Source organism: Devosia aurantiaca, assembly GCF_011058215.1.
GTDB lineage: Bacteria > Pseudomonadota > Alphaproteobacteria > Rhizobiales > Devosiaceae > Devosia > Devosia aurantiaca.
In genome coordinates this window covers 284218-340938 of the sequence record NZ_JAALFG010000003.1, presented here as the reverse complement: position 1 = coordinate 340938, position 56721 = coordinate 284218, and the positions used below count along the sequence as shown (strand labels likewise).

49 protein-coding genes and 6 pseudogenes (2 of these 55 cut by a window edge) are annotated in these 56721 nt (G+C 62.4%); 22 read left to right on the top strand and 33 right to left on the bottom strand.

Annotation, left to right across the window (positions count from 1 at the left end; all coding sequences use genetic code 11):
- The 3 genes in view from G5575_RS19500 to G5575_RS14955 are tightly spaced (at most 41 nt apart) and all read right to left on the bottom strand, a layout consistent with a single transcriptional unit that may run on beyond the window.
- On the bottom strand, positions 1 to 225 hold the 5' portion of the coding sequence (locus tag G5575_RS19500; RefSeq protein WP_207633167.1) for an ABC transporter permease. The gene continues 144 nt to the left of window position 1, outside the view; the window shows 225 of its 369 coding nt (coding positions 1-225); it begins with the start codon at positions 223 to 225; its stop codon lies off the left edge, out of view.
- Positions 192 to 1748: a sugar ABC transporter ATP-binding protein gene (locus G5575_RS14960; RefSeq protein ID WP_164535031.1), complete on the bottom strand. Its 1557-nt coding sequence runs from the start codon at positions 1746 to 1748 to the stop codon at positions 192 to 194. The genes G5575_RS19500 and G5575_RS14960 overlap by 34 nt, the downstream gene beginning before the upstream one ends.
- Positions 1749 to 1789: 41 nt before the next feature.
- Positions 1790 to 2722 carry a substrate-binding domain-containing protein gene (locus tag G5575_RS14955; RefSeq protein ID WP_207633166.1) on the bottom strand — a complete coding sequence of 311 codons (933 nt, stop codon included), beginning with the start codon at positions 2720 to 2722 and terminating at the stop codon, positions 1790 to 1792.
- A gap of 116 nt (positions 2723 to 2838) precedes the next feature.
- Between G5575_RS14955 and G5575_RS14950 the strand changes: the two genes are divergently transcribed.
- The gene (locus G5575_RS14950; RefSeq protein WP_164535030.1) at positions 2839 to 3375 is read left to right on the top strand and encodes an FGGY family carbohydrate kinase; all 537 of its coding nucleotides are present in this window, start codon (positions 2839 to 2841) and stop codon (positions 3373 to 3375) included.
- Positions 3309 to 4301, top strand: coding sequence for a xylulokinase (locus G5575_RS14945; protein WP_164535029.1), 993 nt, complete (start codon positions 3309 to 3311; stop codon positions 4299 to 4301). Before G5575_RS14950 ends, G5575_RS14945 begins: the two co-directional genes overlap by 67 nt.
- A gap of 1 nt (position 4302) precedes the next feature.
- On the opposite strand, the gene G5575_RS14940 is transcribed toward G5575_RS14945, so the two are convergent.
- Positions 4303 to 4920: an arylesterase gene (locus tag G5575_RS14940; protein ID WP_164535028.1), complete on the bottom strand. Its 618-nt coding sequence runs from the start codon at positions 4918 to 4920 to the stop codon at positions 4303 to 4305.
- A 64-nt stretch (positions 4921 to 4984) separates the two neighbouring features.
- Here G5575_RS14940 and G5575_RS14935 point away from each other — a divergent pair, with 64 nt between their 5' ends.
- The 3 genes and pseudogenes from G5575_RS14935 to G5575_RS14925 all read left to right on the top strand — a co-directional run bounded on the left by G5575_RS14935 (position 4985) and on the right by G5575_RS14925 (position 8227).
- On the top strand, positions 4985 to 5689 hold the full coding sequence (locus G5575_RS14935; protein ID WP_164535027.1) for an ABC transporter ATP-binding protein: 705 nt from the start codon (positions 4985 to 4987) through the stop codon (positions 5687 to 5689).
- Positions 5686 to 6261 (top strand): annotated as a pseudogene (locus tag G5575_RS20635) (ABC transporter permease); the annotation flags it as partial. The gene G5575_RS14935 and the pseudogene G5575_RS20635, both read left to right, overlap by 4 nt.
- Before the next feature lie 139 nt (positions 6262 to 6400).
- Positions 6401 to 8227 carry an ABC transporter permease gene (locus G5575_RS14925; RefSeq protein ID WP_328766248.1) on the top strand — a complete coding sequence of 609 codons (1827 nt, stop codon included), beginning with the start codon at positions 6401 to 6403 and terminating at the stop codon, positions 8225 to 8227.
- Between the two features lie 11 nt (positions 8228 to 8238).
- On the opposite strand, the pseudogene G5575_RS14920 reads toward G5575_RS14925, so the two are convergent.
- The 10 genes and pseudogenes from G5575_RS14920 to melA (G5575_RS14880) all read right to left on the bottom strand — a co-directional run bounded on the left by G5575_RS14920 (position 8239) and on the right by melA (G5575_RS14880) (position 19444).
- Positions 8239 to 9638 (bottom strand): annotated as a pseudogene (locus tag G5575_RS14920) (L-serine ammonia-lyase).
- Positions 9639 to 9685: 47 nt separating this feature from the next.
- Positions 9686 to 10639, bottom strand: coding sequence for a nuclear transport factor 2 family protein (locus G5575_RS14915; protein WP_164535024.1), 954 nt, complete (start codon positions 10637 to 10639; stop codon positions 9686 to 9688).
- Positions 10636 to 11658 carry a LacI family DNA-binding transcriptional regulator gene (locus G5575_RS14910; RefSeq protein WP_164535023.1) on the bottom strand — a complete coding sequence of 341 codons (1023 nt, stop codon included), beginning with the start codon at positions 11656 to 11658 and terminating at the stop codon, positions 10636 to 10638. The genes G5575_RS14915 and G5575_RS14910 overlap by 4 nt, the downstream gene beginning before the upstream one ends.
- 90 nt (positions 11659 to 11748) lie before the next feature.
- Positions 11749 to 12978 carry an ABC transporter substrate-binding protein gene (locus G5575_RS14905; RefSeq protein WP_164535022.1) on the bottom strand — a complete coding sequence of 410 codons (1230 nt, stop codon included), beginning with the start codon at positions 12976 to 12978 and terminating at the stop codon, positions 11749 to 11751.
- A gap of 99 nt (positions 12979 to 13077) precedes the next feature.
- Positions 13078 to 13449: a nuclear transport factor 2 family protein gene (locus G5575_RS19495; RefSeq protein WP_207633165.1), complete on the bottom strand. Its 372-nt coding sequence runs from the start codon at positions 13447 to 13449 to the stop codon at positions 13078 to 13080.
- The gene (locus G5575_RS19490) at positions 13446 to 14114 is read right to left on the bottom strand and encodes a nuclear transport factor 2 family protein (RefSeq protein WP_207633164.1); all 669 of its coding nucleotides are present in this window, start codon (positions 14112 to 14114) and stop codon (positions 13446 to 13448) included. Before G5575_RS19490 ends, G5575_RS19495 begins: the two co-directional genes overlap by 4 nt.
- A 116-nt stretch (positions 14115 to 14230) precedes the next feature.
- Entirely contained in the window at positions 14231 to 15253 is a 1023-nt protein-coding gene (gene proX, locus G5575_RS14895) for a glycine betaine/L-proline ABC transporter substrate-binding protein ProX (protein ID WP_164535021.1), read from the bottom strand.
- A gap of 87 nt (positions 15254 to 15340) precedes the next feature.
- Positions 15341 to 16267, bottom strand: a complete 927-nt coding sequence (locus tag G5575_RS14890; RefSeq protein WP_164535020.1) for an ABC transporter permease — start codon at positions 16265 to 16267, stop codon at positions 15341 to 15343.
- A 34-nt stretch (positions 16268 to 16301) separates the two neighbouring features.
- Positions 16302 to 17504 carry a quaternary amine ABC transporter ATP-binding protein gene (locus G5575_RS14885; RefSeq protein ID WP_164535019.1) on the bottom strand — a complete coding sequence of 401 codons (1203 nt, stop codon included), beginning with the start codon at positions 17502 to 17504 and terminating at the stop codon, positions 16302 to 16304.
- Positions 17505 to 17990: 486 nt separating this feature from the next.
- Positions 17991 to 19444: pseudogene (gene melA, locus G5575_RS14880) on the bottom strand (alpha-galactosidase).
- Between the two features lie 103 nt (positions 19445 to 19547).
- On the opposite strand from melA (G5575_RS14880), the gene G5575_RS14875 reads away from it, so the two are divergent.
- On the top strand, positions 19548 to 20420 hold the full coding sequence (locus G5575_RS14875; RefSeq protein ID WP_164535018.1) for an AraC family transcriptional regulator: 873 nt from the start codon (positions 19548 to 19550) through the stop codon (positions 20418 to 20420).
- Positions 20421 to 20495: 75 nt separating this feature from the next.
- On the opposite strand, the gene melA (G5575_RS14870) is transcribed toward G5575_RS14875, so the two are convergent.
- From melA (G5575_RS14870) to G5575_RS14850, 5 genes are all read right to left on the bottom strand, one after another.
- The gene (gene melA / locus G5575_RS14870; protein ID WP_164535017.1) at positions 20496 to 21863 is read right to left on the bottom strand and encodes an alpha-glucosidase/alpha-galactosidase; all 1368 of its coding nucleotides are present in this window, start codon (positions 21861 to 21863) and stop codon (positions 20496 to 20498) included.
- Between the two features lie 12 nt (positions 21864 to 21875).
- Positions 21876 to 23546: an ABC transporter ATP-binding protein gene (locus tag G5575_RS14865; RefSeq protein WP_164535016.1), complete on the bottom strand. Its 1671-nt coding sequence runs from the start codon at positions 23544 to 23546 to the stop codon at positions 21876 to 21878.
- A gap of 10 nt (positions 23547 to 23556) precedes the next feature.
- Complete coding sequence (locus G5575_RS14860) at positions 23557 to 24693, bottom strand: ABC transporter permease (RefSeq protein ID WP_164535127.1); 1137 nt, start codon at positions 24691 to 24693, stop codon at positions 23557 to 23559.
- A gap of 56 nt (positions 24694 to 24749) precedes the next feature.
- Positions 24750 to 25757: an ABC transporter permease gene (locus G5575_RS14855; RefSeq protein ID WP_164535015.1), complete on the bottom strand. Its 1008-nt coding sequence runs from the start codon at positions 25755 to 25757 to the stop codon at positions 24750 to 24752.
- Between the two features lie 62 nt (positions 25758 to 25819).
- On the bottom strand, positions 25820 to 27934 hold the full coding sequence (locus G5575_RS14850; RefSeq protein WP_207633163.1) for an ABC transporter substrate-binding protein: 2115 nt from the start codon (positions 27932 to 27934) through the stop codon (positions 25820 to 25822).
- A 139-nt stretch (positions 27935 to 28073) separates the two neighbouring features.
- On the opposite strand from G5575_RS14850, the gene G5575_RS14845 reads away from it, so the two are divergent.
- Positions 28074 to 28988 carry a helix-turn-helix domain-containing protein gene (locus G5575_RS14845; RefSeq protein WP_164535014.1) on the top strand — a complete coding sequence of 305 codons (915 nt, stop codon included), beginning with the start codon at positions 28074 to 28076 and terminating at the stop codon, positions 28986 to 28988.
- 11 nt (positions 28989 to 28999) lie between these two features.
- On the opposite strand, the gene glsA is transcribed toward G5575_RS14845, so the two are convergent.
- A complete protein-coding gene (glsA, locus tag G5575_RS14840; protein WP_407924865.1) occupies positions 29000 to 29974 on the bottom strand; it encodes a glutaminase A in 975 nt (324 codons plus the stop codon).
- Between the two features lie 127 nt (positions 29975 to 30101).
- Between glsA and G5575_RS14835 the strand changes: the two genes are divergently transcribed.
- On the top strand, positions 30102 to 30308 hold the full coding sequence (locus G5575_RS14835) for a hypothetical protein (protein WP_164535013.1): 207 nt from the start codon (positions 30102 to 30104) through the stop codon (positions 30306 to 30308).
- A 126-nt stretch (positions 30309 to 30434) separates the two neighbouring features.
- A complete protein-coding gene (locus tag G5575_RS14830) occupies positions 30435 to 30608 on the top strand; it encodes a hypothetical protein (protein WP_164535012.1) in 174 nt (57 codons plus the stop codon).
- A 127-nt stretch (positions 30609 to 30735) separates the two neighbouring features.
- Here G5575_RS14830 and G5575_RS14825 read toward each other — a convergent pair whose 3' ends face one another.
- Complete coding sequence (locus tag G5575_RS14825) at positions 30736 to 31731, bottom strand: oxidoreductase (RefSeq protein ID WP_164535011.1); 996 nt, start codon at positions 31729 to 31731, stop codon at positions 30736 to 30738.
- 119 nt (positions 31732 to 31850) lie between these two features.
- Here G5575_RS14825 and G5575_RS21860 point away from each other — a divergent pair, with 119 nt between their 5' ends.
- A complete protein-coding gene (locus tag G5575_RS21860) occupies positions 31851 to 32312 on the top strand; it encodes an alpha/beta fold hydrolase (RefSeq protein ID WP_328766241.1) in 462 nt (153 codons plus the stop codon).
- Positions 32309 to 32653, top strand: coding sequence for an alpha/beta fold hydrolase (locus G5575_RS21855; RefSeq protein WP_328766240.1), 345 nt, complete (start codon positions 32309 to 32311; stop codon positions 32651 to 32653). Before G5575_RS21860 ends, G5575_RS21855 begins: the two co-directional genes overlap by 4 nt.
- On the opposite strand, the gene G5575_RS14815 is transcribed toward G5575_RS21855, so the two are convergent.
- Entirely contained in the window at positions 32650 to 33141 is a 492-nt protein-coding gene (locus tag G5575_RS14815; RefSeq protein ID WP_164535010.1) for a group III truncated hemoglobin, read from the bottom strand. The two genes, G5575_RS21855 and G5575_RS14815, sit on opposite strands and share 4 nt — an antisense overlap.
- Positions 33142 to 33216: 75 nt before the next feature.
- Here G5575_RS14815 and G5575_RS22315 point away from each other — a divergent pair, with 75 nt between their 5' ends.
- On the top strand, positions 33217 to 33843 hold the full coding sequence (locus G5575_RS22315) for a flavin reductase family protein (protein WP_407924864.1): 627 nt from the start codon (positions 33217 to 33219) through the stop codon (positions 33841 to 33843).
- A 53-nt stretch (positions 33844 to 33896) separates the two neighbouring features.
- Positions 33897 to 34175 carry a DUF6894 family protein gene (locus tag G5575_RS14805; protein WP_164535008.1) on the top strand — a complete coding sequence of 93 codons (279 nt, stop codon included), beginning with the start codon at positions 33897 to 33899 and terminating at the stop codon, positions 34173 to 34175.
- Here the strand turns inward: G5575_RS14805 and G5575_RS14800 are convergent.
- On the bottom strand, positions 34172 to 34312 hold the full coding sequence (locus G5575_RS14800) for a hypothetical protein (protein WP_164535007.1): 141 nt from the start codon (positions 34310 to 34312) through the stop codon (positions 34172 to 34174). The two genes, G5575_RS14805 and G5575_RS14800, sit on opposite strands and share 4 nt — an antisense overlap.
- Before the next feature lie 157 nt (positions 34313 to 34469).
- On the opposite strand from G5575_RS14800, the pseudogene G5575_RS14795 reads away from it, so the two are divergent.
- The 8 genes and pseudogenes from G5575_RS14795 (at position 34470) to G5575_RS21235 (ending at position 43862) form a co-directional block, all read left to right on the top strand.
- Positions 34470 to 35413, top strand: a pseudogene (locus G5575_RS14795) (class 1 fructose-bisphosphatase).
- Between the two features lie 65 nt (positions 35414 to 35478).
- A pseudogene (locus G5575_RS14790) lies at positions 35479 to 36749 on the top strand (AGE family epimerase/isomerase).
- A 58-nt stretch (positions 36750 to 36807) separates the two neighbouring features.
- Positions 36808 to 37593, top strand: a complete 786-nt coding sequence (locus G5575_RS14785; RefSeq protein ID WP_164535006.1) for an SDR family oxidoreductase — start codon at positions 36808 to 36810, stop codon at positions 37591 to 37593.
- A gap of 91 nt (positions 37594 to 37684) precedes the next feature.
- A complete protein-coding gene (cysQ, locus tag G5575_RS14780) occupies positions 37685 to 38500 on the top strand; it encodes a 3'(2'),5'-bisphosphate nucleotidase CysQ (RefSeq protein ID WP_164535005.1) in 816 nt (271 codons plus the stop codon).
- Between the two features lie 181 nt (positions 38501 to 38681).
- Positions 38682 to 39230 (top strand): PadR family transcriptional regulator, encoded by a 549-nt coding sequence (locus G5575_RS14775; protein ID WP_164535004.1) that lies wholly within the window; start codon positions 38682 to 38684, stop codon positions 39228 to 39230.
- An 11-nt stretch (positions 39231 to 39241) separates the two neighbouring features.
- Positions 39242 to 40510, top strand: coding sequence for an efflux RND transporter periplasmic adaptor subunit (locus tag G5575_RS14770; RefSeq protein WP_164535003.1), 1269 nt, complete (start codon positions 39242 to 39244; stop codon positions 40508 to 40510).
- Between the two features lie 11 nt (positions 40511 to 40521).
- Positions 40522 to 42750: an efflux RND transporter permease subunit gene (locus G5575_RS21240; RefSeq protein WP_164535002.1), complete on the top strand. Its 2229-nt coding sequence runs from the start codon at positions 40522 to 40524 to the stop codon at positions 42748 to 42750.
- A complete protein-coding gene (locus G5575_RS21235; RefSeq protein WP_165700262.1) occupies positions 42705 to 43862 on the top strand; it encodes an efflux RND transporter permease subunit in 1158 nt (385 codons plus the stop codon). The genes G5575_RS21240 and G5575_RS21235 overlap by 46 nt, the downstream gene beginning before the upstream one ends.
- A 70-nt stretch (positions 43863 to 43932) precedes the next feature.
- Here G5575_RS21235 and G5575_RS14755 read toward each other — a convergent pair whose 3' ends face one another.
- The 9 genes and pseudogenes from G5575_RS14755 to G5575_RS14715 all read right to left on the bottom strand — a co-directional run bounded on the left by G5575_RS14755 (position 43933) and on the right by G5575_RS14715 (position 54296).
- Entirely contained in the window at positions 43933 to 45828 is a 1896-nt protein-coding gene (locus G5575_RS14755; RefSeq protein ID WP_164535001.1) for an ABCB family ABC transporter ATP-binding protein/permease, read from the bottom strand.
- Positions 45828 to 46196, bottom strand: coding sequence for an ArsR/SmtB family transcription factor (locus G5575_RS14750; RefSeq protein WP_164535000.1), 369 nt, complete (start codon positions 46194 to 46196; stop codon positions 45828 to 45830). Before G5575_RS14750 ends, G5575_RS14755 begins: the two co-directional genes overlap by 1 nt.
- Before the next feature lie 90 nt (positions 46197 to 46286).
- On the bottom strand, positions 46287 to 48569 hold the full coding sequence (locus G5575_RS21850; RefSeq protein ID WP_164534999.1) for a LysM peptidoglycan-binding domain-containing protein: 2283 nt from the start codon (positions 48567 to 48569) through the stop codon (positions 46287 to 46289).
- Between the two features lie 9 nt (positions 48570 to 48578).
- Positions 48579 to 50219 carry a citramalate synthase gene (cimA, locus tag G5575_RS14740; RefSeq protein WP_164534998.1) on the bottom strand — a complete coding sequence of 547 codons (1641 nt, stop codon included), beginning with the start codon at positions 50217 to 50219 and terminating at the stop codon, positions 48579 to 48581.
- A 3-nt stretch (positions 50220 to 50222) separates the two neighbouring features.
- On the bottom strand, positions 50223 to 50717 hold the full coding sequence (locus G5575_RS14735; RefSeq protein WP_164534997.1) for a GFA family protein: 495 nt from the start codon (positions 50715 to 50717) through the stop codon (positions 50223 to 50225).
- Entirely contained in the window at positions 50717 to 51190 is a 474-nt protein-coding gene (locus G5575_RS14730; protein ID WP_164534996.1) for a GFA family protein, read from the bottom strand. Before G5575_RS14730 ends, G5575_RS14735 begins: the two co-directional genes overlap by 1 nt.
- Positions 51180 to 51560, bottom strand: coding sequence for a VOC family protein (locus G5575_RS14725; RefSeq protein ID WP_164534995.1), 381 nt, complete (start codon positions 51558 to 51560; stop codon positions 51180 to 51182). The genes G5575_RS14730 and G5575_RS14725 overlap by 11 nt, the downstream gene beginning before the upstream one ends.
- A 72-nt stretch (positions 51561 to 51632) precedes the next feature.
- Positions 51633 to 53011: pseudogene (gene cysS, locus G5575_RS14720) on the bottom strand (cysteine--tRNA ligase).
- Between the two features lie 271 nt (positions 53012 to 53282).
- Positions 53283 to 54296 carry a fumarylacetoacetate hydrolase family protein gene (locus G5575_RS14715; RefSeq protein ID WP_164534994.1) on the bottom strand — a complete coding sequence of 338 codons (1014 nt, stop codon included), beginning with the start codon at positions 54294 to 54296 and terminating at the stop codon, positions 53283 to 53285.
- A gap of 141 nt (positions 54297 to 54437) precedes the next feature.
- Between G5575_RS14715 and G5575_RS14710 the strand changes: the two genes are divergently transcribed.
- Positions 54438 to 55580 (top strand): DUF2865 domain-containing protein, encoded by a 1143-nt coding sequence (locus tag G5575_RS14710; protein WP_164534993.1) that lies wholly within the window; start codon positions 54438 to 54440, stop codon positions 55578 to 55580.
- Here the strand turns inward: G5575_RS14710 and gltX are convergent.
- Positions 55525 to 56721: the 3' portion of a glutamate--tRNA ligase gene (gene gltX, locus G5575_RS14705; protein WP_164534992.1), read on the bottom strand. Its footprint extends 132 nt past the window's final position; 1197 of the gene's 1329 nt are visible here — the last part of the coding sequence; the start codon falls outside the window, past its right edge; the stop codon is at positions 55525 to 55527. The two genes, G5575_RS14710 and gltX, sit on opposite strands and share 56 nt — an antisense overlap.

Sequence of the window (56721 nt, the reverse complement as noted above, 5' to 3'; positions counted from 1 at the left end):
GACGATGCCGGCAAGGCTTGCCGCCGAGCCGACCGAAAGGTCGAAATCGCCCATGACCATTACCACGGTCATGCCGGCCGCGACCACCATGAGCATGGAGGTTTGCTGGGTGATGTTGAGCCAGTTGCGCGCCGTCGGAAACGTCCCGGGCAGCATGACGGAAAAGAAGACGAGGATGGCAACGAACCCGATCAGGGTGCCGTAGCGGCGAATGAAGACCTGCATGTTCTAGGCAACCATGCCGGTGGTCCGGCCATAACAAAGATTGACGAGATCGTCTTCGCGCAGACCTGCGGCGTCGACAATGGTGGTAATCGCCCCTCGCGCATGATGGCGATGCGATCGCAGATGCCGATGAGTTCGGGGAGATCGGAGGAGACGAGGATTACCGCGGCGCCCTTGGCGGTGCGTTCGCGGATGATCGAATAGATGTCGAACTTGGCTCCCACATCGACGCCGCGGGTCGGCTCTTCGAGCAGCAACAGGCGAGGATCACCGGCAATGGCCCGCGCGAGAACCACCTTCTGCTGATTGCCGCCGCTAAGTTCAATGACGTCCTGTGCGGGGCCAGTCGCCTTGAGGCGCACGGTGGCGCCCAACTCGGCTGCAAAGCGCTTCTCGCTTTTAGGTGTGAGCCAGGTGCCAGCGCGGCTCTGACGCTTAAGATGGGCCAGCGTGATATTCTCGTAGATCGGGCGCCGCACGACGAGGCCTTCGGCGCGACGTTCGCGCGGCACATAGGCAACGCCGCTCCGCCACGCCGCGGCGGGAGATGCTGGCGCGTAAGCTGCATCGCCCAGCGTCATGCTGCCGCCAGTGATGCGGGCACCGCCGAAGATGGCGCGGACAAGTTCGCTTTGCCCCGATCCGGAAAGGCCGGCTACGCCCAGAACTTCGCCCTCGCGGAGCGAAAAGGAGACAGGGGCGAGACCAGGCGTCTCGAACCTGTCTGCGACGAAAGCCGTCTTGTGCCCTGGCGCAGCAACGGGCTTGGGATAGGCTTCTTCGACTTTACGGCCGATCATCAGCGACACGAGATCGTCGTGCGTGATGTTGCTGAGCGCACCGCTGTCGATCGAGCGGCCATCGCGGAGCACCGTCGCCTTGTCGCAGAGCGTCATGACCTCATCGAGGCGATGCGAGACGTAGAGGACGGAGCTGCCGGAAGCGCGGATCTCGCGCAGGACGCGGAACAGGCGCTGACTTTCGTCGGCGGTAAGCGCAGCCGTCGGCTCGTCCATGACATAGAGCCTGGCGTCGTCGAGCAGAGCCGCCGAAATGCGCACCAGCATCTGATCACCGAGCCCGAGGCTGCCTAGATTTTGTTTGGGATCGATATGGTCGATGCCGAGGCGATCGAGCGCCCGCTGCGCCTCGCGATTAAGCCCTGCCCAATCGACGAAGATGCCGGCGCGGCGGGGATAGCGACGGCCCATGAAGATGTTTTCGGCTACCGACAGCGTCGGAACGACATTGAATTCCTGGTGGATGAACCGAAGCCCCAGGCGATAGGCAGATTTGGTTGAATCGATGGTGACGGGCGTACCGTCCATAGCGATCACGGCAGCGTCCGGCGCGACGACACCGGCCAGGATCTTGATCAGCGTCGATTTGCCGGCCCCATTTTCGCCCATCAGGGCGTGGATCTCGCCCGGTGCAACGACCAGATCAGCCCCGGACAATGCCGGAACGCCAGCATAAGCCTTGGTGACAGCGATAGCGGATAACAGGGGAGCGGGAGGGGCCATGATTGGCCCCTGCCCTAGCGCGGTTTGGGTCAAGACGAAAGCTATTCGGCTGCGTTTGCAGCAGTGATCAGCCTGGTTGGCACATAGGTCACCGACTGCAGGATTTCTTCGCCAGCCAGTATGCGGGCGACCGCATCAGCCGTTGCCGCGCCGATGCCGGAGAAATCCTGGGCAACGGAGGCTTCGAAATTTCCACCGGCAGCGATGGCTTCACGCGCCTGCGGATTGGCGTCGATGCCGGTGATGACGATGCCCTCGCCAGAGCGACCGGCATCTTCGATGGCCTGGAGCGCACCGAGCGCCGGCTGATCCCACGCAGCCCAGACAGCCTTGATGCTGCCCGGCTCGGGATTGGCGGCCAAAATGGCTTCCATCTTGGCGCGGCTATCGGCAATTCCGCCATCCGCGACATCAGGGGTGACACGGTCGAGAACATTGATGTCGGGATAGTTGCCGAAAACGGCGTCGGCGACGACGCCGCGGACCTGAACTGGCGGGAAGGCTTCGAAAACGAACATTACCACATTGCCTTCGCCCTTGATGCGGTCGGCAACATAGGTCGACGTCTCGGCCGCCATGGCATAGCCGTTTGAGGTCACATTGGTGACGAGCAGAGGATCGGCGCCCGCATCCATGCCGAAGACCGGAATGCCGGCGTCCTGCGCGGCCTGGAGACCGGCAGTAACCTGGGTCGGATCGACATTGATGACGATGGCGTCGACGTTCTGGTTGACCAGGTCTTCCATGCGGCTGATGACGGCCGCGACGTCGCCTGCCGTGTCGATGACGTTGACGTCCCAATCCTGGTCGGCGGCAACGGCCTGGAAAGCTTCGACATAGAACTGCGTGCCGGGCTGCGCCATATAGGGCGTCACGATCGCGACCTTGCTCTGCGCAAAGGCTGCGCCAGTTCCGAAAGCGGTGGTGGCGAGAAGAATGCCGGCCATGGCCAGGGTGGATTTATTGAGCGACATGAAACAGCCCTCCTGCTATCTCCGCCGGCGAGTTGGCTGGCGGTTGTTTTCCTTGTGCTTCAAGGCACTATAAGGGGCGCCTGCCGGACGGCAAGCGGGATTGGGAGTGAACGGGCATGGATTTTTGCCTGATCGGGATCGACGTCGGGACGACGGCGACCAAGGCGACGCTTATCGACGGCAAAGGCCAGCAACTGGCGAGCTTCGAGCGCCCCCATCCGACCCTGCGCACATCGCCTGGAATGGCCGAACAGCGCCCCCAGGATTGGCTCGAGGGCGTCCTCGGCGCGCTGGGGCATTTTGCCGGATTTATTGAGCCATCGCGCGTCGTCGGCATTGGTCTCACTTCACAGGTCAACTCGCATGTTTTCGTCGATGCGAGCGGCAACGCCTTGCGGCCTGCCATCACCTGGCAGGACACGCGCGCCGCAGACGATGCAGCTGCGCTCGACCAGCAGGTAACGGCAGAGCAGAAGACGGCGTGGTTCGGCGGGCCGGTCCCCATCGATGCCAGTCACGCGCTATCCCGCATGGCCTTTGTTGCCCGGACTGAGCCAAAAAGCTGGGGGCAACGCGTCATGTTCTCTTGCCCAAGGACTATGTGGCGCTCAAGCTCACGGGCGAAGTCGCGAGCGACGCGGTCGCGGCCGTAGGGCTGGTCGACGGCTTGGGCCGATATGTTTCCGCCCTGCTCGACCTTTTGCCCGGCGCCGAGCGTAGGCTGCCGCCGCTTTATCCGTTCCATCATAGCGTCGGGCGGATTGCACAAGGCCTGCCTTTTGCCGGTGTCCCGGTCATGGTGGGGGCGATGGACGCCTGGGCGGGGATGTTCGGTTGCGGCGTCGTGGCCGATGGCGATGCCATGTACCAGTCGGGCACGAGCGAAATCCCCGGCATCGTCTCCAGAACCGTCGTGCCTACCCCGGGCGTGATCCTTTTTCCGCCCTATCAGGGCATTCGCATGCATGCGGCGCCAACCCAATCGGGCGGTGCTTCGATGCTTTGGCTCGGCAATCTTCTTGGCAGATCGCCGGCAGACTTGATCCAGCAAGCATCCGATTCGGGGGTAGAGGCGACGACGCCCATGTTTCTGCCGCATCTGGCTGGCGAACGCGCGCCGATCTGGGATTCGGCATCGCGCGGCGTCTTCGCCCGGCTCACCGCCGATACCGGTCCGGAGCAACTCACGCTGTCGGTAATGGAAGGCGTCGCCCATTCGGTCCGCTGGGCCTTCGAGGCTCTGGAACAGTCCGCGGGGCTGAGTCCGCAACGGATCAACATCAGCGGTGGCGGCGCCCGGTCGGACGCCTGGTGTCAGATTCGCGCCGATGTGCTTGGCAAGCCCCTGACACGCACCAGCATCCCTGCGGCGGCAGCGCTCGGTGCTGCAATCATCGCCGGTGTTGGCAGCGGCGCCTTCCCGTCGCTTACCGACGCCGTTCGCGACCTCGTGCGCTTCGAGCGGACCTTCGAACCCGACGAAAGCCGGCGCGACTTCTATGCCGAGCGACACGGACAGTATCGCGACCTCTATCAGGCGCTGCGCGCCTTCAACCAAAGCTTCGGCCAGACCCTGTAACTTAATCAGCCAGCAAGGCCTCGACCGATGGCGCGATTGCGCTCACGATCCGGCGTACGCCCTCGGCATTGGGATGCATGCCGTCGGACTGGTTGAGCGCAGCGTCAGCCGCAACGCCATCGAGAAAGAACGGATATAACGCCGTGCCGTATTGCTGCGCCAGCTCGGGAAACACGGCTTCATAAGCGGTCACATAGTCGCTGCCGAGGCCGGGACTTGCCCGCATGCCGGCCAGAAGCACGGGGATATTCTCCTCCCCGAACCGATCGAGAATGGCGCTGAGATTGTCGCGCATGGCATCGACCGGCAGGCCTTGCAACATGTCGTTGGCGCCCAGTTCGAGGATCACCGCATCGGGCCGCTCGCCCAGCGACCAGTCGAGGCGCGCCAGCCCGTCTGCCGAAGTGTCGCCTGAAACGCTTGCGTTAACGATGGTGACATCGTCTCCGAGCTCCCGGCCGAGCTGGCCAGCAAATCCGTCGGTCTCGGAGAGACCCAGGCCTGCCATCAGGCTATCGCCGTAAAGCATCAAGGTCTTTTCAGCGGCCATGGCCGGAGCGACGCCCAACGCCAGCACAGCTAGTGCCATCGCTGCGTCACGAATAATTTTTGCTGTCATCGCTGGTCTTTCTTCCCCAACCGCATACTTCTCAAACACCCGTTAGGACCAAAGGTGCCGACACATGAGCAGCCCCGTCGTTTCGACTGCCGCAATGAACCTGCACCTCCGGTCGGGCAAGACGCCGCTCCACATTCTCAAGGACATCGATCTGTCGATCGAAGCCGGCGAAGTGATCGCCGTTGTGGGGCCGTCGGGCAGCGGCAAGACTTCGCTATTGATGGTACTGGGTGGGCTCGAACAGGCAAGCAACGGAAGCGTGACCGTTGCCGGCACGGCGATCACCGGCAAAAGCGAGGATGAGCTGGCGATTTTTCGCCGGCAGAACCTGGGCATTCTGTTCCAAAACTTTCACCTCATCCCCTCGATGACTGCGCTCGAAAACGTGGCTTTGTCGCTCGAGATTGCCGAAACCGGGCAATCTTTCGACAACATCGCTGCCTCTGCCAAAGCAGCGTTGACGGCGGTGGGGCTGGGTGACCGGCTCGACCATCGTCCCAGCGCCCTTTCCGGGGGCGAACAGCAGCGCGTGGGTCTCGCGCGCGCCATCGTCGGCAAGCCCAAATTGCTGCTCGCCGACGAGCCCACCGGCAATCTCGACCAGGACACCGGCGCGCGTGTCATCGAAATGATGTTCGCGCTGGCCCGAGACAACGGCACGGCGGTGTTCCTGATCACCCACGATCCGGCGCTGGCGCGGCGCGCCGACCGCATTCTCTCCATGAACCATGGCCGCCTGACGCCGATGACCGAAAGCGTGCCCGCATGAGCCGGCTGCTTGGTTGGATGCGCATCGCGGTAATCGACCTGCGCGGCGATCTGCGCCGTTTCGTCATCCTTTTTGCGTGCCTCGCGCTGGGCGTCGGAACCATCGCAGCAGTCTCGTCCGTCGGTTCTGCACTACAGGCCGCAGTCGCGCGCGACGCCCGCATCATCCTGGGTGGCGACATCGAAGTGCGCCAGCGCGGCAGCGACGTCTCCGACGCCCAGCGTGCGGCGATCGAGGCCCTGGGCGAAACCGCCCGCTCGATCGATCTCAGCGCCCGCGCCAGCGCCAATGACCAGAGCCTCTTGCTGGACCTGCGCGCGGTCAGCGACAACTATCCGCTGGTCGGCACGGCGGTCGTCGACCCTCCAGCCCCCTTAAGCGACCTGCTTCCGCCAGTCGACGGTTTGCCGGGCACGGTAGTCGACCAGGGGGTGCTCGACCGGCTGGGCCTCGCCGTCGGGCAGAACATGCGCATCGGCAATGCCGACTTCGCCATTCGCGGCGTCCTGGTCAGCGTGCCGGACCAGGCCGCGCAGGGCTTTCAGCTCGGCCTGCCGGCGATTATTTCCGATGCCACTCTGGCTGATGCCGGCCTCCAGCAACAGGGTGTCTTGAGCCGCTTCGGCTATAAGGTTTTGCTCGGCGACACGCCCGCCGCAACGGCCATGGCCGAACTCGACCAGGCCTTTCCCGACAGCAATTGGGATCTTCGTGAGCCGGAAGACGCACGCAGCCGCCAACCTGCGGCGGTTCTTCGATCTCTTCGCCCGCTTCCTGACCCTGGTCGGATTGTCGTCGCTGCTGGTCGGCGGGGCCGGTGTCTCCAATGCCGTTGCCGCCTATATCAGCGAGCGCCGCAGTTCCATCGCCACCCTCCGCAGCCTGGGTGCGACCAGCGCGCGGATCATGGTGCATTTTTTGACCCAGGTCATGCTGCTCGCGGCCGGCGGCGTGCTGCTCGGCCTCCTTCTTGGCGCCGCCACGAGCCTTCTGGCCTTGCCCGTCTTGTCGGGCATGCTGTCGCTCGACCTGCCGCCGAGCGTCGATCCCCTGTCGCTCCTGACCGCCGCCGCGTTCGGCTTCCTGATCGCAGTAGCATTCGCGCTCTTGCCGTTACGCGGGGCGCAGAGACTGAAGCCGGCGAGCCTTTTCCGATCTTCGAGAAGCGATGAGGTGCGCCTCGGCTGGCGCGATCTCCTTGTCTGGCAAACCTCGGTCCCGCTGGTGCTGATGCTCGCCGCACTTGCCGGATTGGCGGTTCTGAGCACTGGCGCGCCATGGCTGGTCTTCTGGTACGCCGTCGGCGCGCTTGTCGCCTTTGCCCTGCTGCGGGTTGCCGCGTGGCTGCTGCAAGCCGCCTTGCGACGCCTGCCGCCCCTGCCCGATGCCAAGCTGCGACAGGCTATCCGGGCCATTCACCGCCCCGGCTCCGCAGCACCGGTCGTGGTGCTGTCGCTGGGACTGGGCCTGGCTCTTTTGCTCATGATCACGCTGCTCGACCAGAGCCTACGCGCACAGATCGACAGCGCCGTGGCTGAAGACGCACCGGCTTTCGTACTGCTCGACATGCCCAAGGACATGCTGCCCGCCGTCCAAGCCTTCGCCGCTGCGGATCCGGACATCGAAGAGCTCGAGACCATCGCCATGCTGCGTGGCAGTATCGAAAGCGTCAATGACACCGCCTCGGGCGATCTCGGGCCCCTGCCCGACGACATTGCCGATATGTTCGAGGGCGACACCGCCTTGAGCTGGGCCAATGATGTACCTCAGGGCTCGACCGTCACGGAGGGCGAATGGTGGCCTGCCGACTATGACGGCCCGCCCCTGGTTTCGCTCAGCACCGAACTGCGCGATGCGCTCGGGCTGGCCGTTGGCGACACCATGCGCATCGCCATTGCCGGCCGCCCCATCGAAGTCACCATCGCCAATTTCCGCGATATCGACTGGCGCGAGGGCACTCTGAGCTTCCGCCTGCTGTTTTCGCCCGGCATCATCGAAGCGGCGCCGCAAACGCTTATGGGCAGCATCGCCGTCGCCGATGGCACCGAACCCTCAGTCGAGACCCGGCTCGGCCGTGCCTTTCCGACGCTCAGCTTCCTGCCGGTCGGCGATGCGCTCAAGCAAATTGAAGACATCCTTTCCAACCTCGCCAATGCCGTGGCGCTGGTCGGCAGCCTTGCGGTCATTTCAGGCGTGCTGGTCCTGGCCGGCGCCATGACCGTCGGCCGCAAGCAGCGCGAAGCCGATGCGGTGGTGATGAAGGTCCTGGGCGCCACCAGCCGCGACGTCATCTTCGGCTTTTTGGTGGAATACGGGCTGCTTGGCCTCCTCGCCGCGGCAATGGGCGCGGGGTTAGGCATTGCGGCCGCCTGGTCGATCCTGACCTTCGTCATGGATATCGCCTTCGCACCCAATGCCTTGACGATCGTCTTGGTCATTCTGGGCGCCGTCGTCGCCACCATCGCCACAGGCGTTCTCACCACCTGGTCGGCCATGTCGGTGCGCCCAGCCAAGCAGCTGCGGCAAGAAGCCGTGTAACGGCCGCTCGCTCAGCAGACGGTCACATTGGCGGCCAAGCCGGCAAGGCTGGTTTCCTTGTAGCGCTCGCTCATGTCCCGGCCGGTCTGGCGCATGGTTTCGACGCAGGCATCGAGCGAGACGATGTGGGCACCATCGCTGTTCAACGCCAGCGACGCGGCCGTCACCGCTTTGACGGCGCCAAAGCCGTTGCGCTCGATGCAGGGGATTTGCACCAGCCCCGCCACCGGATCGCAGGTCATGCCCAGATGATGCTCCAGGGCAATTTCGGCAGCATTCTCCACCTGCGCAGGCGTGCCGCCCATCACGGCGCATAGCCCGGCCGCAGCCATGGCGGAGGCGGACCCGACCTCGCCCTGGCAGCCCACTTCGGCGCCGGAGATGGAGGCATTGTGCTTGATGATGCCGCCGATCGCCGCGGCCGTAAGGAGAAAATCGTGCACCTCCTTGCGCCCCGCTCCGGATACAAATTCGAGCACATATTTCAGCACCGCCGGTACCACACCCGCAGCACCATTGGTGGGTGCGGTCACGACCCTTCCGCCGGCGGCATTCTCCTCGTTCACCGCCATGGCGAAGGCGCAAAGCCAGTCATTGCCGCTTAGTGGCCCCGCCAGGTTCTGCCGCGATGACTTGCTCAATTGCCGAAAGAGCCCCGGCGCACGTCGCTTGACGCCAAGCCCGCCCGGCATGATGGGAAATCTTCGTGGAGACCGCGTGCCATGCAATCGGACATGGCCGACCAGATGGCATCCATGCGGCGGTTGAGGTCGTCCCGGCTCCGAAACACTTCTTCATTCGCGCGCTTCATCTCGGCGACCGAGAGGCCGGAGGCGTCCGCCATGTCGAGCATGCTCTTGCCGTGGTGGAAGGGGAACGGCACATTGGCTGGATCGGCCCTCGGCGCGGCTCCCATGGCGCGCATCTCGTCCTCGCTCAAGACAAAGCCGCCGCCGATCGAAAAGTAGGTCTGCCGGTAGACGGCCTGCCCAGCATGGTCGAAGGCGGCAAACCGCATGCCGTTGGGATGCTGGCTGAGCGGCGTCTTGCGATCGAAGACCAGGTCGATCGATGGCCGGAACCGGTAGGCGGGGTGACCCTCGGGGCGCACCATACCCTCGCTTTCCACCTGGGCGATCGTTTTGTCCATGATGTCGGGGTCGATCGTATCGGGACGATAGCCACTCAGACCGAGAATGACCGCCCTGCCCGTGCCGTGCCCGACGCCGGTAAAGGCCAGCGAGCCATGAAGCGAAGCTCTCAGCGCCACCGGCTTGGCACCCGCGGCCCGGGGCCGATCAAGGCGCAAGAGTTCATCGAGAAACCGCGCTGCCGCGCTCATCGGACCCATCGTGTGCGAGCTCGATGGCCCGACGCCGATCTTGAAGATGTCGAAGATAGACAAGAACATGGCTGAGCGACCCGGCCTTCGTTTGATCCGACGCTATTCCTTGCAGCTCAGTCTTGCGACAAGATTTGCAGCCAAATGGCGACTTCGTCGAACAAGACCCATTCGCGCCTTACGCCATAGGGTCCGAATTCCGCATGCGCCGCCCCCATGACATAGACCGGCTTGCCCGTCGGCGGGCCGAAATAGCCGTGGCCCTCATGCACTCCCTCCAATGCGAAGAATAGCGCCGCGCGTGGTGCCTGGCCCGGGTCGGCGCGGCCGATACATTGGTGGATCGCAAAGGACGCCGAAGGAAAGCTCGAGCGCAAAGCCAGCCAGAACTGCTCGGCAAATGACCGGCCATGGCCTGAACTGCCGCCGGGATAATCCGCCTGCACCGCGCGATCATAGCGGCTGCCGATCACGTCGAAATGCGCGTCCATGATCTCGGTCAGGGTCTCGGCATAGCGCTGGCCGAAAGCGTCGTTATTGCCACCGCGCGCAGCCGGGCCAGGTCGATCCATGGCCGAAACGAAAGGTTTTGGCTTTTCGCCGCGATCGAGTTTCGATTGGGCAAAGTCTCTCGGCGCCTGCCCCGTCTGGCGCACGATGGCGCCGGTGTCGCGGATCAGCCATTCGTCGTCGATCTTGTTGTCGATGGCGTGGCAATTGGCGATGGCGCGATAGGTAAGGCTCTTGCCGGAGGCTTTCCCAAAGACGCCGTCGCCGAGATGGGTCGCGGTGGACAGAATGCGGTGCGACGACAGCATTCCCGTTTCGGGCGTGCCGGACCAGATGACATCCTCGCCCAGCAGGACGCGATCGGGGAATTCCGAAAGGGTCTGCATGGTCGCGGCGATCACGCCCGCATTGCCGATGGAAATGCCCTGCGGCGTGCGGACGACAATGTCCTCGCTGTAATATTGCTGCAGGCTGCCAATGCGGCGCTGCTCCCAGATTTCCTCGGTGATCTTGAGGATGTAATCGGGAAAGTCTGCAAAGCGCGGCTCGAAGCCCTTCATGTGTCGGCCTTTTCAAAAGGGCCCGTCGACGAGCGGGCAACAAGGGTGTTCGGCACGACGATGCTGGTCGTGACCTCGGTCTGCTCTTCGATCATTTCGAGCAGCATGGAGACTGCGCGGCTCACCATCTTGCCGGTCGCCTGGCGAACCGTGCTGAGGTCGTACGAAGGCCAAGCCGACATGGCGATATCGCCAAAGCCGATGACCGAAACGTCGCCCGGCACGCGCAGACCCAGCTTGTGACGCAGCACATCCATGGCAGCAAATGCCATGAAGTCATTGGCGACGAAGACGGCACTGGGGCGGTCGGGCGTGTCGAACATGGCGAGCGCGGATTTTTCGGCATCTTCACGCATGAAGTTGCCGACCCCGCGCGCCGCAAGCTCGATGCCCTGCTTGCCCAGTTCTTCCCGAAAGCCGCTCTCGCGGTCGCGCTGGGTCGAGGCGTCTTCCCAGCCGGCAATATAGCCGATGCGACGGTGACCGAGGGACAGGAGGTGCCGCGCCGCCAGCCGTCCACCGCGCAGGTTGTCCGAAGTGACCGAGGGAAAGGTGCCGTGGTCCTCGACCCGGTTGAATAGCAGGATCGGCACGCCGGCCTCTGTGCAACGCTCTGCAAGCTGCGACGACATCACGACCGAGGCGACGATCAGGCCATCGACCCGGTAGCGCAAAAGATCCTCGACCACGGATTCGATGGCTGACGCCGTCTTGGGCAGGACGAAGACGAGGACGCGGTAATTCTCGGCCTGAAATGCCAGGGAAATCTGTTCCAGCACCTCGGCATAATACTGGTTGTAGAGATAGGGCACGATCAGCCCGATCATGCGCGTCCGGCCAAGGCTGAGGGAGCGCGCCAGAAGATTGGGGCTGTAACCCAGTTCCTCGGCAGCGCGGGTGACCTTGTCGGCCAGCATGGGCGACACCGATCGGCCCGGATTGAACACCCGCGACACAGCCGCTTTACTGACGCCGGCATGCGCGGCGACCTGAGCTGCGGTCACCTTGTAATTTGCCATAATGGCGCTCCTGGCCGGCTAAAATGCCAGCGCTCCGCAATGAATGTCGCGTCCGCCCCGACTCTGGGGCGAACGCCAATGATCGAAGAATTATTGCAGATAACCAGCCTGTCGTGCAGCGGCAGTATAGGCGGCTTCCGCATCGGCCAGCGCTTCTTCCGCGCTTTTGCTGCCCTGGAAAAATTGCGGCAGTTCGGCACCGAGCGCGGTGTGCAGGAGGCTCATCTGCGGCAGCATGGGATAAGCGATGGCGCCGGCATTGGCCGAAGCCTTGGTGCCGATCGAGGCGTCAGTCTCCGTCGCGCCGGGGATGAGCCAGGTCGCAGCTTCTGCATTGGCGTTGGCCATGTCGGTCGAGAGTGCGTGCATCATGGCGCGGAACGATGCCTCGGCATCCTCGTCCGAGACATTCTTGGCAATGGTGAAGCCGTCCCAGAACAGGGTCGTCGCCGGCGCCGTGCCGCCTGCCGTGGGTGCCGCCGCAAGGCGCGTGTTTTCGACCACGCCCTCTGCTGCGCCAGTGTCATCGAGGATGCCCGCAGCGCGCGAGCCCCACAGCACCATCATCGCCGTCCTGCCCGCTTCCCAGTCTGCCTGCACCGTATTGGCATCGGTCGAAAGGTATTCGGGGATCATGAAGGGGGTCAACGCCTTGAGCTGTTCGAGCGCCGCGACACCCGTCTCGTTGTTCACCGAGGCCGTTGCAGAGCCACCGTCGAAAAGGCCGCCGCCCATGCCCAGATACATGTTGATGAATTCCTGGCCCAGGTCGTAGCCAGCGCCAAACGTGCCGGCCCACTGAATTTCGGAAAGGCCGGCATCCTTGATCGCCTGCGCCGCGGCGACAACTTCCTCATAGGACGTCGGCGGTTCCACACCCGCTTCTTCAAGCAGGTCGGCGCGATAATAAAGGTGCTGGGCATTGGCCATGAAGGCCACGGCCATGATGTTTCCATCGATGGTGATCAGCTGGCTCGGATCGAGATCCTGTCCATATTGCTCGACCAGCTCGTTGAGCGGGCGCACGAGCCCTTCGTTGAGCAGCGGCACGATCGAGCCATTGGCGACGATGGCAACGCTATATTCGGCCGGATTGGTGGTCAGCGCCGGCACTTGAAGATTCTTGTGTTCGGTCGTGGCATTGGCGGTAACGGTCACGCTGTCACTGGCGCATTCGGCGGCCGCCGTTTCCACGGCCCGAAGCGCCGGAAAGTCGTTCGAGAGGATGCGAACGGAACCGCTTTCGATCCCGCATTCCGCAAAGGCTTGGCCGGTGAGGCAAAGGCTGAACCCGGCCAGAGCAAACGTCGTCAGGCGCATTTATCCCTCCAAGGATGACACGGCTCCAACCCATCTTGAAACCGGTTTCAAAAGGCTAGGCGAAACATCCAGCCTCGCGCAAGTAAATTGTGAAACCGGTTACAAGGTCCGGGAAGGCCGCATAGAGGCTTGGCGCCCGAGAATGTCGAGCCCCTGCATGTTGAGGAAATGAAGGATGTCGATGAAGATCCAGTTCTCCCGGAGCTTGTCGCCGTCGCGCCGATAGATATCGACCACGCGCATGTCGGCAGTGGAAAGGCCATTGCCCGGCAGGCCGAGATAGCCGCCGGTTGGCGTCAGCGTGAGATTGGGCCAGCCGAAAAAGCCGCCATAATTGCCCTCGGCAAGTTTGGCGATGTGCCCGTTGAAGGTGCGGTTCGACAGGTTCTGGCGGAAGGGGCGCTGGTGCTGCTCGATATAGCGGTCGATCGTATAGGTGGCGCCGATGCCGTCCGGCCCCCACCAGATCATGTCGTCGTGCCAGCAGCGCGCCAGCTCCTCTTGCGGCGTTGCATCCCGTGGCGCCGCAACCTCCGGGGAATTGAATTGGCCGCAATGTCGCCGATCATGCGGTTGATCAGCGCCAGCGTCGCTGCGCCTTCGTTTTCGGGCACCGAGCCGAACTGTAGGCCATCATGGGTCGCTGGACCCGGTTGCACCAGATGTGCGCCGGTTTGCGGTGGTAGCGGCCGCAGCCCTGCCTGGTGCATCAGGTGCAACAGATCGCAGAAGAAAGCAGTCTCACGGATCCGCCCATTCTCGACGCGGTTGAACTCCGCATAGCGCAGCATGACGATCTTGTTGGTCGGCGGAATGCCAAGGAACGGCTGGTCGAACAGCGCCATCAGGTGACCCATGGACACGGTCCAGACAGATCGAAAACCATCAATCTGGTTTCGCCCGGCAAAGAAAATGTCCTGCCGCCGCTGCACCTTAGTCATCGCGGAGAGAAACGGGATCCAGAACGTCTCGGCGACCGCCGTGGCCCCGCTCTGCTCGTGGAACGGGTGCATGCCGCGCCATGACCAGTCATCGCTGACATAGCCGCGCAGCACGCTCTCGATCGAAAAAGCCGTTGCGTTGCCTATCGCCGCATAGGCCGAGGTCACCAGTTTCTTTTCTGCCTGGAAGTCCATTTCGCGCTCCTGAAACCGGTTTCAAGAAATGCGATTTCGGGACGGCTGGCAAGCGGCTTGGATCGAGAACCTTGGTGCTGCAAAAAGGCCGGGCATGACCCCGGCCTCCTGCGTCCTTAACTTGCCTGGCGTGCCGCCTCGAGCCAAGCATCGACGGCGTCGCGATTATCCGCGATCCAGGCCGAAGCCTGCGCTTCGATGTCGCTGTCGCCGGCATTCATCGCTGCGTTCTGCGCATAGACGTCGGCGATTGGAATCTCGGCGCTTTCGAGGAGGGCACGAACGGCGGGGTTGTCTTCGAGAAACGCCGAGTTGACCACCGCATCGATGGAATTGGCCGGGAAGCCGAGCATGCACGGATCGCTGACGCAGCCCTCGACGCCAGCACGCGTGGCGGCGTCGGCAAGATCGGCCATGTCCTCGGGCAGGTTGATTTCGGGGACTTCAATCCAGACCACATCCTCGCCCGGCACCAGTTCGTTGACGGTCCAGTTGGGCGTCCAGGTGTAGAACAGGATCGGGCTACCGGTGTCATGGGCGGCAACCGCATCTGCCATAGCGGCGGCATAGCCGGCCTTGATCAGGTTGATGTCGTCCTTGAGCCCATAAACATCCATATGATGCTCGATGGTGAGCTCGCAGCCCCAGCCTGGCGGGCACGCGACCATATCGGCCTTGCCATCGCCATCCCGATCGAACGCCGCCTTGACGTCGTCGCGCTTGAAATCTTCGAGCGAGGTGATGTCCATCGCCTCGGCGGTCTTCTTGTCGACGAGATATCCCTCCACCGCGCCGCCCGTGACAACCGGGCCGACGATCTCGGCGCTGCCTTCGAAGGCCGTGCGATAGGGATTGTGGATGGGGAACCAGCCATCGACCCAAAGGGTCACGTCGCCAAAGCCGACGGATTGATAAAAGGCCGGATTGTCGAGGGTCAGCACAGTGCCGACCTCGTAGCCCAGCTCGGTGAAGAGCTGCTTGAAGATCTCGGTATAGAACCAGCCGGTGTCCCAGGTGGGCTGGGCCATGGTGATCTGGGTGCCATTGCCCGGCTGTTCCTGGGCAAAAGCGGGTGCGCTGACGGCCGTGGTGGCGAGCATCAGCGTGGCGAGGGCAGGCAGAGTCTTGAGACGGAACATTGCTGTTTTGGTCTCCTTTTATGTTGCTTTTCGTTGATCCGCCGGAGAGGCGGAGGCGAATGGGGACCTTGTCCCCAGCGAGTGGCGCTAGGAGGCCACTTTTCCGGTCGCGACCGGCGCAAGTGCGCCCGGCCGGAACATGGAAAGCAGAGTTTGACGAAGCGAGATGGTCTGCCCGGGAGCACCGAGCCCCTGGGTGATGCGGTCGAGTACGATCGCGAGAATGACGATACCGACGCCACCGGCAGTGGCCTGCCCGACATCGAGGCGCCCGAGCCCGGTATTGACCACCAGCCCCAAGCCCCCTGCCCCGATCAGCGCGGCGATGACGACCATGGAGAGCGCCAGCATCAGGGTCTGGTTCAAGCCGGCCATGATGGTGCGCATTGCCAGCGGCAGCTGCACGTCGAACAGCATCTGCAAGGGCGTCGAACCGAACGCCTCCGATGCCTCGATTAGGTCGCCGCGCACATTGCGGATCCCCAGATTTGTCAGCCGCACGATGGGCGGCAGGGCAAAGATCACCGTGGCGATGATCCCGGGCGCCATGCCGACGCCAAACAGCATCACGATCGGCACCAGATACACAAAGCTCGGAATGGTCTGCATGATGTCGAGCGTCGGACGTACCACTTTCCAGGCAAGGTCGTTGCGCGCCGCGAGGATACCGCCGAGCGGAATGCCGATCACGGCGCAGAACAGCACGGCGGTGACAATCATGGCCAGCGTCGTCATGGTCTCGGGCCAAAGCCCGATCATGTCGATGAAAAAGAAGCCGACGACAGTGAAGATCGCCATGCCGCGGCCGGCAAATTTGAGCGCCAGCAGTGCAAAGACCAGCGTCGTCGCCAACATCGGCACGAAGGCGAAAAAGGCATCGAGGCCGTTCAGCACCTGGGTGATCGGCACCTGAACGGCACGAAAGAAGGGGCGGAAGCTGGGAACCAGCCAGCCGCGCACAAATGCATTGATCCAGTCGTCAAATGGAATGACGAGAAAATCGGACGGGCTCATCGCACGTCTCCTAATTCTTGAATTTTGAAGCGCTCTAGCGAGCCGCTTCTTGTGTCTCGGATGATAGCTGGGCGAAGACCGCCTCAGGCTCGATCACGCCGACCAGCTTGTTGTCGGCATCGGTGATCGCGATGGGCAGCCCACCGCTGGCCGCGCCGTAAAGATCGGCCAGCTGCGTGTCTGCATCAGCGGTCGGAAATTCGGTCAGCATGACATCGGACAGATGCACATCGGCCGGGCCGCTATCGCGGTCCGCCGTCGCGGCCGTCTGATAGGTCACGACGCCGGCAATCTCTTCCCCATCCATGACATAGACGGCGTTGAGGTTCTGGTCTTCCATGGTTTTGACCGCATCAAACGCGGTGTCGGAATTGAGCTGCACGACCTGCGGTTCGCTCGCGACCGTCTCGGCCGTAAACACCCGCCCGCGATCGATGTCGGCGACAAAGGCTGCGACATAGTCATTGGCCGGATGAGACACGATGTCCTGCGCCGTGCCGACCTGGACGATCTCGCCGTCCTTCATGATGGCAATCTTGTCGCCCAGCAGCAGCGCCTCGTTGAGGTCATGCGTGATGAAGATGATCGTCTTCTTCAGCGTCGCCTGCAGCGCCAGAAGCTCATCCTGCATTTCCCGGCGGATCAGCGGGTCGAGCGCCCCGAATGGCTCATCCATCAAGAGGATCTGCGGATCGGTAGCCAGGCCGCGAGCGAGGCCGACACGCTGTTGCATGCCGCCGGAAAGATCGGCCGGCATGCTGTCGGCCCAGGCAGAAAGCCCCACCTGTTCGAGCGCCTTCAGCGCCTTGGCGCGACGTTCTTCGGCCGGAACGCCCTTGATCTTGAGACCATAGGCGGCGTTCTCCAAAATCGTGCGGTGCGGGAACAGCGCAAAGTGCTGGAACACCATGGCGATCTTCTGGCGCCGGATATCGCGCAGCTTGCCAGTCGAGCAGGACGCAACGTCGTCGCCATCGATCAGGATTTGTCCACTGGTCGGCCGGATCAGGCCGTTGAGCATGCGGACCAGCGTCGATTTACCGGACCCGGAAAGACCCATGACCACGAAGATCTGGCCTTCTTCGACCTCGAACCCGGCGCCCTGGACGCCGATCGTCTGGCCGGTCGCTTGAAAAATTGCTTCCTTGCTTTCGCCGCTCCGAAGCAGCTGCAGAGCTTCCTCAGGCCGATCTCCGAAGACTTTGAAGACGTCCTTGACCTTTAACTTGACTGTCATGAAACCTCATAAGTTACCCAACGCACGAATAAAGCAAAAATACGGGCAATATCCATGGTGATAAAACGTCGAAAAATAATATCGCCAACGCTTCAAGAATGAAGCGAAGTCGCATGTCAGAGCATGTCGTGTTGAAAATAGAGTATGGCAGCAGGAATGACATTTCAACCGCAAAAATGCCAGAATGTGGATTGCCACCCCTCGCGCTGACACTGCAGCAACGGCAATTCTGGTCTAGCCAATGCTGATTTTCATGCCGCTATACTAGCGCCAGAGCCCTGTTACTAAAGGGGCAAACGGCATTAAGGCTGCTCGTGCATCACATCGCTCGCGCTGAGCGCATGCACCGCAAATTTAGCAGCATCGGTATTGGCCAAATCGCAATTGACGACGCCTTTGTCGGCGGCAGCGCCCCGCCGGAATCATCCTCTGGCAATCGGCAGAAGCCTTTGCCGATCGCCAGAGAAACATGCCTTACGGCAAGTTTTAGCCGTGGTTGCCAGCCATTTCGCGAAGCTGCTCGACCGAACGCACTTCCTTGCGCGCGGCGCCCTGCCAGTCGCGCGTCTTGACGGTCGACTTGGCCACGCGCTCCCGGGCGGCGGGAATGGCGTCGGCGTATTGCGGCAGCCATTCGGCTTGGGCGACCACCATCTCGTCGACCATCGCCCAGACTTCGTCAGGGGTGCAGATGGCGCCCACCAGCGGGTCGTGCAGCACGGCAAGCTTGAGCGTATCGATGTCGCCGGTCATCGCCGCTTCAACCGACAAGCGCTGCACCGAAACGGAAACCGAACAGGTCGCGGCGCAGGCCGTCGGCAGCGTGATGCCCTCGATCATGTTGATACCGAAGCGATCGACATAGCCAGGGCTTTCGATGATGGCGTCATCGGGCAGGTTGGTGATGATGCCGTTGTTGCGCCGGTTGAAGTGACCGCGATAAGGCCGGCCGGTTTCCATCGCCTCGATAATGTAGCTGGCATGTTCGCTGGTGCGCTTGTGTTCCGAAAGCGGCTTATTGGCTTCTTCCTTGAAGACCGGGAAATCGGTCTCGAACCAGTTGCGACGCTCGGTCGAGTAGCGCAGGTAACCGCCGGTTTCACCGTGGATCCAGTGGCTCATGTCGATCCAGCGATTGATCTCGTCCGGGCGCTTCCGATACCAGGGCAGGTATTCCGAAAGGTGGCCATTGCTCTCGGTGGAATAGACGCCGAAGCGCTTCAGCACATCGATACGCACCTTTTCGGTCTTGGAATAAAGCGGGTGCCGCTCGAAGCCGGCAATCAGCTCTTCCTTTTCGATCTTGCGACCCTTGGCGCGAATATCGATGTACCAGGTCTGGTGATTGATGCCCGAGCAGACATAATCGAGCTCGTCATCGGACACACCCAGCACTTCGGCAATCTGATGCGCACCATGCTGCACGCCGTGGCAGAGGCCGACGACATTGACCCCGCCATACATCTCGGCGGCCCAGGTATTCATGGCCATGGGATTGGCATAGTTGAGGAACAGCGCCCGGGCTCAGCCACTTCGCGGATGTCCTTGCAGAAGTCGAGGATCACCGGGATGTTGCGCTGGCCATAGAGGATGCCACCGGCGCAGATGGTGTCGCCCACGCACTGGTCGACGCCATATTTCAGCGGAATCGAAATATCGGTCGAAAAGGCTTCGAGACCGCCAACGCGGACACAGGACATGATGTATCGCGCGCCGCTGATTGCCTCGCGGCGGTCGGTGGTGGCCGTTACCTTTGCCGGCAAATTGTTGACCGAGACGATGGTCTCGATGACCTGCCGGACCATGTCGAGATTATGCGGGTTGATGTCGGTCAACGCGAACTCGCAACCGACAAATTCGGGCACCTTGAGCAGGTCGGAAATCAGGGTTTTGGTGAACCCGATCGAGCCAGCGCCGATCACCGTAACTTTGAAGCTCATGTTTTCTCCTCCCGCCTGTTCATCAGCGGCAAATCTTCGTTCATTGAGTACCTCCTGGACCTAGAACGGTGTAGAGAAGAGTTGTGCGGTTGCGGGTAATTTTGTGCTAACTGACCTTTTAAACCATGGCCACGACATTCGCGCGCTGAACCTGCCGCGCTTTGCGACGCCGCTTCATTGCATGGCGCTCAGCGCCGGCTATGAACAGCGTCGCAACGAAATCTATTCTTGGGACGGCAGCAAGCGCGGCACCGCCCCTTTCCTCGTCATCCAGCATACGACGCTGGGCGAAGGACGGCTCGACTTTGCGGGAACGCAATATCGCCTGACGCCCGGCCGCACGATGCTGGTCACCATGCCGCACGCCCACCGTTACTGGCTCGATCGCGGCGGCGAATGGGAATATTTCTGGCTATTGCTCAACGGCCGCGAGGCGCTGCGACTGGCGCGCGAAATCCTCGACAACAAGGGCCCGGTGCTTGAGCCGACCGAGGGCCAGATCGACAGTCTCGCCGCTGCCTGTCTCACGCTTTTGCAGATGAACGAGCCCTCTCCCGGGCTGGTTTCAAGCGCTGCCTATTCTGCCATGGCAAGCCTTCACGACACCGCCTTCGGCAACCAGCTGCCAGCGGAAAAGCCCCTGCCCGCGAGCCTTTTGCGTGTCCTTGCCTATGTCGACGCCAATATCACCGCGCCCTTGCCGGTCGACCGCTTGGCCAGCATTGCTGAGATGAGCCGGGCCCATTTCGTCCGTCGCTTCAGCGCCGAAATTGGCATGGCGCCATCCGACCATGTGCTGGAAAAGCGCATAGAAAGGGTCGAGCGCCTGTTGCTGGCGACAGAAATGTCGGTGGCCGAAATTGCCGCGGCAACTGGGTTTGCCGACGGAAACTATCTGGCGAAAGTGCTGCGCAAGCGGCGCGGCAAGGCGCCACTTGCGTTCCGCAGTGCCGGTCGCGCCGTTTCCGGCTCTTGAGCTCCCGAAACCAAACGGCCCCGGCTGATCACCGGGGCCGTTCTTGGGAAGCAGTGGGAGGATTTGCGCCGCGTTCTAGGCGACGCGCTGCTTCCGTGGGCCATGTGTCCAGTCCGGCAACATGCCGCCATGGGCCTCGAGCAGGTCGTCCACGAGGTTCCAGATCTGATCCAGGTCGAGCTCGGCTGCGGTATGCGGGTCCATCATCGCGGCATGGTAGATATGCTCGCGGTTTTCCGTCATCAGCGCCGCAACCGTCAGTTCCTGCACGTTGATATTGGTGCGGATCAGCGCCGTCAGCTGCGGTGGCAGGTCGCCGATATAGGTCGGCTGCAAGCCATTATCGTCCACAAGGCATGGCACCTCGACGGCGGCATTGTTGGGCAGATTGGTGATGACGCCATTGTTGCGGAGGTTGCCGTAGATTACCGAAGGCTCGCCGGTCCAGACCGAATTGACGATCGAGGACGCATATTCCTTCGATTGCTTGACTTCGATGCGGTCAGCCTTCTTGTAGTCTTCCGAAGTCTTCTTCCACTTGGCGATCTGTTCAACGCAGCGCTTGGGATATTCGTCGAGCGGAATGCCGAACTTCTTGATCAGGTCCTCACGCCCTTCCTTGATGAAATAGGGCGTGTATTCGGCAAAATGCTCGGAGCTTTCGGTGACGAAATAGCCAAGACGCGTCATCATCTCGTACCGCACCTTGTTGGGGCAGCGCGGGTTCCAGGTTGGCTTGGGGGCACGACCTTCGCGATAGGCGCGGAACAGCTCTGGATAAAGATCCTTGTAGCTGCCGTCGGCCTGCCGGTGCTCGAACTTGAGATAGAAGGCCATATGATTGATGCCAGCCGAGCGGTAGCGGATTTCCTCGTAGGGAATGCCGAGGTCGATCGCCAATTCCATGGCCGTGCCCTGCACAGAATGGCAAAGGCCGACCTGCTTGATGCTCGGGTATTTTTCTGCGATGGCCCAGGTGTTTATGGCCATCGGGTTGACGTATTGCAGCATGATCGCATCGGGCGCCACCTCAAGCATGTCTTCGCAGATGCTCCAAAGGTGCGGGACGGTGCGTAGGCCGCGCATGATGCCGCCGACGCCCAGCGTATCGGCGATGGTCTGGCGTAGATTATACTTCTTGGGCACATCGAAATCGATGACCGTGGACGGTTCGTAGCCGCCGATCTGGAAGCAGACGACGACGAAATTGGTGCCATCCAGCGCCTCGCGCTGATTGGAATAGGTCTTGACCGTGGCCTTGACGCCCAACGTCTTGACCAGCTTACCGGCGATGACCGCGCTTTCTTCGAGCCGGGTCGGATTGATGTCCATCAGCCGCACTTCGGCACCCGAAAGTGCTTTTCGCTGCAAGATATCGCCAACGATGTTCTTCATGAACACCGACGAGCCGGCGCCGATGAAGGTGATTTTTGGATTTGCCATAGCTCTATTCTCCTAGGCGGCAATGTCGAATGCGGCGCGCACTAGGCGGGCCGTGTATTCGGTTTGGGGATTGTTGAGGACATCGGCGACAGGCCCCTGCTCCACGATCTTCCCGTGTTGCATGACCATCACGCGGTGACAAAGGGCGCGCACGACCTTGAGATCGTGGCTGATGAAGAGGTAGCTGAGGCCCTTTTCGTTCTGCAATTTGCGCAGCAGATCAATGATTTGGGCCTGCACCGAAAGGTCGAGCGCGGAAGTCGGCTCGTCGAGCAGGATGAATTCGGGCTGGAGCGCGATGGCGCGGGCAATGGCGATGCGCTGGCGCTGGCCGCCGGAAAACTCGTGCGGAAAGCGGTTGAGAATGCCATCGGGCATGCCGGCATCGCTGAGGGCCTGGCGCACCAGGGCGACCCGCTCGCGGCTGTCGGCGCCGATGCCATTGACCACCAGACCCTCCTCGATGATCTGGCGGATCGACATGCGGGGATTAAGGCTCGCAAACGGGTCCTGGAAGACGATCTGCATGCGGCTGCGCAGGGGACGCATCTCCTTGCGGTCCTTGTTCTCGATGCGCTCGCCGTCGAACAGAATCTCGCCGCCCTGATTGTTGATGAGACGGATCAGGGCCTGCCCAAAGGTGGTCTTGCCGGACCCTGACTCCCCTACGATCCCGAGCGTTTCGTGCCGGCTCAACTTGATGTCGAGCTGGTCGACGGCCTTGAGTTCAAAGAAATCCGGATTGAAGAATCCGCCCCGCTTAAGGGTATAACTCACCTTGACGCCACGCCCCTCGAGCACCGTCCCGTGCTTGCCCTCCTCTAGCGGCAAAGCAGCACCCTTGGGCTCGGAGGCCAGCAGGTGTCTGGTATAGGGATGGGTGGGATTATTGAACAGCGCCTGGGTAGCATTGTGCTCCTGCACCAGCCCATTCTGCATCACATAGACATAATCGCTAAACTGCCGAACCACCGTCAAATCATGGGTAATCAGGATCACGGCCATGCCGTACTTGTCTTTCAAATCCTTGATGAGATTAAGGATTTGCGCCTGCACGGTGACGTCCAGCGCCGTCGTCGGCTCGTCGGCGATCAACACGTCCGGCCGATTGGCCAAAGCCATGGCGATCATAACACGCTGCCGCTGGCCGCCGGATAACTGATGCGGATAATTGTTGAGCCGCGCCTTGGGCTCTGGGATCTGCACTTCGGTCAGCAAGGCCTCGGCACGTTTCAGCGCCTCGGCACGCGATACCTTGTTGTGCAGGTGGATGATCTCGCAGATCTGCTGCCCGACCGTATAAACCGGATTGAGCGAACTCATCGGCTCCTGGAAGATCATGGCGATGTCATTGCCGCGCAGCTTCTGCATCTGCTTTTCCGACATGGCGATGACGTCCTTGCCGGACATGGTCACCTTGGCCTTAGGCAGAATCGTCGCGCGCTTTGTAAGCAGCTTCATCAGCGTGCGCGCCGTCACCGACTTGCCCGAGCCGCTTTCCCCCACCAGGGCAATGGTCTCGCCCTTGTGCAGCTGGAACGAGACATCCTGCACGGCATGGACGACGCCGCCCTCGACCTTGAAATCGACGCCGATGTTGCGCGCGTCGAGGATCAGTTCGCGCCCATGGCTGCCGTGATCATGGCGCTGGTTGGAGACAGGCTGGATTGTGGTCGGGGTCATGGCCGGTCTCTCAATAAGGATCGATCGCGTCGCGCAGGCCATCGCCCAGCGCGTTGAAGGCGAAGACGGTGATCAGCACGAAGATGACGGGCGACAGGATCCAGGGATAAGAGCCAATCACCGAGAACGAGCTCGTGTCCTGCAGCATCAGGCCCCAGGAAATCAGTGGCGGCTTGACCGCAAAACCCAGGAAACCGAGGAAGCTTTCGAGCAGCACGACCGAGGGGACGGCCAGTGTCACGGCGACGATCACATGGCTCATGACATTGGGCAGGATGTGCCGCGTGATGATGCGGCTGTCGGGCGACCCTACCGCAATGGCGGCCCGCACATAATCGATCCGAGCCAAGGCCAGGGTCTTGGAACGCACTTCGCGGCTGAGCTGGGCCCAGCCAAGCACGGCCATGACGCCGATGACGAAGGCGATGAAGACATTGGACGGCGCTGTGATCGGGATCAGCGAAGTCAGCGCCAGGTAGAGCGGCAGTTGCGGAAAGGCGAGCACGAACTCGACGAATTTTTGCGTCCAGCTGTCAAAGCGCCCGCCCAGATAGCCCGAGGTGATGCCCACCAATGTGCCAACCACGGTGGTGATCAGCGTCACCACCAGGGCGATGGTCAGCGAGATGCGCGAACCCACAAGACCACGCGAAAGGATGTCTCGGCCGAACTTGTCTGTGCCGAGGAAATGCACGGTCTTTGTGGGGTCGGTGGGTCCGAAGAGGTGAATGTTGGCCGGGATCACCCAGAGCAGCTGGTAGGAATAGCCCTGGACGAAAAAGCCGAGCTCCGTGGGGTTGTCGTAGTCCGGCCCGATAATGGGCTGGAAGGTGATCGGATCGAGCTCGCCACCTTCCGACAATGGATAAACGACCGGAATCAGCGAGAAACTGCCGTCGGGTGCGCTGAAGCTTAGCGTATCTGGGGGCCCGAAGCCGATATTGGAGGCTTTGGGATCAATGGGCGCAAAGAAATCGGCGAACACCGCAACGATCAGCAGCAGGGCGACAAGCGTGATGCCGATCATGCCCATTACCGAGCGCCGCATGCGGCGCCAGACGAGGCTCAGATAGCTTTCGCTCTTGGCGTAGCGCGGATCGATCTTTTGCTCGATCGAGGCATCGGCTTCGGTTGCCGGGGTCGGCATCGGACCGCCAGCGGTATCGGGCGGCAGCGGGATGGACTGGTCGACGATATCGCGGCTCATGCGGCGCCTCCGAGGCGAATGCGCGGATCGAGCAAGGCAAGCAGCACGTCGGAAATGATATTGCCGATGATCAGCGTCGTCGCCAGCACCAGCATGAAGGTTGCGGTGACCCACACGTCGCCGACCGCCATCGAACCGGTGATGGCGGGGCCTACGGTTGCAAGACCAAAGACGATGGCGACTTCGATTTCACCGGTCAGCATATAGGGCAGCACCACACCCTGGTAGGCGATCAGGGGATGGAGCGCGTTGGGCGTTGCGTGCTTGAGCACCACGGCGCCGCGGCTCAGGCCCTTGGCGCGCGCGGTCTCGACATATTGGGCATTGAGCACGTCGAGCAGATTGGCACGCATCACACGCATGTTGTAAGCGAGCCCGCCGAAAGTGGCGATCGCGATCACCGGCCAGACATGCTTGATCAGATCAACGAACTTGTCCCAGCTCCAGGGCGCGCCGCCATAGCGCGGCGAGAAGAAGTTGCCGACATCCTGCACGCCCATGCGGAAGACGAGGATATAGAGAATGACGATCGCCAGCAGGAAGCGCGGGATGGTCATGCCAAGAAAAGAGATGATGCCGAACAGCGTATCGACCCATGAATATTGACGCGTCGCGGCGATGATGCCGAGCGAAATACCGATGACCGACGCAAGGATGTGGCAGGTCAGCGCTAGGGCGATGGTGGCTGGCAGGCGTTCGGCGACCACTGCGCCGACAGGCTTGTTGAAGTAGAGCGAGTGGCCGAAGTCGAAGCGCGTGACGATGCCATGGAGCCAGCGAAAATATTGGACATAGAGCGGGTCATTCAGGCCGTTGGCCGCACGATAAGCATCGGCCTGCGCCTGGGCCGCTGCCGCCGAGGCGCCACCCTGGTTGATCGCCATGGAGCGAATGTAATCGCCATAGTCGCCGGGCGGCGCTTGGATGATGATGAAGGTAACAACGCTGAGCAGCAGCAGGATCGGGATCGCTGACAGCACGCGCGAAAGAACAAAGCGGATCATCTGGACGGCCCCTATTCTGATGACGAGGGCGGTGGCGCCCTCGTCGTGCTTATCGGGTCAGCTCAGTTGCTGGTGACCGGTCCGTTGCCGACGCCGGGAGCGCCGGGCAGCGTGTCGGGGAAGAGTTCAGCGCTTGATTGCTGGTCTTCCGGCACATAGAGACGCTCACGGATAAGACCGTCTTCCGCCCAGTTGAATTGCAGGATCGGCGTGCCTTCGGGGACGTTGGCGAAGCGCTTGTTGATGATCAGCGCGCCCGGATACTGGGTGAGGCCGATGGCGTAGACATTGTCGGTGTAGAGCTTTTGATAGGTCTTCATCAGGGCGATGCGCTCGTCCGCATCTGCCGTCGCCACGAAGGCGTTGACAGTATCGACCATCTCTTGTTCGAACGGCAGCAGATCCAGGTTGCCATCTGTGCCCGCACGGTGACCACGCGCGATCTGGGGACCGGTCGGCGCCAAGTTTTGCGTGTTCTGGACGACGGTGATCAGTTCGGCATCGACGCGACGCAGGCTCCAGTCGAACTTGCCGGATGCTTCATTGGCGTCGCGCTGGTTGCCTGCCTGCGACTGGAGCAGGATGCGCAGCCCGATGGCTTCCATCTGGGCAACGACGCCTTCTGCCAGACTCTTGTCGGTCTGGTAGTCGCTGGTGCCTAGGAGCGTGATCTGGACGTCGGCACCGCCTGCAACATTGGCCGGGAAGTTGACGAAGCCATTGCCGTCGGTATCGACGAGGCCTGCCTCCTCCAGCAGCGCCTTGGCGTCATCGGCCGAGTACGGATAGTAGACCGTCGAGTCGTTGTCGTAATAGCTGGTCGGAGGCATGAGGCCGCCGGCATAGGGCGTGGTGAAGGGCCCGCGGACAAGCGCTTCGCCGAGCGCCTGACGGTTGAGACCAAAGCTTACCGCCTTGCGGAAATTGAGGTCGCGGTTCAGCTCGCGGACGGCCTGGCCACGCTCATCGGGCTCGCCCCAGCCATTGGCGGAGAGGTTGGGATAGATCGAGTAGGAGATGGTGCGCGCGCCAAAGGCAAGACGGGCGGGCGCGGTGTCCTCGGCCGAACGGCGCAACGCTTCGACGAAGCTTTCCGGCTGTTCGAGGTTGGAGAGATCACCCGAACCGGCAACTGCCTGGACGTCGCGATCGGCCCAGGTCGAGAGGCGATAATGCGCTTCATCGAGATAGGGCAGTTGGTTGCCGTTCTCGTCGACCTTCCAATAATAGGGGTTGCGACGCATCGCGATGATGTCGTCGGCGCGATATTCCACCGGCACCCAGGCGCCCATGACCGGCATGTTGAGGAATTCGGGCGGGAAGGCGTTCTTGAACTGGTCGTAGGTTGCACCGTCCTTGTATTTGGGATGCTCGGTCTTGAGGATGTGGCTCGGGCCGGGGCAGAAATTGCCGTAGGCCATGGCGTAAAGATATTGGGTCGGACGGACGTCCTTGAACGTCCACTTGATGGTGTAGGGATCGATCGCTTCAAGCGTCGTGCCGGCGCCAAAGGTTTCCGGCGAAGCGCCGTTTAGTGGGGTCACCTGCGGATCGAGGATGACGTCGTTCCAATAGAACATGATGTCACCGGCATCGAAGGGGTCGCCGTCGGACCACTTTGCGCCTTCGACAAGATGCATGGTGAGTTCATGGCCGTCTTCAGACCATTCCCAGCTCTTGGCGAGATTGGGAAGCGGCGCGAGTTCTTCGGCACGGACCTGGAAGAGCGGGCCGGTGCGGGTGAGGCATTCGGAGAGGCCGATATCGATGCCGCCCCAACCCTGGGTCTGGCCGGCGCTGTAGTTCCAGCCTTCGGGGCGGCCGCCGATCACATGGCGGATGACGTCGCCGTAAACGCCGACGCCGTCGGGCATGTTGGCGGTCTTGTAGACCATCGGCTCGGCCGGCAGGCGCTCGGCCACCGGCGGCAATTTGCCGGCATCGACAAAGGCCTTCACGAAGTCAGGCTCGTGATATTCCGGAAGTGCCTTGAATTCGAGGATGTCGTCGACGCCGACAAAGGTGGGGATCTGCTGCGCGTCGAACTGCGGCGGTGCCGGCGGCGTCGATGGCGCGGTTTGCGCCAGCACGGCCAGCATCGAAGTGGACAGCAAAAGGCCTGCCCCGCCAAGGGCATAGATATGTTTGATCACGAAAACCTCCCTAGCACCCGGCATGCGTTCCCTACGCCGCGGACCGGTTTCTCCTCTCCGGTCTTGCCTGTCGTGCACATGGCAAACCTACGCCTTGCCTAACTCAAAGCAATCCCGAATAGTAACGACTTGTTCCGGGTTCTTAAGAAGTGGGGCGATTAGTATGATTGATGAGTCAACGCCAAAGCCTCGCGAGCAGGCGCCCCGCCCCACGCCCCGATCGGACCGCAGCTTTTATTCGGCCGGCAAGGCCTTCGGGCGTTTTGGTATTCGATCCTTCCCGCCGCAGATCATGTCCGAGCCGCACACGCATGGCCATATCGAGTTCAACTGGCTCACCAAAGGCAGCATGGATTACGTCTTCCATGGCGGGCGGGCAACGATCCCCTCAGGCTGCCTCGTCGTCTTCTGGGCCGGCATTCCACACCAGACGGTGGCCCTGACCGATGTCGAAAACAGCCGGCAGCTCAACGTCTACCTGCCGGTCGATGCGTTCCTTGAAATGCCGCAGCAGCTGGGGCGATTGACTGAAACGCTGATGGGTGGAGGCATCATCCAGCTCAATGCCGATTGCATCGGCCTGGAGACCCTCGAGCGCTGGCATCAGGATTATCGCAGCGGCAACGCCCTGCGCACCGACATCGCCCGGTCGGAGATCAGCAGCATGTTCCGGCGAGCCGCCGTTGCCGGGTGGACGACCGTCCTGCCCGCCTGGGTCGAACAATCGGGCACGCGCTCGCGGACCGGGTCTTCGGTGGCATACGTCGTCGCCATGGTGCGGCACATCGTGGAAAATCTCACCGATACGCTCAGCCTCGAGGAAATCGCCAAGGTCGTTGAGCTCCATCCCAACTATGCCGCCAACCTCTTCACCAAGGTCATGCACATCTCGATCCAGAAATTCGTGGTGCGCATGCGGCTGATCCGGGCCCGATCCTTGCTGTTCGACAGCAGCATTCCTGTCGCCAACGTGGCCTTCAACTCTGGTTTTGTCTCACATACCCAGTTCTACAACCACTTTCGCCGGGCCTATGGCATGACGCCGACCGAGATGCGCCGCGACACGATCGTCTCCTGATCAGAGCCGCTTCAACCGCGCGTCCTGCCAAACACCGACCAGTCGGTGCGTTTCGCCAGGAGTTCGAGGCCGAGCACGCCGAGCCAGCTGTTCCCCATGGGGTCCAACGCCGGCGACCACGCGGCGATGGATGCTGTATGCGGCGCAATCGCTAGAATGCCGCCGCCGACACCGGACTTGGCCGGCAGGCCGACGCGGTAGGAAAAGTCGCCCGAGCCATCATACATGCCGCACATCATCATGATCGACAGCACGCGGCGGCCCCGGCGCGCGTCACCATAGGGGCGCTCGGAGCGCTCGTCCGGTCGCTCATGCATCAGGAAGCGCCCGGCCTTGGCCAGCCCTGCGCAATCGAGGGTGATGGCGCATTGATGGACATAGGCCTCCATGACCTCGGCGACCTCATGCTTGAGGTTGCCATGGTGCTTGGCCATGAACATCAGGGAGCGGTTGAGATTGCCGCCGGTGCGGTCGCTTTCCATCACATCCTTGTCGTAGCTCGCCTTTTCGCCATCCAGATGATGTTCGACAAAACGCATGACACAGCCATTGGGGTCTTGGTCGACATCGAGCAGCGCATCGACGACGACCAGCGCGCCCGAGTTGATGAAGGGGTTGCGCGGGATGCCCTTCTGGCGCTCGAGATCGATGATCGAGTTGAAGGCGTCACCCGATGGCTCCCGCCCCACGCGCTTCCACAGGCTTTCGCCCAAGGCTTCCAGCGCCACTTCGAGGGCAAAGACCTTGGAGATGGATTGGATGGGAAAGCCGGTGCCGGCATTGCCTGCCTTCACCAAAGCCCCGTCGCGGGTGAAGACGGCGATCCCGAAGCGATCAAAATCGGCCTTTCGCGGCTTGGGCTTGCCGAGGTCTTCCGCGATCTGGGTGGCCTCTTCGAAAAGCTTTGGCGCTTTTTCCGTCACTTCCGACACGATGTCGTCGAGCATGGTTTGCAGCTTTTGGGCGTCGTGCTGAAGTTCGGTCAAGGCTCACCTTCTGTGTTGCCGAACTCAAACCGCGCGGCGCCCGAAACGATCCAGCCTGCTCTTGCTCTTTTGACATGACGCCTGCTGGCGGCGCCGCTATGACCTCAAGGGTGCAAAGAGGGTTGGCATGCAGTTCGAGGTGAAGTGGGCGCGCTATCATCCGGCGCGGACAAAACTGGAATTTTGCGCCTCCGGCACGCGCAACGGCGCGCTCTTTACCGTCGTGACCGATGTGCGATGCCTCAAGGATCCGGTGACGCGGGAAAACATCCACCTCGTCGCCCTATTGCGGCTCGAAGAGCTCTTCCGAAGGCCCAGCGCATCGGGAAAATAAGGGCGGCTTACCCCTGGCGCATAGCTCCTTTGAGCAATCCGCCCCTACCGAGGACGGCCTAACGAGACCATTTAGGTGTCATGGAAACGAACGGGAATTGGCCCGGATCGCCCGATGGAGAAAGCCATGAGCACCCCGCGCAAGAACAAGTTCTTTGCGACCCTCGACACCTTTGCCACTGTGTTCAGCAGCGCAGCTGCTGTGTCGGCGGCAGTCGAAGCTGGCCGGGCGCCCAAGGCCAAGCACCTCGAGAGCCTGGGTATCGACCCCGTCGCCTTCCGCAACATCGGCAGGAACTAAGAGCTACGCTCGCGGTCCTTCGGGACTGCTGGTGCGCAGGGCCCAGGCCCTCCCTCCCGGGGCCTAGCGCCCGCCTGTCGACATGAAAGCCCGGATGCCAGTTCCCTCCTTGGCATCCGGGCTTTTCTTATTGTGCGTGCGGATTGACCAGCACGCGTCCGCGCACCTCGCCGCGCAGGATTGCCGCCGCCTTATCGGGTAAAGCGGCCAAGCCGATCGCCTCGACATTGCTGCCATAGGCAGACGGATCAAAGAGTTCCGCCAGGCGTTGCCAAGCCATCACACGCGACTCGAAGGGCTGCATGACGCTGTCGATGCCCAAAAGGTTCACGCCGCGGAGGATGAAGGGCAGGACATTGGTGCTGAGCCCGATGCCGGCTGCATTGCCGATGCTGGCCACTGATCCGCCATAGCTGATCTGGCGCAAGAGCTTGCCGAGGATATCGCCACCAACGCTGTCGATCGCGGCCACGAAGCGCGCCGATTCCAGCGGCTTGTCCGGCTGCGCCAAAAATTCGGCTCGGTCGATGATCTCAGTGGCGCCGAGCTGGCGTAGCATATCGCCGTGTTTCGGGCGACCTGACAGTGCGGCCGGCTGGTAGCCGAGCCGCGCCAACAGCATGACCGCGATCGATCCGACGCCGCCTGCCGCTCCTGTGACCAAGACCTCCCCCGCACCCGGCCTTAGGCCCATGTCTTGAAGCCGGTTGATCGCCAGCATGGCCGTCAGACCCGCCGTGCCGACCATCATGGCGTCGCGCGTCGACAAACCCGTCGGCAGCGGCACCAGCCAATCGGCCTTGACCCGCGCCCGCTCGCTATAGCCGCCCCAATGCGTTTCGCCGACTCGCCAACCGGTGAGCACAACCTTGTCGCCCGCAGCGTAACGAGCATCGTCGCTGGCGCGGACCGTACCGGCAAAATCGATGCCTGCAACATGGGGAAAATTGCGCACCAGCCCGCCCTGCCCGGTGAGGCAAAGGCCATCCTTGTAGTTGAGCCCGGCCCATTCCACGTCCACGGTGACGTCGCCCTGCGGCAGGCGATCATCGTCCAGTACCTCGACAACCGACTTCGTTTCGCCATCGACCGGCGCCTGGGTCACGAGTGCACGAAAGCTCATGAAATGATTTCCTCCTTTAGGTGGCGCATACTTGCCCAAAGTCTGGCCCGAGGAAAGGCGACGACGCTGTCGAAAAAGGGCGTTCTCGTTCGTCGCTATGTCGAGAGAGGGAGGTCACCATGGTTCAGCCATTCAGCGACGATGGGCTCGAAATCTTTGCCGCCGACGGACCGCCACCGCTGCCGCCAGGCGGCGAGATGATCGAGCGCGATGAAACGCGGCTCTGGTTTGCCGGCTGGGGCTCCGGTCCCGCCGTATTGCTGCTGCATGGCGGAATGGGCAATGCCAACAATTTCGGGCATCAGGTCCCTGCCCTGCTCGATGCTGGCTACCGGGTCATCGTCATGGACAGCCGCGGCCATGGGCGAAGCAGCTGGAACAGTGGCGCCTTCGCCTATGCCGACATGGCGCTAGATGCCTTCGCCGTGCTGGACCACCTCAATATCGCCCGTGCGGCCGTGGTGGGGTGGAGCGATGGCGCCTGCACCGGGCTCGCCATGGCCAAGCAACAGCCGCAACGTGTCAGCGGCGTCTTCTTTTTGCTTGCAATGTCGACAGCACCGGCGCCGTGCCCTTCATGATGTCGGATCGGATCGGCAAATGCCTCGAGCGGCACCAGAAGGATTATGCGGCGCTATCGCCGAAGCCCGAGCAGTTCGATGCCATGAGCGCTGCGCTTCAGATCATGCAGCGCGAGCAGCCGAATTATTCCGCGGAGGATCTGCGCAGCGTCGCTGTCCCGGTGACGATTGCTCAGGCTGAAGGCGACGAGTTTATCCGGCCCGAACACGCCCGCTATATTGCCGAGACCATCCCCGGCACGACCTTTGTCGACCTCCCCGGCGTGACGCATTTTGCGCCGGTGCAAAAGCCGGACCTCTTCAACACGGCCGTGCTGAATTTCCTCACCCGCCTGGCCTAGTCTTCGGGCGTCCAAACAGGCGCGGGCTCGCGCTTCAGCTGGCCCATGGTCATGATGTCGTCGCCGCGGCGCATGGCGATGTTCATGCGGAAGGAATTGCCGACGCGCTCGGACCGCTCGATGAAGATCGACGCGATCTCGGGCGGGCAAAGCTCGGTCACCGTTTCGCGGAAAAGCCGCAGCCAGCGCATGAAATGGACGTCGCTGAGTTCGGGGATGGCCATGTGCCTTGGCATTGGCCTGCCGCCATAGCGGCCACTGCCCAGCAGCATCGAGCTCCAGAAATCAGCGATCGTCTCAAGGTGTCTCGGCCATTCCGGGCCCAGGATGACGCGGTTGAAGACCGGCCCAATCACGTCATCCTGCCTGGCACGCGCATAGAATTCGGCGACCACGGCCCGGATCATCGCCTCGTCGAGACCTTCCGGCGTGTTCCAGCCGATGCGCTGGTGCTGGCTGCCGAGCGGCGGACGATCAGCGTCCGGCATGATCTGCAGTCCTGAAATTTGGGAGGGGTGGCACTTTGGAAGCCATGCCTTGGAAAATAGTGTGAGGGCTCTTAGATGACAAGGGAGGCCGGCGGAAGCCAAACCGGGTTGAGTCGCGTTGACCCCCTACTCACAAGAGCGACAATCCAGCATGAATGCCATCACACCCGATTTCGAGCTTCCCGACAGCATGGCTTTGCGGCCTCTGCGCCGCCCCGCCATCAGCGACAGCGAGTTTCGGACGGCCATGGCCGCTGTGGCGTCGAGTGTTCATGTCGTCACTGCCCGGCGGGGGACGAGCGGGTTGGGCGCACAGCCACATCGGTGATGTCGCTCTCCAACCAGCCGCCGACGATCCTCGTTTCCATCGATATCGTCAGCCGGTTGGCCGACATCATCGCCCGCACCGGCTGTTTCTCCGTTGCCCTCCTGTCCGACCGGCAGGCCGAGATCGCCGATTCATTCGCCGGCAAGCTCGATACGACGGACCGCTTTTCGCTCGGGGAATGGAGCCATTGGCCGTCGGGACAGCCGCAACTCCAAGGCGCGGTGTCGTCGCTCGATTGCGAAGTGATCGGCGCTATGGAAACCGGCACGCATGTGCTCTACGCTGGGGCCATCATCGAAGCCGAGACCGACACGGCGCGCACGCCGCTGATCTGGCATCAGCGTGACTATGGCAGCGTCGGTCCAATCGGCTAGGCCGGGCAACCGATCGGCAAAAGCATCGTTGTTCCGCCGGAACGGGGAATGCCATGCCGCGCTACTATTTCCATTATCGCACCGATGACCGACTGATTCCCGACCGCACGGGTACCGAATTCCCAGACCTCGATGCCGCCGAGCATAACGCTGCCGAAATCGGCAAGGCGATCATCGAACGCGCCGCGGCAGAGGGCGCCGAAGTGGAAGAAGCGCGCTCCATCGAGATCACCGACGAAGGCGGCCAGGAGCTGCTATATGTGGTGTTTTGGGCAGGCCCACAAATCGGCTCGGGCCCGGCAACGCCGATCGAACCGGCGCGGCTGCACTAGCCGAAAGTGGTGACCGCAAAACCCAGCACGAGCGCCGCAAACAGAGCGGCGTAGGAAACGTATTGCAGGTAAAGCTTGGGCATGATGGATCCGCAACGATGTCCATCAAAGACTACCAGCTGGCTGGAGTTTAACAAGCTGTAAACTCCTGTGGCAGCGCCGCCGAGAGAAACGCTTTGCTGCGGCGATGGTCGCTTGTGAAAGAAGCTGCCTGCTCGTGTTGTGGCTCACCCGAAAGTCGGCCTTGCCTCGGCAGCCGCCATTCCACACAAAGCCCTTAACAAGGAGCTGCCGATGACCACCCTGCCCGACTGGCTGAGCACCGAGACCGATGATGCCGCGCTTGCCAGCACTATAGCCTCCATGGCGGCAGCGTGTGTCGACATCGCTGCGGAGCTCCGGCAGGCGCCGATCAGCGGGCATACGGGTCTAGCCGGCGCGACCAACGTCCAGGGAGAGGCGCAGAAGGCGCTCGATGTCATCTCCAACGACATTGTTATCAAGCACTTAGCAGCAAATCCCGCCATTTCGATTCTGATTTCGGAAGAGCTGGATGAAGCGGTTGATCTGGCAAGCGAAGGCCGCTTCATCGTCGCCACCGACCCGCTGGATGGCTCCTCGAACCTTGACGTCAACGTCACCGTGGGCACCATTTTCTCCGTGCTTCCGGCCGCGGGCGGGCTGCTGCAAAAAGGCACGGGACAGATCGCCGCCGGCTATGTCGCCTATGGGCCAGCCACGAGCCTGACCTTGCGCATCGCCGGAAGAACCAGCGTTTTCACCCTTGATGAGCAGGGTCAGTGGCAGCTGACCGTCAACACGGCCGCCATTCCCGCCGCGTCGGGTGAATTTGCCATCAACACGGCGCGTGAACGCTTCTGGGACGCAGCCACCAGCGCCTATGTCAGCGAAAGCGTCGCCGGAGAAACCGGGCCTGCCGGCAAGCGCTATAACATGCGCTGGGTCGGCTCCATGGTCGCCGACATCCACCGCATCCTGATGCGCGGGGGCATCTTCCTTTATCCGCTCGACAGCGAAACGCAGAGCAAAGGCGGCCGCCTGCGCCTCCTCTACGAAGCGAATCAATGGCTTGGCTCGTCGAGGGCGCCGGCGGACGCTCGACCACCGGAACCCAGTCGATCCTCGACGTTGAACCCACCGGCATCCACCAGCGCGTTCCGGTGATCCTTGGCTCAGCAGACGAAGTGGCGCGGGTCGAAGGCTTCTACGCGCGCTGAGCTAAACCAAATTGCATCGTTTCCGGCCGTTCGCTACAAGCTGCGGACCTGCCGGAGGACACAGCATGAGCGACGCCGCATTTCACCTGCCCAGCACCAATGCGAGCCCATGGCAGTCGCGGCCGTTTCACCGCCAATACCTGATGCGGCAGGCCAATAACCTTTTCGATTTCTTCGAGTCAGCCTCGATCAACCCCGCAGGCGGTTTCCACGAGCTCAGCGACGATGGCGAGCCGCTGTCGCCGCAAAACCCGGTCCGGCAGATTCATGTCACCACGCGCATGATCCATTGCGCGGTGATCGGCAGCCTGATCGGCCGTCCCGGCTCGGACGAAGTTGTCGACCATGGCATGCGCTACCTCTGGGAAAAGCATCGCGACGCCCAGCATGGCGGCTATGTCTGGTCGCTCGATGACGACGGCCATGCCGATGCCAGCAAGCAGGCCTATGGCCATGCCTTCGTGCTCCTTGCCGCCTCGAGCGCCAAGCTCGTCGGCCACCCCTGGCCGATCAGGTAATCGCCGACGTCACCAACATCATCGACACCCGCTTCTGGGACGACAAGGTCGGCGCCGTGCGCGACGAGTTCGGCAACGATTGGCGCCAGATCTCGACCTATCGCGGCCAGAACTCCAACATGCACATGACCGAAGCGCTGATGGCGGCCTACGAGGCGACCGGCAACAAGCGCTATCTCGACAAGGCCAAGCGCATTGCCGACCTCATCATCCGCCGCAACGCCATGAAGCTCGATTTCCGCGTGGCCGAACATTTCCACGAGGATTGGCGCGTCGACCAGGATTTTGCCGGCTCCGAAATGTTCCGCCCCTCCGGCACCACGCCCGGCCATGCTCTCGAATGGTCGCGCCTCCTGTTCCAGCTCTTCGTGCTCACCCGCAAGGAACATTCCTGGATGCCCGAGGCCGCCCGCAGCTTGTTCCGCCAGGCCATCGAGCTGGGCTGGGACAAGAAGCACGGCGGCTTCTTCTACACTCTCGACTGGAACAATCAGCCGATTATGCGCGAAAAACTCTGGTGGCCCGTTGCCGAGGCGATCGGCGCCGCTGGCTTTATCGGTGCGCATGACAAGGACGAATTTTTCCAGGTCTGGTATCGCAAGCTCTGGGACTTTGCCGAGAACCACGTCATCGATCACGAGCGTGGCGGCTGGCTCAGCGAGCTCAAGGAAGACCTGACGCCGACGTCGCGCCTCTTTGTCGGCAAGCCCGACATCTACCACGCGCTCCAGGCCTGCCTTATCCCGCTCTACCCTGCCGGCGGCAGCCTCACCCACGGCATCATGGAAGCGGACCACGTCAAGACGCTCGGCCACTGACCGAACAACCTTTGCGCCGTTCGATGCGTTAGCCCCCGGTTAGCGCAGGAGACGGCAGATGAGCATTTTGGCGGGAAAAGTGGCACTGGTGACCGGTGCCGGGTCAGGGATCGGCAGAGCTGCAGCCCTGGCCCTCGGAAGCGAAGGCGCTTCGGTCGTGGTCATGAGCCGCACCAAGGAAGAGATCGACAAGACCGCCGCCGAAATCGAGAAAGCCGGCGGCAAGGCGCTGGCCGTCGCTGCCGACACGACCGACGATGCGGCGATGAAAAGTCTCGTCGCACAAACGGTCGAGAAGTTCGGACGCCTGGATATCGTTGTCGCAAATGCCGGCATCAACGGCGTCTGGGCGCCGATCGACGAGCTCGAGCCCGACGAGTGGGACAAGACCATCACGGTCAACCTGCGCGGCACCTATCTCACCATTCACCACGCCGTCCCGGAGCTCGAAAAAGACGGCGGCGGCGCCATCGTCATCGTCTCCTCGATCAACGGCACAAGAGCCTTCGGCACGCCCGGCGCGACGGCCTATTCCGCCACCAAGGCAGCGCAAGTCGCCATGGCGCAGCAGCTGGCGCTCGAACTGGGCCAGCGCAACATCCGCGTCAATGCCGTATGCCCCGGCGCCATCGAAAGCGAGATCAGCGACAATACCGAGCAGCGGAACAAGGAAAAATCCGAGGTCCCGGTCGAGTTTCCGGAAGGCGATATCCCGATCACCGGCGGCAAGCCGGGCAAGGCGGAAGACGTCGCCGACCTCATCCTCTTCCTGTCTTCGGAAGCATCTCGCCACATCACTGGCACGCCGGTCTGGATCGACGGCGGGCAGGGTTTGCTCCGCTAAAGCGGGCGCAGGTAAAACCCTGCTCTTGCAGGCAATTGCCAGGGATCGGCCAGCGTCGTAAAGCAGCGCGACCTTTATCCCTGGTGCCGCCATGACCGCCTCCTCCACCCACCTAACCGACTTGTCGGTGCAAGCCGCCATCGCTGCGGCGGAGGTGATCTGTGCGGTTTACCACCGGCCCATCCATGTCGACACCAAAGCCGATGGCTCGCCCGTCACCGAAGCCGACGCCGCGGCCGAAGCCGTGATCATCCGGCACCTCGAAAACACCGGTGTGCCGATCCTGGGCGAGGAAAGCGTCGCGGCCGGGATCGTGCCCACCTTGGGCGAGCGCTACTTCGTTGTCGATCCGCTCGATGGCACCAAGGAGTTCATCAAGCGCAACGGCGAATTCACGGTCAATATCGGCCTCGTCGAGAATGGCCGCCCGACCATGGGCGTGGTGCTGGCCCCCACCACGGGTGAACTCTTCGTCGGCGACCCGTCAGGCGCATGGATGGCAAAGGTCATCGACGGCGCGGTCACCGAAAAGCTTCCGATCACCGTCGGCTGGCTGCCCCGTCTGCGCATCGTCGCCAGCCGCAGCCATGGTCACGAGGCGCTTGAGGAGCTTTGCGAGACGCTGGATGTCGAAAGCGACGTTTCCGTCGGTTCATCGCTGAAATTCTGCCTCCTGGCGCGCGGTGATGCCCAGCTTTATCCGCGCTTTACTCCCACCTGCGAATGGGACACCGCAGCCGGCCAGGCGGTGCTCGAGGCGGCGGGCGGTGCAGTGGTGACGCTGGACGGCGAAGCAATGCGTTATGGCAAGCACGATGTGGGCTTCCTCAACCCCTACTTCGTGGCCGCTGCCAGTCGCGAACTGGCCCAAAAAGCGGCTGCTGAAATGCGTCGATTGTTGAGCTGATTTGGCCATACTTTGCTAAAGTCTGGCTGCTAAACCTTTCGGCGAGCCGCAAAATCTTGGTTCATGCAAGCAGTGCTTAACTGATCTGCGAATTCGCAAGCAGCGTATTGCTTGCGGCATGCCGGCTGCACATATATACGGCCAGCATATATCGGGCTGATATAGCCCTCCGGAACCTATGATGAACGTCCGAACGCTTTGCCTTTCGATCCTCTATGACGGGGACGCCAGCGGTTACGATATCCGCCGTATGTGTACGGAGGAAGAGTTTTCCTATTTCGTCGAGGCGAGCTACGGCTCGATCTATCCGGCGCTGGCCAAGCTCGAGGACGAAAAGCTCGTCACCAGCCGCACCGAGCAGCAGGATGGCAAGCCTGCGCGTAAGGTCTATTCTATTACCGAGCTGGGCCGTAGCGTGTTCGCCGATGAACTCGGCGCGCCGCTCGGGGAGGACATGTTCCGCAGCCCCTTCCTTTTGTTCGCGCGCTTCGCGCACATCCTCCCGGCCGACCTGGTCGAAGCCCGTTGCAACGAGATGCTGGAGCGGACCCGTTCGGGCCTGAGGCGCCTCGAAACGGCGTGCGGCAAGGAGGATTGCAGCGCGGCAGACAAGTGGGTCATCGATTATGGCCGCGCCATGTTGCAGCTTGCGGAAAAGCACATGCTCACCCACATGTCCGATTTGATCACATTGGCGCGAGCAGAACCGCGCAAGAACGCAGCTGAGTAAGGGGCAATCTCATGCGGGCACTATTTTCATACGGTCTGGCACTTTGCCTCCTGCTGCTTGCGGGCGGCTGGCTGGCGACTGGCACCCTCGTTCAAGGCGGCCAGGGTCCTGGAAATGGCGAAAAGCCGATCGTTTCGGTGATCGAGGGCGAGGACCATGGTCCGATCGCGACAAGGCTAGCGGATGCCGGCGTGCTGGCGCATCCCCACGAGCCCGATGTCGACCCGGCGCTGACCATCGCCCAGCGCGTCGAACAGACCACCGGCGCTTCTGCTCCCAAGCAGAGCGTGCGCGTCCAGAAGTTCACCGCCGAACCAATGCCGATCGAAGTGCCGCTCCGCGGTCGCACCCAGGCCAAGGCCACGATCTCGGCCGTTGCCGAAACTGCTGGCACCGTCGACGTCGTCCATGTCGCCAAGGGTCAGCGCGTCGAGGTGGGCGATCCGCTTTGCACGCTCGACCAGGGCACCCGCGCTGCCGCCGTTACCCAGGCCGAGGCCGGCCTTCAGCAGGCCAATGCCGCGCTCGCCCAGGCAGAGCTTAATGCCAGCACCAATGTCGATCTGCGCGATCGGGGCCTGGCCGCAGCAAACACGGCCAATGCCGTCGAAGTCGCGCTGGCCCAAGCTCGTGCGGGTGTCAGCCAGGCGCAAGCCGGGCTCGACAATGCCCGCGCCGAACTCGACCGCACCGAAATCGTCGCGAAGGTTGCCGGCCTTGTGCAAGATCCGGTCGCCGTCCAGGGGTCGATGCTGAGTGCCGGATCGCCCTGCGCCACCATCGTTCAGCTTAATCCGATGGTCTTCACCAGCATGGTGCCCGAGGCTCATATCGGCCTTGCCCATACCGGTCTCGATGCCACGATAAAGACCGTCACCGGCCAGACCATCGATGGCAAGGTCACCTACATCTCGTCGGTTGCAGACGCCGCAACGCGCGCCTTCCCGGCCGAAATCGAGATCCCCAATGACGATTATGCCATCCGGGACGGCGTCACTGCCGAAGCCGTTGTCAATATCGGCACCGCGCCGGGGCATCTCTTGCCGCAGTCCGTGCTGACGCTGGACGATGATGGCATGCTGGGCGTGCGCACTGTCGAAGAGGGCAAGGTTGCCTTCCACGCGGTGACCATCGTCAACGATACGCGTGCCGGCGTCTGGGTCACTGGCCTGCCTGCAGTCGCCGACGTCATCACCGTTGGCCAGGAAAATGTTACCGCCGGGCAGGAAGTCGATGCCAGCCCGGCCACTGTCACGTCTGCTGAAGCAACCGCCAGCTAAGGACCGCAGCCATGCTCGATTTTATCGAACGTATCTTGAGGATGCCGCGTGTCGTCCTGACGGTCATGCTGCTGATCCTGGGCGCGGGCACCGCCGCCTATGTCAGCATGCCCAAGGAAAGCTTCCCGGCGATCGACATTCCCTATCTCTATGTCTCGATCACCCAGACTGGCGTGTCGCCCCGCGACGCCGAAAACCTCCTCGCCAAGCCGGCTGAGGAGGAATTAGCCAATCTGCCCAACCTTTCCAACATCACCTCGACCTCGACGACAGGTCACGCCTCGATCTTCCTTGAGTTCGACATCAACGCCGACAAGGATCAGGCGCTGCAGGATACGCGCGCCCGCATTGACGCGATTAAGGCGAAACTGCCGACCGACGCCATGGACCCCACCGTGTCCGAAGTCGACCTCGTCGGCGGCGCCGTCATTTCCGTTGCCGTTTATGGCGATGCGCCGGAAAAGGAACTGGTGCGCCGCGCCGAGCAGTTGCAGGACGCGCTTGAGGCGCTTGGCGACGTCCGCGAGGCAACGCTTTCCGGCGCCCGCGACGAGCAGCTCGAAGTTCGCGTCGATCTCCTCCGCCTCGAAACCTATGGCCTAACCGCCAACCAGCTTTTTGATGCGCTCGCCCGCAACAACATGGTCGTGCCGGGCGGCACGCTCAACACCGGACAGGGCTCGTTCAACATCGAGGTCCCCGGCCTCATCACCAATGCCGAGGACGTCTACAACCTGCCGCTCAAGACCGATGGCAACACCATCGTCACCTTTGGCGACGTGGCGACCATCACGCGCACCCTGGCCGATGCCACCGAATATACCCAGGTCAACGGCTCCCCTGCCCTGATCCTGGGCGTCAGCAAGAAGCTTGGCACCAACATCATCGACGTGTCCGAGCAGGTTCGCGCCACAACAGCCGAACTGGCTAAGGAATGGCCGAGCGGGGTCAGTTACTCCTTCTTCCTCGACCAGGCAGAAACCACGCAGAGCCTCTTCCGCTCGCTGGAGGCGGCCGTGCTGACCGCCGTGGCGCTCGTGCTGATCACCTGCGTGGCTACGCTCGGCGTGCGCCCCGCGATCATGATCGGTCTTTCGATCCCGCTCTCCTTCATGATGGCGTTCCTGGTCGCCGAGATGCTGGGCATGACCATCAACATGATGGTGATGTTCGGGCTCGTGATCGCGGTCGGCGTGCTTGTCGACGACCCCGTGGTGGTGGTCGAATATGCTGAGCGAAAACTCATGGAAGGCGTGCCCAAGCGGGAAGCCTTCATCATGGCCATGCGCAAGATGTTCGTGCCGGTTGTCGGCGCGACCGCGACGACCCTCGGCGCCTTTATTCCGCTGCTGTTCTGGCCGGGTATCATCGGCAAGTTCATGAGCTATCTGCCGACCATCGTGATCATCGTCATGATCGCGTCCTTCATCTCGGCCTTGATCTTCATGCCGGTGATCGGTTCGGTCATTGCCTCCACCCATGTGGACGAAAAGGCGAAGGCCAAGGCGGATATCGTCATGTATCCGGACAAGTTCGACTCCAAGAAAGTCGGCGGCCTTACCGGCATCTATGTTCGCATCATGGAAAAGCTGCTGCATTGGCCGCTGCCGACGCTGGCTGTTGGTTTCGGCATCATTGCGATGATCTTCGTCACTTATGCGCAAAACCCGACCGGCACCGAAGCCTTCCCGGCCTCCGAGCCCGAATTTGCGACCGTCGCCGTCGTCGGCCGGGGCAATTACTCGCCCGAGGAAATCCGCGACCTCCTGATGGAGATCGAGGACGAGATCATGCAGGTCAACGGCATCCAGGACGTGATCATGCAGTTCGGCTCGACCGGCGCCTTCTCGACGACGCCTCCGGATACGATCGGCAACTTCCAGCTGCAGTTCACCAACTGGAACCATCGCGTCCCGGCCGAACAGATCTTCGCCGACATCCGTGAGCGCGTCTCCGGCTTTGCCGGCCTCGACATCCAGCTCCTCGCCGCAGAAAACGGTCCGCCCGCTGGCAAGGACCTCAATATGCGGGTCGAGAGCCAGAACTACGATGATCTCGTTCCGGTCGTCACCGCGATCCGCAACGAGCTCGCAACCTGGCCCGAAGTTGTCGACGCCGAAGACGGACGCCCCTCCCCGGCATCGACTGGCAGATCACCGTCGATCGCGCGGAAGCGGGCAAGTATGGGATCGGCGTGCGCGAGCTTGCCCCCTACGTGCAGCTCATCACCTCGGGCGTGAAGCTTGGCACCTATCGCGACAGTGAAACCGGCGACGAACTCGACATTCGTGTTCGCCTGCCGGAAGAAGAGCGCACTTTTGCCGCGCTCGACTCGATGCGTATCGCCACGCCGCAGGGCCTGGTGCCTGTGTCCAACTTCATCGATCGCACACCCGTGCCCAAGGTCGCCAACATCCAGCGCCGCAACCAGGCTTACGTGATGAATGTCGCGGCTGGCCTCACCAACCTGCCCGAGGGCGTCTACGCCACCGACAAGGTTGCCGAACTCCAGACCTGGATCGCCGAACAGAACTTCCCGGAAGGCGTGAATGTCGTTTTCGGCGGTGCCGAAGAGCAGGCGGGTGACGCAAACGCGTTCATCGTCCAGGCCCTGGGCATGGCCATGGCCATCATCTTCTTCGTGCTGCTGCTCGAGTACAACAGCTTCTACCAGGTGATGGTGACGCTCTCGACCGTGGTCATGTCGGTGGCCGGCGTGTTGCTCGGCATGCTGGCAACGGGGATGACCTTCTCGGCCATCATGACCGGTCTCGGCATCGTCGCGCTCGCCGGTATCGTGGTGAAGAACGGCATCGTTCTGATCGACACCTATAACGACTACCATCGCCATGAGGGTGTTGAAGCGGTCAAGGCCATGCTTCTGACAGTGAGTCAGCGCGTCCGTCCCGTGCTGCTGACCGCGTTCCTCACCGCGCTCGGCGTGATCCCGATGTGGGCCAATGTCGAGTTCGACTTCATCCGCCGCGAGATCGTCATCGGCGGCCTAGCCGGCTCGTGGTTCATCCACCTTTCGGCGGCGCTGGTGTCGGGCCTCTTCTTCTCGACGCTCCTCACCCTCATCATGGTGCCGGTGATGATCACTGCGCCAACGGTGATGTGGGCCCAGATGCGCTGGTTCGGCTCGCTCTTTGCGCGCCTCGGCAACTGGATCGCCAGCCCCTTCCGCCGCAAGCCAGCCATGGCCGCACCGGCCGGCTTCGACGGCATGGCAGTGGAAGTCCCTGAAAACGCTGACGGTGCCCGTCGCTACATCGTCTCCAAGGACGTGGGCCTCGTGGAAAAAGAAGCCAATGGGGTCACCGTCGTCAGCCGCAGGGATGCGGCGGAGTAGAACGACCAGCTCAGAGAATGCAAAAAGGCCCGCAGCGATGCGGGCCTTTTTGTTGGTGGTTGCTGGCGTCCTACTCCGCCGCAGGCGCGCCGCGCTTCACGAAGCCATCAGGGTCGTCCTGGGTCTGAGCCAGGCGCTCGGCCGCTTCGCTGGCTTCACGCTGGCGGTTCCACATCTGGGCGTAAAGACCGTCCTGGGCGAGGAGGTGGAAGTGGCTGCCGCGTTCGGCGACCTGGCCTTCGCGCAGCACTAGAATTTCGTCAGCATTGACGACGGTCGACAGACGGTGGGCGATCACCACGGTGGTGCGATTGCGCGAAACAACGTCGAGCGCCTGCTGGATGTCGCGTTCAGTCTTGGTGTCGAGCGCTGAAGTAGCCTCGTCGAGGATCAGGATCGAGGGCGACTTGAGGATGGTGCGCGCGATGGCGACACGCTGCTTCTCGCCGCCGGACAGCTTCAGCCCCCGCTCGCCGACCGGCGTGTCATAGCCCCTGGGCAAAGCCTCGATAAAGGTGCCGACCTGCGCCATCGCAGCGGCTTGCTTGATTCCCTCTTCGGAGGCGCCGGGACGCCCGTATTCGATATTGTAGCCGATGGTGTCGTTGAAGAGCACCGTGTCCTGCGGCACCATGCCTATGGCTGAGCGCAGGCTCTCCTGCGTCACATCGCGCAGGTCCTGCCCGTCGATGGTGATGCGGCCGCCAACCACGTCATAGAAGCGGAACAAGAGGCGCGAGATCGTCGATTTGCCGGCGCCCGTCGGTCCCACGATAGCGACGGTCTTGCCAGCTGGCACCTCGAAGCTCACGCCTCTAAGGATCGGGCGATCGGGATCGTAGTGAAAATGCACGTCCTCGAAGCGGATGACCGGGCCGGTGATTTCGAGCTGCCCCGCGCCGGGCTTGTCGGTGATTTCCGGATCGCGATCGAGCAGCTTGAACATTTCTTCAATGTCAGTCAGGCCCTGCCGCAATTCGCGATAAACGAAGCCGATGAAGTTGAGCGGCCGGTAGATCTGCATCAGGAAAGTGTTGAGCAGGACGAAGTCGCCTAGCGTTAGCGTGCCGTTCATCACGCCCATGATCGACATGATCGAGATGATCAGAAAGCCGGCGTAGAAGATGATCGCCTGGCCGAAATTGAGGAAGCCCAGCGAGGTCCAGATGCGGATGGCGGAGCGCTCGTAGCCGGCCATGGCCCTGTCGAAGCGATCGGCCTCCATCTTCTCGTTGGCGAAATATTTTACCGTTTCGAAGTTGAGGAGGCTGTCGATGGCCTTGCCGTTGGCGTCGGTATCGCTGTCGTTCATCTCGCGACGGATGGCGATGCGCCAGTTCGAGGCTTTGATGGTGAAATAAAGATAGGCCCAGATCATCACCACCAGGACGCCGAGATAGCTGATCCCAAACAGCCAGACGAAGATGATCGCAACCACCACAAACTCGACGATGGTCGGCGCGATGTTGAGCATGGCGAAACGCACCACCGTTTCGATGCCCTTGGTGCCGCGCTCGATGACGCGGGACAACCCACCGGTGCGCCGCTGCAGGTGAAAGCGCAGCGACAAGCGATGCATGTGGTGGAAGGTCTGCAGCGCCAGCTTGCGCACGGCATGCTGGCCCACGCTGGCGAAAAGCACGTCGCGCAGCTGCTGGAAGCCGGCATCGATGATGTTGCCCATCACATAGGCGATGACGAGGACGATCGGCACGGCCATGCCGAGGATCAGCGCCGTATTGGGCGTCGAGCCATCAAGGCTATCGATGATGCCCTTATAGGCGAAGGGCACCAGCGTGGTCGCTACCTTGCTGGCGAGCAGCGCAGCGATCGCGAGGCTCACGCGAAGCTTAAGATCAGGCCGCCCATCGGGCCACATATAGGGCCAAAGATTGCGAACTGTGGAGAATACGGAGCCTTCGTCCGCGCTGACGGACGGCTTCTTTCCAGAATTGTCTAGGGACATCAGGCGGGTTCCGCTTCCTTGCTCGCAACGAGCGGGGCGAGCCCCTCGAGTAGACCGCCGAAAGCGGAATTGAGTTCACCAAGCTTGTCGTGACTGATGCAGTAGCGGTTGCGCGTGCCCTGCGCCTTGCGCTCGATCAGCCCGGCATCGAGCAAGACCTTGATGTGCTGGGACACCGTCGACTGGGCAAGCGTCAGGCTTTCGGTCACATCGCCACAGCAGCATTGACCCTGCTGGCTGGCGAGGATCCGCAAAATTTCGAGCCGGACCGGATGGCCCAAGGCCCGCATAATATTGGCAATGTCGTCGTCACGCATGGGCGCCGCTTGTCTGCGCATGATCGAGGCGCGCGAAACGCCCGGGCTCATGCTTGATCGGTGGATTACGATGGAACATGGTGAGTTTGCCTGCAAAGGTCAATCCCCATGGGAAACGGCGCCCGCAGGCGCCGTTTGCGATTATTGCAACTCTTCGGGCAGGTCGAAAACCTGACCCGGATAGATGCGATCCGGGTCGCGAATCTGTCCGGTATTGGCATCGTAGATCGTGGTGTACTTGATGCCTTCGCCGTAGACGCGACGCGCGATCGTCCACAGATTGTCGCCGCGGCGGATAATGGCCTTGCCGGACGCAAATCGCTGCGCTTCCGGATCGCCGAGCGACACCGCCACCATGGTGGGCACCTCAGGTTCAGGCTGGGCAACGGTTTGCGGCGCGGCTTGTGGCTGCGGCTGTGCTTCTGGCTGCGGCTCGACGGCCGGCTCAGGGCTAACCGCAGGTTCAGGCTCGGCAACTGGGTCGGCCTCTGCGGGCACCGCCTGCGCTGGTGCCGGGCTTGCTGTCGGCGCATTAGCCGGTGCCGTCTCTGCAATGGGTTCAGGAGGCACACTGGTCTGAGCCGGCTCTTCCGAGTCAGGCGGCGGCGTGGTCGCTTCTGCAGTGACGATTGGTTCCGGGACCGGTTCGGGCTCCGTAGTACCAACAGAACTAGCCGGTTCGTCTGGCTCTGCTGCCGCTTGGGTAGACTGACCGGCAGACTGCGGCTGGTTCGCCGGCGACGTTGGCGTCGGTTCTACCGCCGGTGCTGCTGGTGAATTAGCCTGTGCCGTTTCGGGCTGTGCCGGGGCAGCAGGCTGCTCCGGCGTTGCCGCCGGCTGAGCAGGCGTTGCTGGTTCGGTGGCCGACGTTGACTCAGATGACGTTGCCGATGCCGTCGATGACGGCGAATCAGCAGCGGCCTCGGGAGCCGGTTGCGGCTCCTGTTCCTGTTCGGCCTGGGCAACGGCAATCGGCTCTTCTGCCTCGGGGAGTTCAACGACGAAGTTCACCTCGGCCCGGGCAGCGACCTCGGCAGACCCCTCGCGCAGAAGGTCCACGCGGACGCGCTGGCTTGGATCGTCGAGCACGTCCCCAGCTTCGACCAGCCAGCGTCCATCCGCGACTTCGGCATCGGCGACGAACTGATCGTCGACATAAAGGCGCACCGTGCCGCCCTCAGGTCCGGCACCGGCGAAGAAGGTGCGATCGCCTTCCTTTTCGATGGCGTCGATCGTGGGCGGCAGCATGTCGATGATGGCGTCGACGGTTTCTGGCTCATTCGGGACTTCGCTCGGAGGTGCAGCTGTTGCAACGGACCGATCGTCCTCTAGCGCGGCAGCAGGCTCTTCGACCGAGGCAATAGCAGGTTCGCTGCCGGCGTTGGCGGCGGGCTGCGTCTCGGCAGTTGCGTTTGCGGGCTCACCAGTCTCGACGGCTGGGGCTGGCTCATCTGCCTCGGGCAGCGCTGCAACAGCCAAATCCTCGTCAGTCGCTTCGGGCGCTGCTTCATCAACAGCGTCCGGCGCTTCGGCCGTCTCGGGAGCTCCAGCGGTAGACCCCGGCGCTTCGGTGGTTTCGCCAGCATCTTCTTCCACCGCCAATTCTGCATCCGGCACTGTCGCTGTCGCCGCTTCAGGCGCAGCTTCGGTGTCAGGCGTAGACCCGGCGACCGCTGGGTCCGCTGATGGCTCGTCGGCCGCTTCTGCTTGGGCGATCGCGATGTCGGCCGGGGCTGTCAGGCCCTGCAGCACTTCGCTGGCTTCGCCCGGCGTGCTGGCAACGACAAGCGGCTGGGTAGTCTTGTCTTCGTCGATCACGACGATGAAGGATTCGTCGGCTGTGCCTGGCTTGCCCGCTTCGCCGAGGGTGATTTCTAGGCCGCCGGGTGGCAGCGGCTCTTCGGGAACGATGACCCAATCGCCGCTGTTTTCGACGGTCGCAACGCCAAGCGGCTCGCCATTAGCAAAAACTTCCACTTCGCTGCCCGGCGTGCCACTGCCGGCGATGACTACGGAGCCATCGGGCTCGGCCCGCAGCAAGCCGAAGGTTGCGGTGACGACGTCGTCCGCGCTCGGTACCGTCTCGGCCGCCGCTGCGGCGGGTGGCGCAACTTCGAGCGCCGGCTCGTCCGTTACCGCCACGTCCGATGCGGGTGTCTCTTCAGGCGTAGCGGCATCAGCAACAGCTTCGGCATCGTCCGCAGCCTCGGTATCGGCAATTGCAGCAGCGGGTGGCGCGGGAATCAGGCCGACATCGACCATTCGGCCGCGCAAACACTGGCCCATGCCATCAGGGCTATTGAAGCAGGTGACGACGGATGGGCCGGTCAACACGCCAAGAATAACGACTAAGGTGACCGCGGCCGCCCCGATGGTCAGGGCTAGTGGTCGTTTCGAAGCGGTTTCGGCCAGTTTATTCTCCACAGATCCAAGTCAGCCGGCAGCCAGCACTGGCCGGCGATGTGCCGTTACCGTCGATCCCAGAGCCGCTTCTGTTTTCAACAGCTTGTATGTAATGGATTCATATAGAGCTTCAAAGGACGCATCAATAATATTGGGCGATACGCCGATGGTGACCCATCGTTCGCCCGAAGCGTCGCGGCTTTCGACCAGTACACGGGTGACCGCGCCCGTGCCGCCGTCCAGGATACGCACCTTGAAGTCGGCGAGTTCGACATCCTCGATCAGCGCAGAATACTTGCCCAAATCCTTGCGCAGGGCCTGGTCCAGCGCGTTGACGGGGCCGTTGCCTTCGGCCACCGACATCAGCAATTCGCCGTCGATGCGCAGTTTCACCACGGCTTCGGTGACCGTCATTTCTTCGCCCTGCGCATTGTGGCGGCGCTCGACCATGGCCCGGTAATGCTCGACTTCAAAGAAGCTCGGCAGCGTGCCCAAAACTTCGTGCGCCAGCACGCAGAACGAAGCGTCAGCGCCGTCATAGGAATAGCCGAAGGCCTCGCGCTGCTTGACTTCGGCCAGCAGTTTTTCAAGGCGCGGATCGTCCTTTTCGATGCGGATGTCGTGACGGGCCAACGCGGTCAGGAGATTGGATTTTCCAGCCTGTTGCGAGACCATGATGCTTCGTTCGTTACCGACGCTTTCGGGCGTAACATGCTCGTAGGTCGAAAAATCCTTGAGCAGAGCGGACGCATGGATGCCGGCCTTGGTGGCGAAGGCCGAAGCGCCGACATAGGGCGCCTGCCGGGCCGGGGCGCGGTTGAGGCGATCGTCAAAGGCGCGCGAAATGTGGGTGAGGCGCGCGAGCCGCTCGAGGGTGATGCTAGTCTCGAAACGCTGCGCATAATAGGGTTTGAGCATGAGCGTCGGGATCAGCGACACGAGGTTGGTATTGCCGCAGCGTTCGCCCAAGCCATTGAGCGTGCCTTGCACCTGGCAGACACCCATCTCGATGGCGGCGAGCGCATTTGCCACTGCCTGGCCGGTATCGTCATGGGGGTGGATGCCGAGCTTTTCACCGGGCGCATGTTCGAGAACCGTGCCGACGATTTCGCGCACTTCCGACGGCATCGTGCCGCCATTGGTGTCGCACAGCACAACCCAGCGCGCGCCAGCGTCGAGGGCCGCCGTGACGCAGGCCAGCGCATAGGTCGGATTGGCCTTATAGCCATCGAAGAAGTGTTCGAGATCGATCAGCACTTCCTTGCCAGCCGCCGCCGCAACGCGCACCGTCTCGGCTAGCCCTTCGAGATGCTCGTCCGTGGTTGAGCCCAACGCCAGCTCGACCTGATAGTCCCAGGCCTTGGCGACGAAGCAGGTGGCATCGGCTTGGGATTGAAGAAGCGCCTGCACGCCCGGATCATTGTCCGCCGAGCGCCCTGCCCTCTTGGTCATGCCAAAGGCGGTGAAGCTCGCCCTTTTGGTGCGGCGCTGTTCGAAGAAGGCCGTGTCAACCGGGTTGGCCCCGGGATAGCCGCCTTCGATATAGTCGACACCCAGCTCTTCGAGCATCGCAGTAATGGCGATCTTGTCCTCGAGCGAGAATTCGACGCCAGCGGTTTGGGCACCGTCGCGCAGGGTGGTGTCGAAGAGATAAAGGCGGGTGCGGGACATGGTCTACTCAGGCCAGACTTGGGTATCGTAGTCGGGATGCTGACGATTGCTGCTTGCGATGGCAGCGGCCCAGGCGGCATCGTCATCCGGTCCGCTCCCGGTCGTACCGTTGTCGCGAAGGCTGAGGATGCTCTCGAACCAGGGCACCTTGCCCTCGTTGCCATCGCTGGTCCTGGGCGGGAACAGCTCGGGATGGTCGAGCGAGCCGATGGTGAAGTTGATGCGGTCGCCGGTTATCGTCTCATAAAAGAGCGGCGTACCGCATTGTGCACAAAATCCGCGATCGACGTGCTCTGAGCTGCGAAAGCGTCCCGGCGTGCCGCGGGTCCAAGTGACGGCATCCTTGGGCGCGGCAACCAGGGCGATAAAGATATTGCCCGCCGCCTTCTGGCACATGCGGCAGTGGCAGATATGGGCATTGTCCAGCATCTGCGTCGCATGGTAGCGCACCGCGCCACACTGGCAACCGCCGCTCACCTCGATATCCACGCGGTCCATCAAGCGTCTCCCTTGGGCGGCCAGGCCTCGGTATCGTGGTCCGGATGCTGGTTGGAGTGGATGCCGGCCATGAAGTCGCGCCACTCGTCGCTGACCTCGTGCCGCACCGGAATGCTGGTCAGCGTGTCGAAGAAGGGCAGCTTGTCGTCCGGGTTGACCTGTATTTCCGGTGCGGCAACGGTGGGATCGTCGAAGGTGCCGATGGCCAGTTCGAGGCCGAAGCGCGTTTCATAGGCGAGCGGCGTGCCGCACTCGCCGCAAAAGGCGCGGCGGGCGGCATCCGAGCTCTGGAACCACTTGGGCTCCCCACGAGTCCAAACGGCATTATGCGCCGTAACCAATGGGCCAAAGAAGCCGCCGAACGCCTTCTGGCACATGCGGCAATGACAGATCGACGGCCGCCCCAGGCGCGTCACGCGAAAGCGCACCGCCCCGCATTGGCAGCCGCCGGTATGGGCATCACTAAGGGGCATGACACACTGCTTCGATATTGTTGCCGTCCGGATCGTAGACGAAGGCGGCATAGTAATTGGGGCTGTACTCGGTCCGGATGCCGGGTCCACCATTGTCCTTGCCACCCGCAGCGATCGCGGCTGCATAGAAGGCGTCCACTTCGGCGCGGGTGCGAGCGGCGAAAGCGGTATGGCGACCGGGGCCTGCCTCCTTGCTTTCGCTCAGCCAAAAGACAGGCACGTCCCGACCGTAGCCGCAGACATGGAAGCCGCCAGTATACTCGGTCGGGATCTCCGACATGCAGCTGCCCCCAAGCGCCTTGAATACTGCGTCGTAAAAGGCGCGGCCGCGGGACCAGTCCGAAACGAAGATGCCGGTGTGGTCGATCATGGGAAGTCTCCTCGCGTTAAAGAAGGCCACGAAACCGATGTGTTGCGTCAGCCGATGTCAGGAGCTTGCGCATCACCGCTTCACCTCCCATTTCGTCTGCCGCTGGCCAGCTTCATCCTTGTAGTCCATCAAGGCAATGCCTTGCTCGGCCAAGTCCTTGCGGATGGCGTCAGCTTTGGCGAAATCCTTGCTGTTAAGGGCATCGAGGCGTTCGGCGACTTTGCTCGCGACGCCGGTGTCCTCGGCCACTTCGCGCTTGATCTGGATGCCCATCAGGGCAGCCAGCGCGAGCCCGTCGGCGGCCCGGCCCTCGTCCATGAACAGGGCATGGATGCGGCCGATGGCGCCGGGCGTGTCGAGATCATCGGGGCGAGGCGATCGACGAGGTCTGGAGACAAGTCGGATGCCGGCTCGGCGTCGCCCGCAGCGCGTTCCCATTTTTCGAGCAGGGTCACCGCTTCTTCGAGGCGCCGCTGGGAGAAATCGATCGGCTCGCGGTAATGCGTCATCAATATGGCCAGCCGCAGCGCTTCGCCCGGCCATTTGCGGCCGCCGAAGTCTTTGGTTTCCAGCAGCTGGTGGATGGTGAAGAAGTTGCCGAGCGACTTGCTCATCTTCTGGCCCTCTACCTGGAGGAAGCCGTTATGCATCCAGACATTGGCCATGGCGTGCGAGCCATGGGCGCAGCGGGACTGGGCGACTTCGTTTTCGTGGTGCGGGAAGATGAGGTCGAGCCCGCCGCCGTGAATATCGAAGGTTTCGCCAAGGTAACGCTCCGACATGGCCGAGCATTCGATATGCCAGCCGGGCCGGCCGCGGCCCCAGGGGCTCTCCCAGCCGGGTTCGTCGGCGGAGGACAGTTTCCAGAGCACGAAGTCAGCCGGATTGCGCTTGTGCGTGTCGACGGCGATGCGGGCGCCGGCGAGATTGTCGTCGAGATTGCGCCCGGAAAGCTGGCCATAATCTTCCATGGAGTCGACCGCGAACAGCACTTCGCCTTCCGCGACATAGGCATGACCACGGCCGATCAGCGTCGTGATCAGCTTTTGCATGCCCTCGATATTGTCGGTCGCGCGCGGTTGCACCGTCGGCTCGAGGCAGCTGAGGGCCGCGACGTCCTTCTGGTATTGCGCAGCCGTGGTCTCAGTTACCCGGCGGATGGCGTCGTTGAGCGGCAACTCGGGAAAGTCGCGCAAGGCGCGGGCGTTGATCTTGTCGTCGACGTCGGTGATGTTACGCACATAGGTGACGTGCTCGGCGCCATAGCTGTGACGCAGGAGCCGAAACAGCAGGTCGAAGACGATGGCGGCGCGGCCATTGCCGATATGGGCGAAGTCATAGACCGTCGGGCCGCAGGCATAGAGCCGCACATTGCTCGCATCCATCGGCGTAAATGGCGCCTTGGCGCGATGGAGCGTGTTGTAGAGCGAAAGCTGCGGCTTTGCCGTCATCGGAAAGTCTCTTGGCCAGACGAAATCGTGCTCTGGCGGGAGAGGCTCTATCCATTTGCTTTATGAGGATGAAGAAGACCGCTCCGCCAACGCTTGAGTTAGCAGGTAATAATGAACCAGGTAATGGTGCACGGGGTCTTCATAGCGCACGAGATTGGCCGGGCCTGCGGCAGAAAGCAAGCGCAAAACAAAAGAGGGCGACCCGAAGGTCGCCCAATCGCTTTGGAGGCGACAATCCAAGCGTCTCACGTGTGGCTGTCATCCCCAACGGCTACACGGGAATGTTACCTGCTTCGACGCGTTGCGCGATGCTGCCGAAAACGGGTGCGCTGCCGTTGTCCACGGCAAAGATGCGGACTTCGTCACCGGCCTTGAGGAAGGGCGTGCGGGCGCCACCAAACTTGGCCTTCTCGGCAGTTCGCGCCTCGGCGATACAGGCAAAACCTATGCCGTTCGATTTGATCGGTAGCGTTTCGTCATGGGCATTGGAGATGGTGCCCCCGCCGATGATGGTTCCTGCCGCAAGGTTGCGGGTTCGCGCAGCCTCGACGATCAGGTCGAGGAAATCGAAATGCACGCCGACGCCGGCATTGGGCTGGCCGTAGAGGGTGCCGTTGACCTCGACGCGGACTGGAAGATGAAGGCGATTGTTGCGCCAGCGCTCGCCCAGGCTATCCAGCGTCACGGCGACCGGCGCAAAGGCGGTCGAAGGTTTGGAATGGAAGAAGCCAAATCCATTCTGGAGATCATCGGCCACCAGCCGGCGCAGCGAGACGTCATTGATCAACGTTACCAGGCGGATAGCGGCGCTTGCCTGTTCGCGCGTGGCGCGCATCGGAACGGCGCCGATGATGATGGCGACTTCGGCTTCGAAATCGAGCGCCAAGTCATCGCCATAGATCGGGAGCGGATCCGTCGGTCCAGAAAGCGAATCAGAGGCACCCTGGTAGAGCAGCGGGCGAACCGATTGCAGTTCCGCATCCTTGCTGCCCTTGAGCGAGCGCACGCGTTCAAGGTGGCTCATGTAACCAGAGCCATCGATCCACTGGAAAGCGCGCGGCAGCGGGGCATGGGCCAGCTTGGCTTCGAACACCTGCCCGGCAATGTCGCCGACCTCGAGCTGCGCCGCCAGTGCAGAAAGGCCCGGTGCCAAGGCATCCCAGCCGTCGAGCGCCGCCTGCAGGGTCGGCGCGATGCGGCCTGCCGAGACAAAGCGGCTCAGGTCGTTGGAGACGATCACGAGCTGTCCATCGGGACGGCCGTTGCGGAGGGTCGCGAGTTTCATCTTCGTGCTGCTTCTTCTCGACAGTGACCCGGACGCGCTACCACGGTGTCGCGGGCACAGCTATAATGTTGCCATGTGTCCTAGCGATGTCTTAAGGGCCAAAGGGTCGCGACGGTTGCGGCCCATGGACGGGAATATCTAGTGGCTTTTTCTTCGACCGGCCTGCGCGCTCTTGGCCTGCTCCTGTTGTCGCTGATCGTTTTGGCGCTCGACGTCGAGGCGGCGCATGCGCAAGCCGCGCAATGCGCGCAGCTGCAGGGCGCCTTGGCGCAGTTCGACCGCAATGGCGATTTCCGCCAGATCGACGGCAATACCAATTCGGCGCGTCAGCTACAGCGCGCCGTGCAGGATGCGGAAAGCCAGTATATCCGCCAGGGCTGCAACGACGATGCCAAGGCCGGGCGGGTGCTGACGCAGCAGTGCCAGCTCATTGCCCGCGACGTGCTCGACCTGCGACGGCAATATGCCGAGGTCAGCCAATCGGTCGAGACTGCCAATGCCGTGGCCGGTCAGCGCGAGGCGATCCTCCAGGAAATGGCGCGCTTTGGTTGCAATGCCGGTTCCAGCGCGACCTTCAGTAGCGAGCGCCAGTCGATCTTCGACCGCATCTTCGGCACCACGTCGGAAGGCGATTTCACCGATGGCGATTTCGTCGATGGCGGCGACTATTGGCAGTATCAGGGCTATTCGACCGTGCGCACGGTTTGCGTGCGGCTCAGCGACGGCTATTTCTGGCCCATTAGCTATTCGACGCTGACCGACTATGTCGGCAACGATGCGCAGACCTGCCAGGCGTCATGTCCCAATACCCCCGTCGAGCTTTATTTCTACGACAATCCGGGCCAGGAGCCCGAGCAGATGCGCAACATGTCGGGGCAGATGTATACCTCGCTCCCCCAGGCCTTTGCCTATCGCAACGATTTCGACGAGAGCGCCAGCTGTCGTGCGACGCCGACGTCAAACGGTGCCGTGACCATGGCCAGCACCGGCGATGGCAGTAGCCGGGCCATGCTCGACATCAATGGCCTGAGCTTTCCCATGCCCCTGCGCGATCCGCGCGGCGTCGTGCCGGTACAGGCGGCCGTGGCCGCCCAGCCGGTGACCGATCTCGCCATGGTCGACGTGCCCCTGCCCCGCCCCCGTCCTGCCGGCCCGGGCGAGCCGGCGCGTCCGGCCAATGTGGCACCGGCCGAGACGCTGCGCGTGGTTCAGTTCGGCGACAAGAAGGTCAGGGTAGTCGGTCCAGACACGCCTTACGCCCAAGCAGGACAAGCAGGCTCTTAAGCTCTGGGCCATCGTGGCGGCCGGTCAGCGCCATGCGCAGCGGCAGGAACAGGGCCTTGCCCTTGCGGCCGGTCGTGGTCTTGAGCGTTTCCGTCCAATGCCCCCAGGTCGTCTCGTCCCAGGGCTCGGGCGGCAACAGCGCCTTGGCGAGTGCCAGGAAATCCTGATCCTCGGGCGCGATCACCGGCTCCATCGGGCCAACGAGGATCTTCGACCATTCCGCGATGTCGGGGAACTTGACCAGGTTCTCGCGCAGAAGCAGCCAGATGGCTTCTCCTTCGAGCCCCATGGATGACAAGCGCGGAGCCGCTTCCTCGTAGGGCATAGCGTGGAGCAGCTTGGCATTTAGGCCATCGAGTTCGGCGGGATCGAAACGGGCCGAGCCATGCGAAACCATGGAAAAGTCGAGCCGCTCGGCGATCGCATCGAGGCTGGCATAGGGCTCGACCGGTAGGCTCGTGCCGGTGAGCGTCGCAACGGTGGCGATGGCCAGAGGCTCGTAGCCTTCCTCACGAAAGTCGCGGACAGACTGTGAGCCGAGGCGCTTGGAAAAGCCCTGCCCCTGCGCGTCGGTCAGAAGATTGTGGTGGCCGAAGGTCGGCACCGGGCCGCCCAAGGCTTCGAAGATTTCGATCTGCGTGCCGGTATTGGAGACGTGGTCCTCGCCGCGGATCACATGGGTGATGCCGAGGTCGATGTCGTCGACCACCGAGGGCAGCGTATAAAGGTAGGAGCCGTCGGCGCGAATAAGCACCGGGTCAGACATCGAGGCGGTGTTGACGGTCTGCGGACCCTTGATCACATCGTCGAACTGCACGGGGCGACCGTCGAGCTTGAACCGCCAATGCGGCTTTCGTCCTTCGGCTTCGAGGCGGGCGCGGTCTTCGGCGGAAAGCTCAAGCGCGGCGCGATCGTAGATCGGCGGCTTGCCAAGGAGGCGGGCGCGGGAGCGCTTGCGGTCGAGCTCGTCCTCGGTCTCGTAGCAGGGATAGAGCCGGCCGGCGGCAATCAGCCTGTCACGGGCGGTGTCGTAGAGGTCCGTCCGCTCGGACTGGCGGACCAAAAGGTCCGGCGTGACGCCGAGCCAGCTCAGGTCCTCTTCGATGCCGTCGGCAAAATCGCGGGTCGAACGCGCGAGATC

What these genes read in the sequence shown, in the direction of transcription:
- G5575_RS22315 (WP_407924864.1), top strand. Translation starts at nt 33,217, where the DNA reads ATGACAAGGGAGGCCGGCGGAAGCCAAACCGGGTTGAGTCGCGTTGAC.
- G5575_RS14835 (WP_164535013.1), top strand. Translation starts at nt 30,102, where the DNA reads ATGCAGTTCGAGGTGAAGTGGGCGCGCTATCATCCGGCGCGGACAAAA.
- G5575_RS21855 (WP_328766240.1), top strand. Translation starts at nt 32,309, where the DNA reads ATGATGTCGGATCGGATCGGCAAATGCCTCGAGCGGCACCAGAAGGAT.
- G5575_RS14755 (WP_164535001.1), bottom strand. Translation starts at nt 45,828, where the DNA reads ATGTCCCTAGACAATTCTGGAAAGAAGCCGTCCGTCAGCGCGGACGAA.
- G5575_RS14730 (WP_164534996.1), bottom strand. Translation starts at nt 51,190, where the DNA reads ATGCCCCTTAGTGATGCCCATACCGGCGGCTGCCAATGCGGGGCGGTG.
- G5575_RS14830 (WP_164535012.1), top strand. Translation starts at nt 30,435, where the DNA reads ATGAGCACCCCGCGCAAGAACAAGTTCTTTGCGACCCTCGACACCTTT.
- G5575_RS14775 (WP_164535004.1), top strand. Translation starts at nt 38,682, where the DNA reads ATGAACGTCCGAACGCTTTGCCTTTCGATCCTCTATGACGGGGACGCC.
- G5575_RS19490 (WP_207633164.1), bottom strand. Translation starts at nt 14,114, where the DNA reads ATGGACTTCCAGGCAGAAAAGAAACTGGTGACCTCGGCCTATGCGGCG.
- G5575_RS14845 (WP_164535014.1), top strand. Translation starts at nt 28,074, where the DNA reads ATGATTGATGAGTCAACGCCAAAGCCTCGCGAGCAGGCGCCCCGCCCC.
- cimA (WP_164534998.1), bottom strand. Translation starts at nt 50,219, where the DNA reads ATGTCCCGCACCCGCCTTTATCTCTTCGACACCACCCTGCGCGACGGT.
- G5575_RS19495 (WP_207633165.1), bottom strand. Translation starts at nt 13,449, where the DNA reads ATGATCTGGTGGGGGCCGGACGGCATCGGCGCCACCTATACGATCGAC.
- G5575_RS21860 (WP_328766241.1), top strand. Translation starts at nt 31,851, where the DNA reads ATGGTTCAGCCATTCAGCGACGATGGGCTCGAAATCTTTGCCGCCGAC.
- G5575_RS14735 (WP_164534997.1), bottom strand. Translation starts at nt 50,717, where the DNA reads ATGGACCGCGTGGATATCGAGGTGAGCGGCGGTTGCCAGTGTGGCGCG.
- G5575_RS14770 (WP_164535003.1), top strand. Translation starts at nt 39,242, where the DNA reads ATGCGGGCACTATTTTCATACGGTCTGGCACTTTGCCTCCTGCTGCTT.
- G5575_RS14865 (WP_164535016.1), bottom strand. Translation starts at nt 23,546, where the DNA reads ATGACCCCGACCACAATCCAGCCTGTCTCCAACCAGCGCCATGATCAC.
- G5575_RS14950 (WP_164535030.1), top strand. Translation starts at nt 2,839, where the DNA reads ATGGATTTTTGCCTGATCGGGATCGACGTCGGGACGACGGCGACCAAG.
- G5575_RS14890 (WP_164535020.1), bottom strand. Translation starts at nt 16,267, where the DNA reads ATGAGCCCGTCCGATTTTCTCGTCATTCCATTTGACGACTGGATCAAT.
- G5575_RS14940 (WP_164535028.1), bottom strand. Translation starts at nt 4,920, where the DNA reads ATGACAGCAAAAATTATTCGTGACGCAGCGATGGCACTAGCTGTGCTG.
- G5575_RS14725 (WP_164534995.1), bottom strand. Translation starts at nt 51,560, where the DNA reads ATGATCGACCACACCGGCATCTTCGTTTCGGACTGGTCCCGCGGCCGC.
- melA (WP_164535017.1), bottom strand. Translation starts at nt 21,863, where the DNA reads ATGGCAAATCCAAAAATCACCTTCATCGGCGCCGGCTCGTCGGTGTTC.
- G5575_RS14855 (WP_164535015.1), bottom strand. Translation starts at nt 25,757, where the DNA reads ATGATCCGCTTTGTTCTTTCGCGCGTGCTGTCAGCGATCCCGATCCTG.
- G5575_RS14815 (WP_164535010.1), bottom strand. Translation starts at nt 33,141, where the DNA reads ATGCCGGACGCTGATCGTCCGCCGCTCGGCAGCCAGCACCAGCGCATC.
- G5575_RS14750 (WP_164535000.1), bottom strand. Translation starts at nt 46,196, where the DNA reads ATGAGCCCGGGCGTTTCGCGCGCCTCGATCATGCGCAGACAAGCGGCG.
- cysQ (WP_164535005.1), top strand. Translation starts at nt 37,685, where the DNA reads ATGACCGCCTCCTCCACCCACCTAACCGACTTGTCGGTGCAAGCCGCC.
- G5575_RS14960 (WP_164535031.1), bottom strand. Translation starts at nt 1,748, where the DNA reads ATGGCCCCTCCCGCTCCCCTGTTATCCGCTATCGCTGTCACCAAGGCT.
- G5575_RS14905 (WP_164535022.1), bottom strand. Translation starts at nt 12,978, where the DNA reads ATGCGCCTGACGACGTTTGCTCTGGCCGGGTTCAGCCTTTGCCTCACC.
- G5575_RS21240 (WP_164535002.1), top strand. Translation starts at nt 40,522, where the DNA reads ATGCTCGATTTTATCGAACGTATCTTGAGGATGCCGCGTGTCGTCCTG.
- proX (WP_164535021.1), bottom strand. Translation starts at nt 15,253, where the DNA reads ATGTTCCGTCTCAAGACTCTGCCTGCCCTCGCCACGCTGATGCTCGCC.
- G5575_RS14860 (WP_164535127.1), bottom strand. Translation starts at nt 24,693, where the DNA reads ATGCCGACCCCGGCAACCGAAGCCGATGCCTCGATCGAGCAAAAGATC.
- G5575_RS14825 (WP_164535011.1), bottom strand. Translation starts at nt 31,731, where the DNA reads ATGAGCTTTCGTGCACTCGTGACCCAGGCGCCGGTCGATGGCGAAACG.
- G5575_RS14915 (WP_164535024.1), bottom strand. Translation starts at nt 10,639, where the DNA reads ATGAAGGGCTTCGAGCCGCGCTTTGCAGACTTTCCCGATTACATCCTC.
- G5575_RS14955 (WP_207633166.1), bottom strand. Translation starts at nt 2,722, where the DNA reads ATGTCGCTCAATAAATCCACCCTGGCCATGGCCGGCATTCTTCTCGCC.
- G5575_RS14805 (WP_164535008.1), top strand. Translation starts at nt 33,897, where the DNA reads ATGCCGCGCTACTATTTCCATTATCGCACCGATGACCGACTGATTCCC.
- G5575_RS14850 (WP_207633163.1), bottom strand. Translation starts at nt 27,934, where the DNA reads ATGCCGGGTGCTAGGGAGGTTTTCGTGATCAAACATATCTATGCCCTT.
- G5575_RS14715 (WP_164534994.1), bottom strand. Translation starts at nt 54,296, where the DNA reads ATGAAACTCGCGACCCTCCGCAACGGCCGTCCCGATGGACAGCTCGTG.
- G5575_RS14935 (WP_164535027.1), top strand. Translation starts at nt 4,985, where the DNA reads ATGAGCAGCCCCGTCGTTTCGACTGCCGCAATGAACCTGCACCTCCGG.
- G5575_RS14885 (WP_164535019.1), bottom strand. Translation starts at nt 17,504, where the DNA reads ATGACAGTCAAGTTAAAGGTCAAGGACGTCTTCAAAGTCTTCGGAGAT.
- G5575_RS14785 (WP_164535006.1), top strand. Translation starts at nt 36,808, where the DNA reads ATGAGCATTTTGGCGGGAAAAGTGGCACTGGTGACCGGTGCCGGGTCA.
- G5575_RS14910 (WP_164535023.1), bottom strand. Translation starts at nt 11,658, where the DNA reads ATGGCAAATTACAAGGTGACCGCAGCTCAGGTCGCCGCGCATGCCGGC.